General features: G+C 63.0%; 58 protein-coding genes (2 of these 58 cut by a window edge). 19 read left to right on the plus strand and 39 right to left on the minus strand.

What is annotated here, in order from left to right:
- A protein-coding gene (sucC, locus tag ABIE32_RS00505) for an ADP-forming succinate--CoA ligase subunit beta (RefSeq protein WP_429012747.1) crosses the window boundary here: on the minus strand, positions 1-60 show its beginning. The gene continues 1101 nt to the left of window position 1, outside the view; the window shows 60 of its 1161 coding nt (coding positions 1-60); it begins with the start codon at positions 58-60; its stop codon lies off the left edge, out of view.
- Between the two features lie 529 nt (positions 61-589).
- Here sucC and argC point away from each other — a divergent pair.
- The gene (gene argC, locus ABIE32_RS00510; RefSeq protein ID WP_224150607.1) at positions 590-1522 is read left to right on the plus strand and encodes an N-acetyl-gamma-glutamyl-phosphate reductase; all 933 of its coding nucleotides are present in this window, start codon (positions 590-592) and stop codon (positions 1520-1522) included.
- A 144-nt stretch (positions 1523-1666) separates the two neighbouring features.
- On the opposite strand, the gene ABIE32_RS00515 is transcribed toward argC, so the two are convergent.
- The 7 genes from ABIE32_RS00515 to ABIE32_RS00545 are packed head-to-tail and all read right to left on the minus strand — an operon-like array spanning position 1667 to position 8461.
- Complete coding sequence (locus ABIE32_RS00515) at positions 1667-2734, minus strand: ABC transporter substrate-binding protein (RefSeq protein WP_224150608.1); 1068 nt, start codon at positions 2732-2734, stop codon at positions 1667-1669.
- Positions 2731-3891 (minus strand): NAD(P)/FAD-dependent oxidoreductase, encoded by a 1161-nt coding sequence (locus ABIE32_RS00520; RefSeq protein WP_429012751.1) that lies wholly within the window; start codon positions 3889-3891, stop codon positions 2731-2733. Before ABIE32_RS00520 ends, ABIE32_RS00515 begins: the two co-directional genes overlap by 4 nt.
- Positions 3884-5326 carry an FAD-dependent oxidoreductase gene (locus tag ABIE32_RS00525; RefSeq protein WP_429012754.1) on the minus strand — a complete coding sequence of 481 codons (1443 nt, stop codon included), beginning with the start codon at positions 5324-5326 and terminating at the stop codon, positions 3884-3886. Before ABIE32_RS00525 ends, ABIE32_RS00520 begins: the two co-directional genes overlap by 8 nt.
- Complete coding sequence (locus ABIE32_RS00530) at positions 5323-5676, minus strand: (2Fe-2S)-binding protein (protein WP_429012757.1); 354 nt, start codon at positions 5674-5676, stop codon at positions 5323-5325. Before ABIE32_RS00530 ends, ABIE32_RS00525 begins: the two co-directional genes overlap by 4 nt.
- Positions 5676-6470 carry an ABC transporter permease gene (locus ABIE32_RS00535; protein ID WP_184704438.1) on the minus strand — a complete coding sequence of 265 codons (795 nt, stop codon included), beginning with the start codon at positions 6468-6470 and terminating at the stop codon, positions 5676-5678. The genes ABIE32_RS00530 and ABIE32_RS00535 overlap by 1 nt, the downstream gene beginning before the upstream one ends.
- An 18-nt stretch (positions 6471-6488) precedes the next feature.
- Positions 6489-7346 carry an ABC transporter permease gene (locus ABIE32_RS00540; RefSeq protein WP_224152830.1) on the minus strand — a complete coding sequence of 286 codons (858 nt, stop codon included), beginning with the start codon at positions 7344-7346 and terminating at the stop codon, positions 6489-6491.
- A 35-nt stretch (positions 7347-7381) separates the two neighbouring features.
- Complete coding sequence (locus ABIE32_RS00545) at positions 7382-8461, minus strand: ABC transporter ATP-binding protein (protein ID WP_429012761.1); 1080 nt, start codon at positions 8459-8461, stop codon at positions 7382-7384.
- A 199-nt stretch (positions 8462-8660) separates the two neighbouring features.
- Between ABIE32_RS00545 and ABIE32_RS00550 the strand changes: the two genes are divergently transcribed.
- From ABIE32_RS00550 to ABIE32_RS00565, 4 genes are all read left to right on the plus strand, one after another.
- Positions 8661-9506 (plus strand): IclR family transcriptional regulator, encoded by an 846-nt coding sequence (locus ABIE32_RS00550; RefSeq protein WP_429012764.1) that lies wholly within the window; start codon positions 8661-8663, stop codon positions 9504-9506.
- A gap of 279 nt (positions 9507-9785) precedes the next feature.
- Entirely contained in the window at positions 9786-9938 is a 153-nt protein-coding gene (locus ABIE32_RS00555; protein ID WP_429012766.1) for a hypothetical protein, read from the plus strand.
- A 135-nt stretch (positions 9939-10073) separates the two neighbouring features.
- Complete coding sequence (yddG, locus tag ABIE32_RS00560; RefSeq protein WP_429012768.1) at positions 10074-11009, plus strand: aromatic amino acid DMT transporter YddG; 936 nt, start codon at positions 10074-10076, stop codon at positions 11007-11009.
- A 76-nt stretch (positions 11010-11085) separates the two neighbouring features.
- A complete protein-coding gene (locus ABIE32_RS00565; RefSeq protein WP_429012771.1) occupies positions 11086-12018 on the plus strand; it encodes a hypothetical protein in 933 nt (310 codons plus the stop codon).
- A 106-nt stretch (positions 12019-12124) separates the two neighbouring features.
- Here ABIE32_RS00565 and ABIE32_RS00570 read toward each other — a convergent pair whose 3' ends face one another.
- The gene (locus ABIE32_RS00570; RefSeq protein ID WP_429012774.1) at positions 12125-12553 is read right to left on the minus strand and encodes a peptidase dimerization domain-containing protein; all 429 of its coding nucleotides are present in this window, start codon (positions 12551-12553) and stop codon (positions 12125-12127) included.
- Positions 12554-12575: 22 nt separating this feature from the next.
- Positions 12576-14330, minus strand: a complete 1755-nt coding sequence (locus ABIE32_RS00575) for a peptidase M20 (RefSeq protein ID WP_429012777.1) — start codon at positions 14328-14330, stop codon at positions 12576-12578.
- A gap of 351 nt (positions 14331-14681) precedes the next feature.
- Between ABIE32_RS00575 and ABIE32_RS00580 the strand changes: the two genes are divergently transcribed.
- Positions 14682-15317: a LysE family transporter gene (locus tag ABIE32_RS00580; protein ID WP_429012779.1), complete on the plus strand. Its 636-nt coding sequence runs from the start codon at positions 14682-14684 to the stop codon at positions 15315-15317.
- Positions 15318-15330: 13 nt separating this feature from the next.
- Here ABIE32_RS00580 and ABIE32_RS00585 read toward each other — a convergent pair whose 3' ends face one another.
- The 7 genes from ABIE32_RS00585 to recA all read right to left on the minus strand — a co-directional run bounded on the left by ABIE32_RS00585 (position 15331) and on the right by recA (position 21146).
- Positions 15331-16035 carry a hypothetical protein gene (locus ABIE32_RS00585; RefSeq protein WP_429012782.1) on the minus strand — a complete coding sequence of 235 codons (705 nt, stop codon included), beginning with the start codon at positions 16033-16035 and terminating at the stop codon, positions 15331-15333.
- 136 nt (positions 16036-16171) lie between these two features.
- A complete protein-coding gene (locus tag ABIE32_RS00590; RefSeq protein WP_224150619.1) occupies positions 16172-16654 on the minus strand; it encodes a VOC family protein in 483 nt (160 codons plus the stop codon).
- Between the two features lie 293 nt (positions 16655-16947).
- Entirely contained in the window at positions 16948-17211 is a 264-nt protein-coding gene (locus ABIE32_RS00595; protein ID WP_429012785.1) for a VF530 family DNA-binding protein, read from the minus strand.
- Between the two features lie 168 nt (positions 17212-17379).
- On the minus strand, positions 17380-18426 hold the full coding sequence (locus ABIE32_RS00600; protein WP_429012788.1) for a porin: 1047 nt from the start codon (positions 18424-18426) through the stop codon (positions 17380-17382).
- A gap of 10 nt (positions 18427-18436) precedes the next feature.
- Positions 18437-19414, minus strand: coding sequence for a Bug family tripartite tricarboxylate transporter substrate binding protein (locus ABIE32_RS00605; RefSeq protein WP_429012791.1), 978 nt, complete (start codon positions 19412-19414; stop codon positions 18437-18439).
- A 97-nt stretch (positions 19415-19511) separates the two neighbouring features.
- Positions 19512-19967 (minus strand): recombination regulator RecX, encoded by a 456-nt coding sequence (gene recX, locus ABIE32_RS00610; RefSeq protein ID WP_429012793.1) that lies wholly within the window; start codon positions 19965-19967, stop codon positions 19512-19514.
- A gap of 102 nt (positions 19968-20069) precedes the next feature.
- Positions 20070-21146, minus strand: coding sequence for a recombinase RecA (gene recA / locus ABIE32_RS00615; protein WP_224150624.1), 1077 nt, complete (start codon positions 21144-21146; stop codon positions 20070-20072).
- Positions 21147-21344: 198 nt separating this feature from the next.
- On the opposite strand from recA, the gene ABIE32_RS00620 reads away from it, so the two are divergent.
- A complete protein-coding gene (locus ABIE32_RS00620) occupies positions 21345-21845 on the plus strand; it encodes a MarR family winged helix-turn-helix transcriptional regulator (protein ID WP_429012795.1) in 501 nt (166 codons plus the stop codon).
- A 36-nt stretch (positions 21846-21881) separates the two neighbouring features.
- Here ABIE32_RS00620 and ABIE32_RS00625 read toward each other — a convergent pair whose 3' ends face one another.
- The gene (locus ABIE32_RS00625; protein WP_429012798.1) at positions 21882-22811 is read right to left on the minus strand and encodes an SdiA-regulated domain-containing protein; all 930 of its coding nucleotides are present in this window, start codon (positions 22809-22811) and stop codon (positions 21882-21884) included.
- Positions 22812-23033: 222 nt separating this feature from the next.
- Between ABIE32_RS00625 and ABIE32_RS00630 the strand changes: the two genes are divergently transcribed.
- Together ABIE32_RS00630 and ABIE32_RS00635 are read left to right on the plus strand one after the other, a co-directional pair.
- Entirely contained in the window at positions 23034-23714 is a 681-nt protein-coding gene (locus ABIE32_RS00630; protein ID WP_184704474.1) for a response regulator, read from the plus strand.
- Positions 23715-23782: 68 nt separating this feature from the next.
- Positions 23783-25237, plus strand: a complete 1455-nt coding sequence (locus tag ABIE32_RS00635; RefSeq protein WP_429012800.1) for a sensor histidine kinase N-terminal domain-containing protein — start codon at positions 23783-23785, stop codon at positions 25235-25237.
- A 43-nt stretch (positions 25238-25280) separates the two neighbouring features.
- On the opposite strand, the gene ABIE32_RS00640 is transcribed toward ABIE32_RS00635, so the two are convergent.
- The 3 genes from ABIE32_RS00640 to ABIE32_RS00650 are packed head-to-tail and all read right to left on the minus strand — an operon-like array spanning position 25281 to position 27658.
- A complete protein-coding gene (locus ABIE32_RS00640) occupies positions 25281-26051 on the minus strand; it encodes an SPOR domain-containing protein (protein WP_429012802.1) in 771 nt (256 codons plus the stop codon).
- Between the two features lie 39 nt (positions 26052-26090).
- The gene (locus ABIE32_RS00645; protein WP_429012805.1) at positions 26091-26969 is read right to left on the minus strand and encodes a biotin--[acetyl-CoA-carboxylase] ligase; all 879 of its coding nucleotides are present in this window, start codon (positions 26967-26969) and stop codon (positions 26091-26093) included.
- Positions 26966-27658: an SET domain-containing protein-lysine N-methyltransferase gene (locus ABIE32_RS00650; RefSeq protein WP_429012807.1), complete on the minus strand. Its 693-nt coding sequence runs from the start codon at positions 27656-27658 to the stop codon at positions 26966-26968. Before ABIE32_RS00650 ends, ABIE32_RS00645 begins: the two co-directional genes overlap by 4 nt.
- A 160-nt stretch (positions 27659-27818) precedes the next feature.
- Here ABIE32_RS00650 and ABIE32_RS00655 point away from each other — a divergent pair, with 160 nt between their 5' ends.
- From ABIE32_RS00655 to ABIE32_RS00665, 3 genes are read left to right on the plus strand one after another with little or no spacing between them, the layout of a single operon-like run.
- Complete coding sequence (locus tag ABIE32_RS00655; RefSeq protein WP_429012809.1) at positions 27819-30737, plus strand: DNA topoisomerase III; 2919 nt, start codon at positions 27819-27821, stop codon at positions 30735-30737.
- An 11-nt stretch (positions 30738-30748) separates the two neighbouring features.
- The gene (locus ABIE32_RS00660) at positions 30749-32188 is read left to right on the plus strand and encodes a hypothetical protein (protein WP_429012812.1); all 1440 of its coding nucleotides are present in this window, start codon (positions 30749-30751) and stop codon (positions 32186-32188) included.
- 23 nt (positions 32189-32211) lie between these two features.
- Positions 32212-32565, plus strand: coding sequence for a hypothetical protein (locus ABIE32_RS00665; RefSeq protein WP_429012814.1), 354 nt, complete (start codon positions 32212-32214; stop codon positions 32563-32565).
- Positions 32566-32576: 11 nt separating this feature from the next.
- Here ABIE32_RS00665 and ABIE32_RS00670 read toward each other — a convergent pair whose 3' ends face one another.
- Positions 32577-33620 (minus strand): phosphotransferase family protein, encoded by a 1044-nt coding sequence (locus ABIE32_RS00670; protein ID WP_429012817.1) that lies wholly within the window; start codon positions 33618-33620, stop codon positions 32577-32579.
- 4 nt (positions 33621-33624) lie between these two features.
- Positions 33625-34851, minus strand: a complete 1227-nt coding sequence (locus tag ABIE32_RS00675) for an acyl-CoA dehydrogenase family protein (protein WP_429012819.1) — start codon at positions 34849-34851, stop codon at positions 33625-33627.
- Positions 34852-35028: 177 nt separating this feature from the next.
- Between ABIE32_RS00675 and ABIE32_RS00680 the strand changes: the two genes are divergently transcribed.
- Together ABIE32_RS00680 and ABIE32_RS00685 are read left to right on the plus strand one after the other, a co-directional pair.
- On the plus strand, positions 35029-35823 hold the full coding sequence (locus ABIE32_RS00680) for a tyrosine-protein phosphatase (RefSeq protein WP_429012822.1): 795 nt from the start codon (positions 35029-35031) through the stop codon (positions 35821-35823).
- Between the two features lie 101 nt (positions 35824-35924).
- Entirely contained in the window at positions 35925-36176 is a 252-nt protein-coding gene (locus ABIE32_RS00685; protein WP_429012825.1) for a hypothetical protein, read from the plus strand.
- A 152-nt stretch (positions 36177-36328) separates the two neighbouring features.
- On the opposite strand, the gene bla is transcribed toward ABIE32_RS00685, so the two are convergent.
- The 4 genes from bla to ABIE32_RS00705 all read right to left on the minus strand — a co-directional run bounded on the left by bla (position 36329) and on the right by ABIE32_RS00705 (position 39674).
- Positions 36329-37261 carry a class A beta-lactamase gene (gene bla / locus ABIE32_RS00690; RefSeq protein WP_429012828.1) on the minus strand — a complete coding sequence of 311 codons (933 nt, stop codon included), beginning with the start codon at positions 37259-37261 and terminating at the stop codon, positions 36329-36331.
- A 222-nt stretch (positions 37262-37483) separates the two neighbouring features.
- A complete protein-coding gene (locus ABIE32_RS00695) occupies positions 37484-38101 on the minus strand; it encodes a PadR family transcriptional regulator (protein ID WP_224150638.1) in 618 nt (205 codons plus the stop codon).
- Between the two features lie 117 nt (positions 38102-38218).
- Positions 38219-38836 carry a nucleotidyltransferase family protein gene (locus ABIE32_RS00700; RefSeq protein WP_429012831.1) on the minus strand — a complete coding sequence of 206 codons (618 nt, stop codon included), beginning with the start codon at positions 38834-38836 and terminating at the stop codon, positions 38219-38221.
- 7 nt (positions 38837-38843) lie between these two features.
- On the minus strand, positions 38844-39674 hold the full coding sequence (locus tag ABIE32_RS00705) for a DUF4261 domain-containing protein (RefSeq protein WP_429012833.1): 831 nt from the start codon (positions 39672-39674) through the stop codon (positions 38844-38846).
- A 114-nt stretch (positions 39675-39788) separates the two neighbouring features.
- Here ABIE32_RS00705 and ABIE32_RS00710 point away from each other — a divergent pair, with 114 nt between their 5' ends.
- Positions 39789-40262, plus strand: coding sequence for an RDD family protein (locus ABIE32_RS00710; RefSeq protein WP_429012836.1), 474 nt, complete (start codon positions 39789-39791; stop codon positions 40260-40262).
- Positions 40263-40316: 54 nt separating this feature from the next.
- Here the strand turns inward: ABIE32_RS00710 and ABIE32_RS00715 are convergent, their stop codons facing one another.
- The 7 genes from ABIE32_RS00715 to ABIE32_RS00745 all read right to left on the minus strand — a co-directional run bounded on the left by ABIE32_RS00715 (position 40317) and on the right by ABIE32_RS00745 (position 45878).
- Complete coding sequence (locus ABIE32_RS00715; protein ID WP_429012839.1) at positions 40317-41003, minus strand: YoaK family protein; 687 nt, start codon at positions 41001-41003, stop codon at positions 40317-40319.
- Between the two features lie 24 nt (positions 41004-41027).
- Positions 41028-41621, minus strand: a complete 594-nt coding sequence (locus ABIE32_RS00720) for a TMEM175 family protein (protein WP_429012841.1) — start codon at positions 41619-41621, stop codon at positions 41028-41030.
- A gap of 16 nt (positions 41622-41637) precedes the next feature.
- On the minus strand, positions 41638-42354 hold the full coding sequence (locus ABIE32_RS00725) for a YoaK family protein (protein WP_429012844.1): 717 nt from the start codon (positions 42352-42354) through the stop codon (positions 41638-41640).
- A complete protein-coding gene (locus ABIE32_RS00730; RefSeq protein WP_429012846.1) occupies positions 42351-42791 on the minus strand; it encodes a DoxX family protein in 441 nt (146 codons plus the stop codon). The genes ABIE32_RS00725 and ABIE32_RS00730 overlap by 4 nt, the downstream gene beginning before the upstream one ends.
- 11 nt (positions 42792-42802) lie before the next feature.
- Entirely contained in the window at positions 42803-44698 is a 1896-nt protein-coding gene (locus ABIE32_RS00735; RefSeq protein WP_429012849.1) for an amidohydrolase, read from the minus strand.
- A gap of 159 nt (positions 44699-44857) precedes the next feature.
- Positions 44858-45145 (minus strand): XapX domain-containing protein, encoded by a 288-nt coding sequence (locus ABIE32_RS00740; RefSeq protein WP_429012852.1) that lies wholly within the window; start codon positions 45143-45145, stop codon positions 44858-44860.
- A gap of 34 nt (positions 45146-45179) precedes the next feature.
- A complete protein-coding gene (locus tag ABIE32_RS00745; RefSeq protein ID WP_429012855.1) occupies positions 45180-45878 on the minus strand; it encodes a hydrolase in 699 nt (232 codons plus the stop codon).
- Between the two features lie 202 nt (positions 45879-46080).
- On the opposite strand from ABIE32_RS00745, the gene ABIE32_RS00750 reads away from it, so the two are divergent.
- Entirely contained in the window at positions 46081-47031 is a 951-nt protein-coding gene (locus tag ABIE32_RS00750; protein ID WP_429012858.1) for a LysR substrate-binding domain-containing protein, read from the plus strand.
- Between the two features lie 25 nt (positions 47032-47056).
- Here the strand turns inward: ABIE32_RS00750 and ABIE32_RS00755 are convergent, their stop codons facing one another.
- On the minus strand, positions 47057-48013 hold the full coding sequence (locus tag ABIE32_RS00755) for a DMT family transporter (protein ID WP_429012861.1): 957 nt from the start codon (positions 48011-48013) through the stop codon (positions 47057-47059).
- A 346-nt stretch (positions 48014-48359) separates the two neighbouring features.
- On the opposite strand from ABIE32_RS00755, the gene ABIE32_RS00760 reads away from it, so the two are divergent.
- The 3 genes from ABIE32_RS00760 (at position 48360) to ABIE32_RS00770 (ending at position 50526) form a co-directional block, all read left to right on the plus strand.
- Positions 48360-48743 carry a VOC family protein gene (locus ABIE32_RS00760; protein WP_184704513.1) on the plus strand — a complete coding sequence of 128 codons (384 nt, stop codon included), beginning with the start codon at positions 48360-48362 and terminating at the stop codon, positions 48741-48743.
- 197 nt (positions 48744-48940) lie between these two features.
- Positions 48941-49552, plus strand: coding sequence for a class I SAM-dependent methyltransferase (locus tag ABIE32_RS00765; protein WP_429013603.1), 612 nt, complete (start codon positions 48941-48943; stop codon positions 49550-49552).
- 116 nt (positions 49553-49668) lie between these two features.
- On the plus strand, positions 49669-50526 hold the full coding sequence (locus ABIE32_RS00770) for a tRNA-uridine aminocarboxypropyltransferase (RefSeq protein ID WP_429012864.1): 858 nt from the start codon (positions 49669-49671) through the stop codon (positions 50524-50526).
- A gap of 45 nt (positions 50527-50571) precedes the next feature.
- On the opposite strand, the gene ABIE32_RS00775 is transcribed toward ABIE32_RS00770, so the two are convergent.
- The 4 genes from ABIE32_RS00775 to ABIE32_RS00790 all read right to left on the minus strand — a co-directional run.
- Positions 50572-50814, minus strand: a complete 243-nt coding sequence (locus ABIE32_RS00775) for a hypothetical protein (RefSeq protein ID WP_429012866.1) — start codon at positions 50812-50814, stop codon at positions 50572-50574.
- Positions 50815-50891: 77 nt separating this feature from the next.
- Entirely contained in the window at positions 50892-51434 is a 543-nt protein-coding gene (locus ABIE32_RS00780; RefSeq protein ID WP_224150654.1) for a ferritin-like domain-containing protein, read from the minus strand.
- Between the two features lie 130 nt (positions 51435-51564).
- Positions 51565-52209, minus strand: coding sequence for a DUF924 family protein (locus ABIE32_RS00785; RefSeq protein ID WP_429012869.1), 645 nt, complete (start codon positions 52207-52209; stop codon positions 51565-51567).
- 146 nt (positions 52210-52355) lie between these two features.
- Positions 52356-55210, minus strand: the 3' portion of a protein-coding gene (locus tag ABIE32_RS00790) for a beta strand repeat-containing protein (RefSeq protein ID WP_429012871.1). Its footprint extends 1096 nt past the window's final position; only the last 2855 of its 3951 coding nucleotides appear in the window; its start codon lies off the right edge, out of view; it ends in the stop codon at positions 52356-52358.

The raw sequence follows: 55210 nt of genomic DNA on the forward strand, positions 1-55210 counted from the left end.
CGGAACGGGCACACCGAACTGACGCAAGATTTCCTTGCCTTGGTATTCATGAATTTTCATGAGTGTCTCTCGGAGTAAAACAAAAAAGGGAAAAACCCGGCGGCCATGCGCGCAGAACAAAGAACTCGCAAACTGGGCTAGGAGGCCTGGCAACCCGCGAATTTAACATGCTGCACTGCGCCATGGCCTGCGCTCGGCCATGCATCCTGAGCGGGCACTCTGGATTTACCTTAGGTACAAATGCTTATAGCTACTATTTGTATAGCTAACTATTGAAGTCTGTTGCGCGCCAATGCCCTTCCCTATTGCCCAACCTGTCTTTCATCGCGCGCCGGGAGAACATCTGCAGGTAGCTCCCACATAAATACCCGGACACTGCAGGATTTTTGCGACGCCCTGCCGTGCCTGTCACGGTTTTAGGGTAGGCGCCTTGCTGCCTGCAGGCCCTCACCTCAGGGCGAAGAACATGCTCCGGACACAAAATTTCGCACCACCAGCCCACAAATGGCTGCTTTGTATGAAAATAGGTGTTTTCCCATCCAATGGCGGCCGGGCTTACCCATGCCGCAGCACTGCAGGAGTTATGGCAATGGCAAAAGTGTTTATCGACGGCGAAGCTGGCACCACCGGGTTGCAGATTCGCGAGCGCCTGGTGGACATGCCAGGCGTGGAGTTGGTAAGCATTGCGCCCGAGTTGCGCAAGGACCCTGCGGCCAAGCGGACGCTGATTGCTGGTGTCGATCTCGTCATCCTGTGCCTGCACGATGACGCCGCCAAGGAAACCGCTGCCATGGTGGATGCCATCGAGCAGGAAACCGGGCGCACCATCAAGATCATTGATGCCTCCACCGCGCACCGTACCAATGATGCATGGGTGTATGGCTTTCCTGAATTGAGCGCCAGCCAGAAGGCAGCCGTGCAAGGGGCAAAGCGCGTCTCCAACCCTGGCTGCTATGCCACGGGCGCCATTGCCATCCTGCGCCCGCTGGTTGATGCGGGCCTGATCGCGCCCGATGCAGCGCTCGCGCTGCCTTCGGTTTCTGGCTACAGCGGCGGCGGCCGCACCATGATTGAGGCCTACGAGGCCGACACCGCCGCTCCTTACGAGGCCTATGCGCTGGGCCTGACGCACAAGCACATCCCTGAAATCCTGAAGTACACCGGCATGACGCGCCGCCCGGTGTTCATTCCGGCTGTCAGCAATTTTGCGCAAGGCATGCTGGTGCAGTTGCCCCTGCACCTCGAAGAGCTGCCCACCAAACCGCTGATGAGCGATCTGCACGATGCGCTGGCGGCTCACTACGCCAAGACCAACCAGGCGGAACAATGGGTGAAGGTGCTCCCCCCCACGGACGACAACAAGCTGGCCGCTGATACGCTGGCGGGCACCAACAACCTGGAGATTCGCGTGTTCGGCAATGAGCAGTTGCGCCAGGCCGTGGTGATTGCTCGCCTCGACAATCTGGGCAAGGGTGCCAGCGGCGCTGCGGTGCAGAACCTCAAGCTGATGCTCGGCATGTAAAAACATAGCGCAAAGCGCTTGCTTTTCATAGTTTTCAAGCATCAAAATGCCTGAAACATAACAAAGACAAGTGCCAGTAGCTATCAAAACAAAAGCGACCCGCGGTCGCTTTTGTTTTTTGTGCCTTTGAAAGACCGCAGTGCCTCAGCGCTCCACCGTCCGGTTCCAGCGCTTGTTCCACTCAGGACGGTCGGCGTTGATCACGTCCCAATCCACCGCCACTGCATTTTTCAGGATGGCGTTCATCTTGTTCTGCTCTTCAGCGGCCTTGCCTTGCAGCTTGGCTTTAGGCGTCACCGGGTTGTAGCTGCCGTTTTCCATGGCCAGGGCCTGGGCTTCTGGGCTCACCAGGTAATCCTGCAGCTTGTGCGCCAGCTCCGATTCGGGGTTGTTGCTGAGCACGCACATGGCCGTCATCAGCACCACCGCGCCTTCCTTGGGCGCCACGTACTCCATCGGAATGCCCTTGGACTTCATCAGCTCGGCCTGCGTCAAGGTGTAGGGGAAGATGGCCGCATCACCGGCTTGCATCATCTCGACCACCTTGGACGAGTTGGGAATGTATTCCACCACGTTCGGGCCGATGGTGGTGGGCCAGGCCTTGAATGCCGGGTCCACATTCTTCTCGTTGCCACCCTTCAGGCGGTTGAACATCAAGAAGGCATGCAGGCCGAAGGACGATGCGGGCATGGATTGCACCACCACCTTGCCCTTGAGCTTGGGGTCGGCCAGATCGCCCCAGGAGGTGGGCGCTGCCCAGCCCTTTTCGGCAAACATCTTGGTGTTGTAGGCCAGGCCCGTCAGCCCCATTGACAGGCCGACCGCGCTGTCCTTGATCTTGGCAATGGCCGGAATGTCATTGATGTTGGCCGACGGCTTGAGCTTTTCGCACAGGCCCATGCCGATGGCGCGGTACATCACGCCGTCGTCCAGGGTCATTACCTGCATCTGGGCCTTGTCCTTGCTGGCCTGTGCCTTGGCGAGGATGTCGGTCGAGGTACCAGGCACCACCACCACCTTCACGTTGTTGGCCTTTTCAAACGGCGGGAAGACGAACTGCGAGTACGTGCGCTCCATGTTGCCGCCATTCATGCCGATGTAGATGGTCTTGGTCTGTGCGTGCGCTGCGCCTATTGCAGCCACCGCCGCCACCAGGGCTGTCGCCCGAATGGCACCGCGCAGCGGAGAGGTCTTGGTTGTCTTTGTCGTCATGCGATTTTCCTTTCGGGGGTGGGAGAAGAGGCTTCGCCAGCGGAAGCAGGTTGCAAGAATCGGTCGATACGGAAAGCGTCAATCGGCGTGCCGCTGCGGCCCTGCGCAATCAGCTCGGCCATCACCTCACCCACGCCGGGGCCGAGCTGGAAGCCCCCGCCCGCAAAGCCGAAGGCATGGTAGAGGCCTGCAATGCGGCTGCTGGCGCCGATGATGGGCTCATGGTCGGGCAGCGCGCCCTCGTTGCCGCTCCAGGTGCGGATCAGTTGTGCGTTCTTGAGCTGCGGCAAGAGCGCCACCAATTGCGGCAGCTGTTCCCAGATGGTGGTGGCGCGGTTGCGGGCGCGGGTGTCGTCCAGCACCAGGCCCGGGCCGCCGCCAAACACCACGTTGCCACGGCGCACCTGGCGGCAATAGATGCTGCCGCCCTCCACGCCCAGGCTCCAGTGCAGAAAATGCGGCAATGGCTCCGTCACGCCCATGGCGGGCGGGCGGATGCGCATGGGCACCGGCTCGCCGCACTGCTCGGCAAACTGGCCCGCCCAGGCGCCAGCCGCGTTGACCACGATGTTGGCCTTGATCTCCAGCCCCGGCGCGCGCACCACAAAGCGCTGACCGTTGTGCTCCACCGCCTGTACCGGCGTGTGTTCCAGCACCTGCGCTCCTGCGCGGCGCGCAGCGGCAGCAAAGGCAGGCGCCAGCAGGCGCGGGTTGGCCTGGCCATCTTCAGGGCAGAACGAGCCGCCCACCACCTGCGTGCCGCCTACGGGAAAGCGCTTTTTCAGCTCCGCCCCATCGAGCAGTTGGAGGCCCAGGCCGCAGTCGCGCATCATCTCGGCGTAGCGCACGAGCGCCTGCATGTCTGCATCCGAGCGCGCAATCTTGAAATGGCCCGAGCGCTCGTACTCGGCCTCGGTGCCGATCAACTCGGTCAGCCGCCCCCACAACGCATGCGAGCGCTGCGACAGCGGCAGCATGGCGAGTGACCTGCCCTGGCGGCGCACGCCGCCAAAGTTGACGCCGCTTGAACGCGAGCCGCACAGGTCGCGCTCCAGCATCACCACGTTGACGCCGCGCTGACGCAAAAACAGTGCGGTGCTTGCGCCCATGATGCCGCCGCCTATCACCACCACCTCGGTGGCCAGATGCTTAACCATGGGCAGCCTCCTGTGCAGTGGCAGCCACGGTCATGTCCAGCGGCAGGGGCTTGATCGGCGCCTGGCCACGGATGCGGCCGATGTTCTCCACTGACACCTGCAATGCATCGGCCAGAATCTCGGTCGCCGCCACACCGCACATGCGCCCCTGGCAACGCCCCATGCCCACGCGGCACATCGCCTTGATGCGGTTGATATCGCCATTCGCATTGGCAGCGGCCGTGCTGCGCATCTCGCCTGCAGTGATGTTTTCGCAGCGGCACACCACCAGATCGTCGCTCGCCCGCGCGGCCCAATCCTCGGGAAACGGGAAGGCCACTTCCAGTGCCTGCCGAAAATGCTCTGTTTTCAGGAGCTGCTGGCGCAGGTGGGATGCACGCGAGGCATCAATTTGGATACCGCGATCCTGCAGCAGTGCCAAGGCAGCCAGTTCGCCCGACATCTCGGCAGCATCCGCCCCCATGATGCCTGCGCCGTCGCCAGCCAGATACACACCGGGTACTGAACTGCGGCGGTCTGCATCGGTTTGCGGTACATGGCAGCGGTGCAGCGGCGCGAAGGCAAACTCGCAGCCCAGCAGGTCCGGCAGTTGCGTCTCGGGGCGCAATGCGTAGCCCAGGCCGACGGCGCTGCAGGCCGTGCGCTGCTCCGCGCCTTGCGCATCTTTCCACACCAGGGCCTGCACGCGCTCATCCTCCGCCCCGCCCTCTGCCCGCAGCAGTTGCACGCCATGGTGCACGGGTACGTTGTGGAGCATCAGCCAGCTCACGTAGTACACGCCTTTGGCAGTCACCGCCGGTTGCGCCAGCATGGCGGGGGCTGCCTTGTAGCGTTGCGCAGCGGGCGCGGTATCCAGCACCGCACACACCTTGCCGCCCGCCTTGGCGTACTGGTAGGCCACCAGATACAGCAGCGGCCCGGTGCCGGCAAACACCACCGCGTCGCCAATGGCGCAGCCCTGGTATTTGAGTGCGACCTGGGCACCGCCCAAGGTGTAGACGCCAGGCAAGGTCCAACCGGGGATTGGCAGCATGCGATCGGTGGCGCCGGTGGCCACGATCACATCGCGCCAGCGCACGGTGTCTGCCGTGCGGCTGGCGGTGTGCAGCAGGTCCAGCGTGTGGCCCTGCGCGTTCCATACCAGGGTGTCAGGCCGGTAGTCGATGTCTGCACGCAGGCTGTCAAAGGTCTGGTGCAAGGCGGTGGCGCGGCCCGCCTCAAAACCGTACAAATCCTTGGGCGTGCGGGCAAAACCGTCGGGCTGGCGGCGGTAGATCTGGCCACCGGCCTTGGGCGCTTCGTCGATGACGACAGGCCGCACGCCGTGGGCAAGCAGGGTCTGGGCGGCACGGATACCGGCAGGGCCGGCACCCACGATCACGGCCGCGCCATCGGCCGGGCGCGGGTCGTCCAGGTAGAAATCGCTGCCGATCATGGCTGCGCCTCCACCAGTGCGGCCGTGGCAACGGCGCCAGGCGTGGTGCACACCTGCATGCCCGCCTGCAACGCTGTGGAGCAGGCGCGCACCTTGCGGCCCGCGTCAGTGCCTCCCAGGGTGACCCAGCAGTCCTGGCAGGCACCCATCATGCAAAAGCCCGCGCGCGGCGTTCCCGCAAACTCGTGGGTGCGCAGTTGTGCCGATTGCGTCAGCACGGCGGTCAGCACCGTATCGCCCTGCAGGGCCTGAGCAGGTTGGCCGTTGAGCACAAAGGCCACGGGCGCGCGGCCCTGCTCCTTGAGGCGTTGCAACTGGGCTGCGTTGCTGTTGATTGTCGCGTGTGCCATCAGTGCTTGCCAATCAGAATGCGATCCAGGCCATAAACTTTGTCGAGCAGCAGCATCAAGCCCAGCGTGATGAACACGATCAGTGCCGAAACGGCAGCCATCATCGGGTCGAGCGACTCGGTGGCATACATGTACATGCGCACCGGCAAGGTGACCGTGCTGGGTGATATGACAAAGATCGACATCGTCAGCTCGTCAAAGCTGTTGATGAAAGCCAGCAGCCAGCCGCCGGTGATGCCCGGCAGGATCATTGGCAAGGTGATGCGCTTGAACACGGTGGCATTGCTTGCCCCCAGCGAATATGCAGCCTGCTCGGCACTGCGGTCAAAGCCGATCAGCGCAGCCATCACCAGGCGCATGGTGTAGGGCATCACCACCAGTGCGTGCGCAAAGATCAGCCAGCCAAAGCTGCCCTGCCCGCCCACGAGCGAGAACATGCGCAGCATGGCCACGCCCAGCACCAGGTGTGGAATGATCAGCGGCGAGAGAAACAGCGCCTGCAGCGCGCCGCGACCTGGAATCTCGTAGCGCACCAGCGCTATTGCAGCGGGTACCGCCAGGGCTGTGGAAATCGATGCCGCAGATACGGCCAGACCCAGGCTGTTCCAGAACGATTGCACGAAATCCGGGTGGTGCAGCACCTGGTCGAACCAGCGCAGCGAGAAGCTGGTGGTAGGGATCGTCAGCGTCTCTTCCGGGGTGAACGCCACCAGGCAGACGATGACCAGCGGCGCCAGCATGAAGGTGATGACCAGCGCGTTGAAGATGAGGGCAATGGGTCCGTTTTTTTGCATTGTGTGTTACCTCGCCATTCAGCCCAGCGTCTTGCGGTAGCGGCCTTCGACCATGCGGTTCCAGCCCAGCATGATGACCAGATTGGCAGCCAGCAGCACAAAGGCGATGGCCGCGCCCAGGGGCCAGTTCAGCTCGTGCAGGTATTCGTCATAGATGAGGGTGGCGACCATCTTGACCCGGCGCCCGCCCAGAAGGCCCGGGATGGCAAACGAGCTGGCCGCCAGACCAAACACGATCAGGCTGCCCGACAGAATGCCGGGCAGAACCTGCGGGAACACCACGCGGCGCAAGGTAGTGGCGTGCGATGCCCCCAGCGACAGCGAGGCGCTTTCCACCGAAGGGTCGAGCTTTTGCAGCGAAGTCCACACCGGGATCACCATGAAGGGCAGCATCACATGCACCAGCGCAATCACGATGGCGGTCTCGTTGTAGAGCAGTTTCACGCTGCCGATTCCGACGGCCTTGAACACGGTGTTGATCAGCCCCTCCGGGCCCAGCAGCATGCTCCAGCCAAAGGCGCGCACCACCACGGAGATGAGCAGCGGCGCCAGGATGATCAGCAGAAAGATGGAGCGCCAGGGTGCGCGCATCTTGCTCAGGATGTAGGCCTCGGGCGCGCCGATGGCAATACAGATCACGGTGACCACAGCAGAGATCCACAGCGTGCGCCAGAAAATCTCGTAGTAGTAGCTGTCGGTGACGATATGCACATAGTGCTCGATGGTGAACGTACCGGCCACCGGACCGCTGTCGGCGTTGTAGACGTTGAACGACAGAATGGTCGTCAGGATCAGCGGCACCACCAGCATCACGGCAAACAGCAGCAGGGCTGGTGCGCTCATGCCCCAGGGGGCCCAGTTGCGCCGCCCGGGCATCGGGGCGCCTTGCGCCATGGTTACGGCAGGGCGGCTCATGCGGCCACTCCTTCACCGGCAATCACGCGCACATTGCTGTCGCACCAGGCCATGCCCACCGTGCTGCCCACCCCATGCGGCTCGCTGCCGTCGTTGGCGGCGGTGACGGTGAGCGTGCCCAGCGGACACTCCACGGTGTACATCCAGGTATTGCCCAGAAAGAAACGCTCGCGCACCTGGCCCTGCACGCGGCCAGCGTCAATCGCGGACAGCAGGATCTTCTCCGGGCGCAGGCCCAGCAACACGGGCGCGCCACTGGCAGGCAGCGCTCCCGTGCCCACCACCTCGATCGCCACCCCGCCCACCTGGGCCACGGTTCCGCCCTGTGCCGAGGGCATCGGCTGCACCGTAGCCTGCAGCAGGTTGGCCTTGCCCACAAAGGTGGAGATGAAGGCGTTATGCGGGTGCTCGTACACCGTATGCGGCGTATCCACCTGCGTAATGCGGCCCGCCTCCATCACCACCACCCGGTCGCTGATCGACATGGCTTCGCTCTGGTCGTGGGTGACCATGATGGTGGTGGTGCCAACCTTGCGCTGGATCTCGCGCAGCTCGAACTGCATTTCCTCACGCAGCTTGGCATCCAGGTTCGACAGCGGCTCATCCAGCAGCAGCACCGGCGGCTTGATCACCAGCGCACGCGCCAGGGCCACGCGCTGGCGCTGGCCGCCGGACAGCTCGCGCGGGTAGCGGTCGGCGTACTGCGCCAGGTGCACCAGGGCTAGCGCGTCGCTGGCGCGTTCGCTGCGCTCGGGCTGGGCCACCTTGCGCATCTCCAGGCCAAATTCCACGTTCTGGCGCACCGTCATGTGGGGGAAAAGGGCATAGGTCTGGAACACGATGCCCAGGCCGCGCTCGTTGGCCTTGGCCCGGGTGATGTCGCGGCCATCCAGCTCGATACGGCCTTCGCTCACATCCACAAAACCCGCAATCATCTGCAAGGTGGTGGTCTTGCCGCAGCCCGACGGGCCGAGCAGCGAGACAAATTCACCCTTGCTCACCTCCAGATTGAAGCCGCTGACCACGCGCGTGGTGCCGTACTGTTTGGAGATTTGGTGAAGACGTAAAAAGCTCATGGGGATCACCTCGGTGGCATGCACAGCAGCCCTGCTGGTCAACGCGCGGGCATGGACGATGTTTTCAAGAATTCGCCAATTTTCGGAATGCAAGCCAGGCAGAGACACGGTATAAATACTAATAATGGAAGATAAATTTGATTTATTCCGTTAAATGGAATAAAAATCGAAAAACTCATTGTTTTATTCCGCGTACATCATGGACCACGACAACGAAGACACCGCCAGCCACCAGCGCGGCACCCTGCATCGCAGCTTTGTGGTGCTGCGCGCGCTGGCCGCGCACCAGAAGGAAGGCGTGCGTGTGACCCACCTGGCCAAAGAAATCGGCCTGACCCAGGCCACCACCCACCGATTGCTGCAAGGCCTGGTGCAGGAAGGCGTGGTGGAGCAGGACCAGCAGCACAAGCTATACCGGCTGGGCCTTGATCTGTTCTCGCTGGCGGCGCTTGCTGGCGGTGTGCAGGATCTGCGCAGCCTCGCGCGGCCCGTGCTGCTGCGCCTGTCTGCCAGCCTGAGCGACACGGTGATCCTGATGGTGCGCTCCGGTTTTGATGCGGTGTGTCTGGACCGGATCGAAGGCCAGTTCCCCATCCGCACCTTCACGGGCGACATTGGCGGCCGCATTCCACTGGGCGTCGGCCAGGGCTCACTCGTCATTCTGGCCAACCTGCCCGACGCCGAGCGCGAAGAGGTGCTGCGCTACAACCTGCCGCGTATCCAGCACTACAACGTGTACGACGAGGTGTACATGCGCACGGAAATCAACAGAGCGCTGAGCCAGGGCTACACAGCCAGAAACTCCGGTCTGCTCGAAGGCATGGCAGGCCTGGCCGCACCGGTATTCGACCGCAATGGCCATGTGGTGGCTGCGCTGTCCATCGGCACACACACGGCCCGCCTGAACGACGAACGCCTGCCTGCCGTACGCGACATGCTGCTGCGCGAAGCCAGAGCGCTCAGCAGCCAGGTCAACCCGTTCGACCCTACCTTGCGCCACCCAATGCACGCGCTGTCCACCGGCGACCGCACGCGCAGCCTGTAGAGCAGATCGACTGTGCGCGCAGCTTTTGCCGCGATTGGCCATTGCTCGCCGGGCGCGCACTGTTCCCTTCAACACTGCTGATCGCGCAAACCGTCTACGCAACAGGAATCGGGGGGCGTCAGCACATGCGAGGGCATATCTGCCCGCGCACATTGCATGCAGATTCTGTATACAGGTAAAACACCTAGATTTGCTGCACCACAAGCGGACGGCGAGCTTTTATAGTCTAGCCACTGGGCAGCTGCACGGCGTGCGGCTGCAACGCTTTGGAGATTCAGCATGGACTACACCCGACCCAATCATGTGCCTACGGCCCAAGAGCTGGCAGCCGCCGAACGCAGCGAAAACCGTGGCCTCATCGCCTTTGCTGTGCTGGTGATTGTCGCCACCCTGATTGCCGCACTGGCCTTTGGCAGCCATATTGCCGGCTGACACTATTATTTTGATAGCTGTTTGCGCTGCCCAATCAAGCGCAAGCGGTTGATTCACCCCTGATACGGCAGGCGACAGGCAGACTCCGTGCTTTGCCGCTACCATGCAAGGCGCCTTCTGCTTCTGCCTGTTCCGATGCCTTCCGACGCCTCCTCGCCCCCCGCCCCCAGCACCCATCCTCGCGCCACCCTGGTAGGGCTTTCAGCCGTGCTGTGCTGGTCGACGTCGGTAGGGCTGTTTCGCAGCGTGGCCGAACACCTGGGGCCGATTGGTGGCGCTGCCTCCGTCTTCACGGCAAGCGCGCTGCTGGTGACCTTGCGCTTTGGCATGCCGCGCACGGTACAGCTGCGCAAGATTCATCCCGCCTATCTGTGGGGCTGCGGCCTGCTGTTCGTGCTGTACGAGATAGCGCTGTCGCTCTCCCTCGGCTTTGCCAGCAACCGCACGCAGACGCTGGAGCTGGGCATGATCAATTACCTCTGGCCCAGCCTCACCATCGTGCTGGCCACCGTGTTCGGCCTGCAGCGCTTTCGCATCGGCCTCGTGCCCGGCGTGCTGCTGGCCATGGCCGGTATCGTGCTGGTACTCAAGGGCGACAGTGCCTTGTCGATTGCCAGCGTGTGGGCCAATGTGCAGAGCAACCCGCTCGCCTATGGCCTGGCCTTTGCCGCGGCCTGGCTCTGGCCCTGCTACTCGGTGCTCTCCAAACGGTATGCGCATGGCGCCAACGCCCTGCCCGCCTTCTTGTGGGCGGTAGCGGCGGTGCTGTGGGCCAAATATGCCATCAGCGCCGAAAGCGCCCTGCAGTGGTCTATACCTGCGGTGCTGCAACTGGGCATGCTGAGCGGTCTTACGGCGCTGGGCTACAGCTGCTGGGATTACGGCATCCGCCACGGCAATCTCACGGTGATGGCGGTAGGCTCGTACTTCACCCCCGTGCTGTCAGCCCTGGTGGGTACGGTGTGGCTGCAGGTGCAACCGGGCTGGAGCTTCTGGCAAGGTGTGGCCCTGGTCACCCTGGGCTCGCTGATCTGCTGGTGGTGCACCCGCCAGCCTCGCAACAAACAGTAACCACAGAGACGAGCGGCAACCACCATCGCGTCATGGGCACATGGCACACTCGCGGGCTTTGCATAACCCATGGGGGATGGAATCGATGCTCGGAAAAATAGAGAGTGGCCTGCTGTATCTGATGCGCCTGGTGATGGTGATCCTGGTGCTGTTCACCTTGTTCAACTTTGCCTTGTGGAGCTGGGAGGCCGTGCGCAAACCCAAGCCGGACACCGCAGTGGAGGAAGCCCACAAGGACCGTGACTGGGCAGCGCTCAAGATCAGCGACGAAGAACTCAAGAAGATCACCTATTCCGACTTCGGCTATGGCGATGCCAGCCAGACCCTCAACGATGGCAAGCTGGCGGCCGATACAGCGGTCGTTGCCGCCTTTGCAGCAGTGGATGCCCTGGTGCGCGCTGCCATCGAGCGCAACCCCGCGCAGCGCAAGAAGCTGGAAGACGACAACAACGAGCGAGGCCTGGCGCCAGCACAGGCGCTGCCTGCTCTGGTGGCGGCCATGCAGGCCAAGGAGCGTGCTGACCTTGACGTTGCAGCGGTCGACGCAACCACGGCTGCAGCCGCTGCCATCGAGGCGGCTGACGGCGATGGCTGGCAGCCCCAGCCCACCAGCATTGGCGAGTCCTTGCTGAACCAGACGCGCAGCATCATCACCAGCTACAACTACGACGCAGGCCGTGCATTTGTACTGGGCGCGCCAGCCGCTCTCAAGACCCTGCTGGCCGACCCGCAGGTGCAGGCGGGCATCAGCAAGCAGACCGCATCCATCGTGGTGAGCAATCTACTGCTCAACTACAACATGGTATTCAGCACCAAGGCGGGCGAGAGTGATGCGCAGGCTGCAACGCCAGGCTGGCTGGAGCGCCTGCTCGAACCGAGCAACCTGCTGGTCTTCACCGTGCTGCTGTGGTCGTTCGTGTTCCTGATGATGATCGTCGTCTTCCTGCGTGTGGAACGCCATCTGCGTGCCATGTCCCAGGAAGGCAAGACTCTGGCGCAGCGCCCATAGACTCAAGCGAAATCAGTCTTCAGCGCCCACCTGTAAAGCGGCAGGCGCTATCAAAGATGAGAAAAGGGGAGCGAGTGCTCCCCTTTTTTGCTGCCTGCGGCGCAGCTTACGGCTGGGTCACGCTGTAGCGGATATCCGCTGGCGCACCTGCGGTCAGATCGCCCGGCTTGACGTTGCGGAACGCGTTTTCCGCATCGGTACCGGCCTTGGCGGCTGCGGTCACCTTGGCCAGCAGATCGCTCTCGCTCACACCCGACTGGGCATTGAGCTTGACGACGAACTTTCCGTCCGATGCGATCGAGTTGACCGAGTTGCCGCCTGTCAGCTCGGAGACCGAATAGCTGCCCGCCGGCAAGCCGGACTTCTGCAACTCCATCATGGCGCGCGCAGCGGCATGCAGCGCGCTCGTGCGGCCATAGTTGCCGCTGCTGTGGCCACCGGGGCCCTGGAACTCCGCCACAATGGTCTGTGCCTGCGCCATACCGGCGCCCCAAGCGGATGCGACCAGAAACAGGGTGGAAATGGTTTTCTTCATGGTGTTGACTCCTGCGTGTGGCTTACTTCACTTCACGGGTGCGCACGCCGATCGGGTCGAGCGCTGGCGTGATGACCGTGCCATCGGAGAGGTTGTAGCCCGAGGCCATCAACACCGCCATCATGGCGCGCTGGATACGCTTGGCTTCGCGCTTGGGATCGCCGCGCGTGCCCCATTCCCAGAACGCGTGGCCGCCACCGCCCGCCACATCCGATGCGAGCGACCAGTTGTAGGTGGGCACCCCGGTGTTGGCAGGCACGTTGTCGTTCAGGCTGGTCGAGCCCGAGGGCACCTTGCCGGTGTTGTCCACACCCACCGACTGGGCAGCCTGCCAGCCCACCTGCAGCGCGATGTTGGCGGTGTTGCCATTGACGAACGCAGGACGCAGGCCGTACCAGACCTGCTCGATGGACACCGCTTCGGGTGAGCCATCGGCCTTGCTGTAGCGGGTGTTCTCCGCCGTCATGCCCGCCTTGAAGGTGGGTTCGATCTTGGCACGCATCTCGTTCAAGGTGTCGGTGCGCTCCGAGCGCATGTCCACCAGCAAGGAGCAGCTGGGCACCACATCGCTGCCGGCAGCGGGCGCTTCGCAGCTGGCCTGGCCCACGGTGTACGTGGTCTTGAGGGCGCCACTGCGCTCCTCCGAAGGCGTCTTCAGGTCGGCAATCTTGGCAATGGTGGAGGCCATGGCTTCGACAGCGCTTGGGCCTGCGCCCGGTGTGGCTGGCGCCTTGAATTTCATCTCGAAGCGGTAGCTGCCGGTGAAGTTGACCGTGCCGCCGCCTTCCGAGCCGAAGTTGGCAACGAAGTTCAGCGGGTTCGATCCGGTGCCCAGGTCCTGCTCGAAGCCATACAGCTGCTTCATGCCGGCCAGGTTGCCCTTGCCCTCTTCGCCTGCCGTGCCGCACAGCCACACGTCATACACCGGCTTGATGCCGTATTTCTTGAACATGCGCGCCATGGTGAACACGTTGGTGGTGTTTCCCATCGCATCCGAGTAGCCCGGCACATACATGCGCACACCGCCACCGGCCTTGGCCTCGTCCTGCGTCGCAAACCATTTGCTCGAGCGCGCATAGTTGTCGTCTTCGACGATACGTCCATTGGCGTCGAAGGCCAGTTCCGTCTTGATCGCAGCCAGTTGCGCAGGGGTCGTCACCACGGGGTCGGTGATCGGCTGCAGCTTGATCGGCTGGTATTTCTTGTCCTCGGGCGGCAGCACCTCGGGGTTGACCACGTCGATGTGCGACTCGATCAGCACCTTGGGATACTGGCCCTTGTACGACTTGGCGCCTGGGCTGCCCGAATAGCTGCCCTTGATTTCCACGCAGGCGTTGTACACCGGCAGGCCATCGACAATCTGCACGTCCGAGCCGGGCAGATTGCCATCAGCGCGGGTCTTCACTTCGTTGGCCGCAAAGCCCCAGTCGTTCACGAAACGGCGATGCACCTCCTGGGCCATGCGGTTTTCGTAGCGCGATGGCGAAGCAATGCGCACCAGCTCCATGTGCTGGTTGTAGCGCTGCTTTTCGCTGGCCGCCGTGTTCAGCTCGGCCATGATGTCCTGGATTTTTTTGTCAGCCATCAGCTTTTGCGAAGCCGACGCGATCAACGGATCAATGGCGGGAACCCCATCCACAATGGTGGTGGGCTTGGGGGTGGCGGGTGTTTCGCCACCGTCGTCGCTGGAACCACTGCCTCCGCACGCGGTCAGCAACAAGGCTGCCGACATGGCGTAGAACAATGGAGATCTGCTGTAGAAGTGCGTTTTCATCATGCTCTATGCTTCTCCAAAAATGGTGCGTCGGCACCGTTGACCAACCTTCCTCGCCCGACCGATATCAACAATGCCTGGATGAACTTTTATAAATATTCGCAATGAAGTTATAGATATAAATTCTTGCGAAACGCATCATCCGGCCACGCCTGGCACGTGAACTGTCACCGATTTGTCAAACCGGGGAGAAACCATAGGTTGGTTGCAGCCGCATGCTTTGCGCCGCGCAACACGCACCACGGCAATCCACGGCGCATCACAGCGCTGCAAAACCAGCATCAGCGCAACACCGGTTCGGTACCACAATCACAGACAGGCGTCCGTCCCCCTTCCCTGCTCTCCCCGCGCACCATGTCCTATCTTGTTTCGCTGCTCACCATTGCCGGCATCTACCTGGCCGTGCTTGCCAGCCCTGGCCCCAATTTCTTTATCCTGAGCCAGCTGGCGCTGCAAGGGGAGCACATGGCGGCGCGCTTTGTGGTGCTGGGCCTCACCACCGGCTCCATCTTCTGGGTGGTGCTGGCGCTCGCGGGCCTGTCCACCCTGCTGGCGCAGCACCCGTGGCTGGCAACCGGTGTGCGGGTGGCGGGGGCGGCTTATCTGGTCTGGTATGGGGCTGGGCTGCTGCGGTCAGCATTCCGCTCACGCCGCAGTGCCGAATCTGGCACCGTCGCGCAAACGCCGCGCCTTGCTTCACGCATGGCGGCTTACCGGTCCGGGCTGTTGACAGGGGTCACCAACCCCAAGGGGGCAGCGTTCTGGACCAGTGCGTTTGCCGCGCTTGTTCCCTTGCATGCGCCAGCCTGGTTCCATGTGGCAACCGTGCTGCTGGTTACCTGCCTGTCGCTGGGCTGGCACCTGGGGATCACCTGGGTGTTCGGAAATGCGGCACTGCGCCGTGGCTACCTGCGCATGGAGCGGGCAGTCAACGGCCTCGCTGGCGGCGCGCTGGTGCTGCTGGGCATCCAGCGCCTGGCCAGTCGTTGAGCATCTGCGGCGGTCAGCCGCGCAGCAACCACAGGCCTGCGCCAAAGACGACGGCGTGCAGGGCCAGCAATACGCCCAGCCATGTCAGGGCGGGCGACGCCATGCCGTCCAATGTCTGCTGAATGCGAGTGGCCAGAAAGCTGCGCAGCGCTGGATCGCCTGGCAGCGCCTCTCCACCGCCATGGGCCGCACGGGTCTCGCCCCACTCCTGCATCAACTCGGACAGTGGCAACCGGTCCATCAGCATTCCGACGACCTTGCGCACGACCGCACCGTCCCCCACCAGGGGTTTGATTTTCTCCACCGCTGCCTCTGCCGAAAACACATCCGCGCCGCGATGGAAGGTGCGGTGCGCCGCAGGCAGCGCTTCTATCCGGGTTGCCAGTTGATCGGCCAGGGGCTGCGCCAATTTCGGGCCATAACGGCGCACCAGCTTGGCCAGCGCCATGCCACGGCCCAGATTCATGCCCGTGAAAAAATAGGCGGGGATGGTGAGCGCCAGCAAGACCAGAACCACCACAGGCCCGGCCCCCAGCGCATCAGCGGGCAATGTCGCCTTGGCGCTGCTCCAGAGCACCAGGTAATAGATGGTGCTGAGCAAGCCCAATGCAAAGGCGAGCGCCACGCCCAGTGCGATTCCCCCCACCATCGACATGCCTGCGCTTGCACCCGTGCGCAGTGCGGAGCCCACTGCCCCTTTTGGTACTTGTTCTGCCATCTTGGCTGGTCTCCCGGTTGCCTGCGGCAAATGGCGCCGCTGCAGACATCATAGAAGAAGCATGGATGGCAATGCAGCAAAAATCGGCCGATCCACCAGTTGGGCCTTTGCTCCTCGTCTGGTCAGAGGCCCGGCCTCACGCCCCCTTGCGGGCAGCTTCGATGGCCGCGATGTCGATCTTGGTCATGGTCATCATGGCGGCAAATACGCGCTGCGCCGTGGCAGGGTCGGCATTGAAAACGCCCTGCGTGAGGGCACGCGGGGTGATCTGCCACGAGATGCCCCAGCGATCCTTGCACCAGCCGCAGGCACTCTCCTGCCCGCCATTGCTCACAACCGCGTTCCACAGCCGGTCTGTCTCTTCCTGGTCGTCGGTGGCGATCTGGAACGAAAACGATTCGTTGTGCTGAAAATGCGGCCCGCCGTTGAGCCCGATGCACGGGATACCGGCAACGGTGAATTCCACCACCAGCACGTCACCCTGCTTGCCATCGGGGTAGTCGCCGGGTGCGCGGTGGATCTGGCCCACCGTGCTGTCAGGAAAAGTCTGCGCGTAAAAACGCGCTGCCTCCAGGGCGTCGCCCTGGTACCAGAGGCATATGGTGTTTTTGGGAGTCATGCAAAAGTCTCCTGCAGAGTCTGATCGATCTGGCGGACCCCTTGCGCGCCCGCCGCAACCAAACTACAGGGTAATACCGTTCGCGCAAACACGGGGTAACCAGCACGTACGGATCGCGTCCAGGTGTGCATATGGCAACGCCTCCCCGGCCAGACGCTCACACGCTCAGCTACGAATTCGCTGGGGGGGGTGAGGGCGCAATTAGCTATATTAATAATAGCAATTAGCGCAATACTGCCATATGCCATCGATGCTTTTGATGCATGCAGCAAGGAACTGCACGGCGAGCATGCTCAGTCGCGCTCGTTGCGCTCGTTGCGCTCATTGCGCTTTTGCTCGCGCAGCATGAACAGGTAGAGACTCTCCACCTTCTCGCGGGCCCAAGGCGTCTTGCGCAGAAACTTCAGGCTGGAGGTGATGCTGGGGTCGAGCGTAAAGCAGCGCACCGGAATGCGCGCCCCAAGCCCCGGCCAGCCGAAGTAATCCACCAGCTCGTTCAGGATGCGCTCCAGCGTCATGCCATGGAGAGGATTGCGTGGTTGCTCAGAGAGGGTCATGGCGCCATTGTCGCCCAGTGCAGCCCTGCAAGGCGTGCACTGGGGAACAGGCAAGGGCGCGCACGCCGAAATCCCGCAAGCTGGCACGACTCCTTCGGCACCACGGCATTGCAGGCGCCCGGCCAGAGTCGTCTGCGCCATCGCGCCGCAACAAGGCTTGAATGCGGTTCAGAAACGGTGGCGTATGCCCGCCCCGATGCTGCCCTCCACACCATGACCCGAGAGCTTGTCGCTCAGGTAGATGGCATACAGGTCGGTGCGCCGCGACAGCTGGTGGTCATAGCCCACCGCCCAGTTGGTGCGGCGGCTATTGTCGGCATTGGAAGCATCGCGCCGGGTGCGCGCCACCGAGGCCATGAATCTGCCTGCCGCGCCCACTGGAATCCCCACGCCCAGCTGGGCAGTGTTGGCCCTGGTGCCCAGATCAGGCGTGCGCGCCCGCTGCCACTGGCCATAGACCTTGGCCATGCCCAGATCGTAGGAGACGGCCGCCAGCACCGCCGTCTGGCGGGTGATGCCGGTGCCATCCAGCCCCGGCCCATACTCCACGGTTTGCGCAACCAGCGCAGCCGCGAGGGCCCCCTGCGCATAGTTGATGGCCAGGCTTTTGTTGCTGCGGCCGTGGTCCCTTGCCTGTTCTCCAAAGCCATAGGAAACATCGGCACGAAAACCGCCGATGGTCGGCGAGGTGTATTGCACGGTGTTGTTCCACACGCTGTCGCCCAGCACCGCGCGGTCGTATGCCACCTGCCAGGTCTGGAGCATGATGGGAGAGAACTGCAGCGAGCCGCCGAATGGATCGAACTGGCCGCTGGCCACGAACAGCCGGTTGGTCTGCCGCCCGGCCGTCACTTGCCCGAAGCCGCCCGCAAGCCCTACCCAGGCATTGCGCGACAGAAAAGGATCGGCGCTGTTGCGTCCGTTCGATCCGCTGTCGGTCTGAAAAAAGCTCTCCAGCGTGAACAAGGCCTTGAGACCGCCTCCGAGGTCTTCGCTGCCGCGCAGGCCCCAGTAGGACGTGGTCATGCCATTGCTGTTGACCACCAGGGTGCGGGCCAACTGGTCGCTGCGCCGCATGGAGCCGACATAGGCATCCACCAGGCCGTACAGCTGCACGCTGCTGCCGTCGGCAGCCCGGGCAGGCGCATGAACAGCCATGGCGCCGCCAGCCACCAGGGCCACGGCGGCGGCATATGCAGAAAATGAAGTTTGCATGGGTAGGCCCTTACTGCTTTGGAATGCCGGCACGCTGGATCACGGCACCCCAGCGCTGGATTTCGCTGTTCAACAGCGCCGCCTGCTGCTCGGCGGTGCTGCCCCGCGCCTCAACACCCAGGTCTTGCAGGCGTTGCTTCACGTCGGGCAAGGCCAGCGCCGCATTCGCCGCCTGGCTGAGCCGCGCGATGATGGCCTGAGGCGTCTTTGCCGGCGCGGCCAGCGCATTCCACGAGGCCACGCTGAAACCCTTGGCCGCCGCATCGCTCTCGGCCACGGTGGGAACCTGCGACAGCCCGGCCGCGCGCTTGTCACCCATGACGGCCAGTGCCCGCAGTACCTTGCTGCTGACCTGGGCCATCACCGGCGCGAGAATTTCAACGGCCGCATCCACCTGCTTGCCACGCAGCGCGTTGAGCACGGCGGGCGAGCCATTGAAAGGCACGATCTGCACATCGATGCCCAGCGTGGTCTTGAGCAGCTCTGCCGCCAGGTGCTGCGTGCTGCCCATATTGATGGTGCCGATATTGAGCTTGCCAGGCCACGCCTTGGCCTGGGCGACGAGATCCTGCAGCGAACGGATCGGACTGTCCTGCAGCACCAGCACGGCCAGATCAAAATAGCCCAGCGTGGAGATCGGTGCAAAGTCCTTGGCCGCGTTGTACGAAAGCGACTTGAACAGCCCCTCTGCAACCGCGTTGGCATTCGACATGAGCAGCAGCGTAAGGCCATCGGGCGCGGCCCGCACCACCTGCTCGGCAGCCACCACGCCGCCCGCACCCGGCTTGTTGTCCACGATGATGGGCTGGCCGCCGAGCAGCTCGGTCATTTTCTGCGCCACGATGCGCACGGTGAGGTCGGCTACGCCTCCCGGGCCGAAGGGCACCATGATGCGGATGGGCTTGGAAGAAAATGATGGCTGGGCACCTGCCCCCAACGGCATGGCTCCCAATGCCAGCAGGGCGCTGGCAAACTGTCGTCTTTGCATGTGAAGTCTCCTGTAGAGCCCACACTGTGGCCAAAATCGATGCTGCTGAGCACTGCCTTCGAGCGGCTAGCAGATATGCCTGTTCGGCATGGCCGCGCTACAGGCCCTCTTCCCCGGCTCCATCCAGCACCTTGCGCACCACCTCTCCGCCAAAACCGCGGCTGGCCAGAAAACGCATCTGTTTTGCCCGCTCCTGCGGCGTGGAAGGCTGCTCGCCAAAGCGGCGCCGCCAGACTTCGCAGGCCCGCTGCAGCTCGGTGCCCCGCAGGCGGTCCATGGCGTCGGCAATCAGCTCGGCATCCACACCCTTGTGGCGCAACTCCTGCGCCACGCGATTGGCGCCGAAGCGCGCCGCCTTGGTATGGAGCACGCTGTCCACCAGTCGCTCGGCGCTGATGAAGCCCTTGGCTTCCAGCGCATCGAGCACGGCATTCAGATCATCGCCCTCTTCCAGGTGCGGGCTGAGTTTGGTCACCAGTTCGGCACGCGAGTGCTCGCGCTGCGCCAGATAGCGCAGTGCGCGGCCTTGGAGGGAGAGTTTGGCAAACGACATTCCGAATGACACCCGAATTGCTATAAAACAAATAGCTGCCTGCGCACATCTACTGTGCGCAGACAGCTATTTTTACTGAATCCAATGGATGGCGAGCCCGGGTCAGGCAGCCTCTCCATCGGCATCGGGGCCTGCGATCACGCCGTCTTCGGCGGGGCGCAGCGAGATGTTCAGGCTTTCGCGCACCTTGTTCTCGATCTCGATGGCGAGGTCGGGATTCTCGCGCAGGAATTCGCGCGAGTTGTCGCGGCCCTGGCCGATCTTCTCTCCGTTGTAGGCATACCAGGCGCCGCTTTTCTCGATGATGCGGGCATTGACGCCCATGTCGAGGATTTCGCCTTCGCGCGAGATGCCTTCGCCAAAGAGGATGTCGAACTCGGCGGTCTTGAACGGAGGCGAAACCTTGTTCTTGACAACCTTCACCTTGGTTTCATTACCGATGGCTTCGTCACCCTTCTTGATGGTGCCGGTGCGACGGATATCGAGACGCACCGAGGCGTAGAACTTGAGCGCGTTGCCGCCCGTCGTGGTTTCGGGGCTGCCGAACATCACACCGATCTTCATGCGGATCTGGTTGATGAAGATGACCGTGCAGTTGGTCTTCTTGATGGTGGCGGTCAGCTTGCGCAGCGCCTGGCTCATCAGGCGCGCCTGCAGGCCGGGCAACTGGTCGCCCATTTCGCCTTCGATTTCAGCCTTGGGCGTCAGGGCGGCGACCGAGTCCACCACGATCAGGTCAACGGCGCCCGAGCGCACCAGGCTGTCCACGATCTCCAGCGCCTGCTCGCCGGTATCGGGCTGGCTGATCAGTATGTCCGGCAGGTTCACGCCCAGCTTTTGCGCATAGCTGGTATCGAGCGCGTGTTCGGCGTCGATGAAGGCACAGGTACCGCCCAGTTTTTGCATTTCGGCAATCACCTGCAGCGTCAGCGTGGTCTTGCCGGACGATTCAGGGCCGTAGATTTCAATCACACGGCCACGCGGCAGGCCGCCTACGCCAAGGGCAATGTCGAGCCCCAGCGAGCCGGTGGAGACAACCTGGATATCCTCAATCGCCTCGCCCTCTCCCAACTTCATGATCGTGCCCTTGCCGAACTGCTTTTCGATCTGGGCAAGCGCCGCAGCCAGGGCTTTGGCTTTTTCGGTATTGGCTTCTGGCTTGGTAGCGGTGGCGTTCATGGATTTGTCCTTGCGTTTAAGAGTCATGTCGTATGGATTTCTATCCAGCTGTTTGCATATACAGACTGGATGCTTGAACAGTAGTTTATGGGATTGGTATATTTTATAAAATCATTTTTTTAGTCAGTTTAGTTGACTATATATAAAATACCGACACCGACATGATCTGGCGAAAAAACCCTTTGTTTTCAAGGACCCATGCCCATTCTTCTTCCCCACCTGCCCGACGACAGCTGGCGCCTGACGCACCTGGGCCGCCTTCTGGGCCATGCCATGCGCCGCTTCGATGCCCGCGTGCTGCAGCTGATGGCACAGGACGAAGCGGTACCACTTGCCCTGTCGAACCTGGCAGCGCGCGACCAGGTGAGCGCCGCCCATATCCACATTACCCGGCACCTGGCGCTGGCCGGTGACCGCCTGACCAACCTGGCCGAGCGCGCTGGCATGAGCAAGCAGGCCATGGCCAACCTGGTGGATCAGTGCGAAGCCTGGGGATTGGTGACGCGCGAGAGCGATCCGCGCGACGCACGAGCCCGCATCGTGCGCTTTACCGGCTCCGGCCTGCTGTGGCTGCAGGCTTTCGAGCGCGCAGTAACACAGGCAGAGGCCGAGTTCCGCACCGAGGTGGGCGACGAGGTGGCGACGGTGGTGAAACTGGGGCTGGAGGCGTATTGCGGCAGCGATGACCGGATTTTTTGATCGAAAGCGGCTCTAGCGCTTATCCAGCAAGCGCTATTAGCTCCGTTTTTCGAAGCGATAGAAGAGATTCGGCTCAGAGACCAGGTACAGCACGCCAGAGCCATCCATGGCCACGCCTTCGGGCTGGGGAATGGTGCGCTCCAGCCCGCTTTCGCCTGCCCACAGCGGCATCAGGCCGGCCAGATCGCCATTGCGGTCGTATTCGTACAGCACCGACGACTCCTCTCCCAGCAGCAGCAGATTGCCCGTGCGGGGATCGACTTCGACCGACGCCAGATCGGTGGTGGGCAGGCCGGTGGGGTCGGCAGGCTCCCACGACTTGACAGTCACGGAGGGCGAAGCGCCAGTACCGAGAGCGAAGGCGGGCAGGCTGATGCGCAATACCTGCATGGGCCATTTTTCCGTCACTGCAACGAGTTGCCGGCGCTGCCCGTCCCAGCTCAGGCCTTCCACTCCGAAGTTCTTGATCTCCGTATCGCCCAATGCCAGAGACTGGGTCTGGCTCAGCACCACCTTGCGGCCTTCCGGCACGATCTCCACCCAGTGGATGCGGTTGCGGCGTTCGTCCGCAATGGCGAACCAGTTGCCATCGATATGGGCAACCCCTTCAGGGTCATCGGCGCCTTCCAGGGGCATGAGGCGCAGCAGTTCGCCCTTGGTGTTCAGCTCGGCCACGCTGGGCGGGCGGTTGATTACGGCAAAGAGGGTATGGGTGTGCGGGCTGTAGGTCAGACCCGAGAGGTTGTCGCGAATGCCGATGACCGGTTTGGCCTGCTCTGTTGCGTGGTAACGCGCCAGCTGCGCGTTCGCAGCCGGAGCAGCACGCTCTGCTGCGATTGCACCGTGCCAGGGCAGGCGCATGGTGTTCAGGTGCAGACAGATCGCAACCAGCGCCAGCAAGGCCATGACCGCCGCTATCCGGCGGCGGCGCAACCGCCACCCCAACACCTGGGTATCCCGTTTCATTCTGCCCTGTCTGGTTGAACACGCCTGTGCGCCAGGGCACCATGCCGGGGCTGAAAACGCGTACGCGCATGGTACGCGATGCCGTGCGGCATTTTTGTGACGCGGTCATACACGCTCGCCTGCAGGCACAGCGCCAGGCCCGGCCAATCGCCATACACAGCGTCAACAGGCTCTAGAATCAGCCGAAACAGCGCGCAGCGCATACCACCAACAGGAGACCCCATGCGAATTCTGATTGCCGAAGACGACCAGGTGCTGGCCGACGGCCTGCTGCGCAGTCTGCGCAACTCGGGCGCTGTGGTGGACCACGTGGCCACTGGCACCGAAGCCGATGCCGCACTGATGGCCAACAACGAGTTTGACCTGCTGATCCTCGACCTGGGCCTGCCCAAGATGCACGGGCTGGAAGTGCTCAAAAGGCTGCGCGCGCGTGGCTCTGCGATACCCGTGCTGATTCTCACCGCCGCCGAAAGCGTGGACGAGCGCGTGCAAGGCCTCGATCTGGGGGCCGACGACTACATGGCCAAGCCCTTTGCGCTGTCGGAGCTGGAAGCGCGCGTGCGGGCTCTCACGCGCCGCAGCGCAGGCATGAGCACCACCCTGATCCAGCACGGACCGCTGGAATACGACCAGGCGGGGCGCGTCGCCACGCTGGAAGGCCGGATGCTGGAGTTGTCCGCGCGCGAGCTGGGCCTGCTGGAGGTGTTGCTGCAGCGCAGCGGCCGCCTCGTCAGCAAGGACCAGTTGGTCGAGCGCCTGTGTGAATGGGGCGAAGAAGTCAGCACCAATGCAATCGAGGTGTACATCCACCGCCTGCGCAAGAAAATCGAGAAGGGCCCCGTGCGCATTGCCACCGTGCGCGGCCTGGGCTATTGCCTCGAAAAGATCCAGCCTGCGGCCTGACCATCATTTCATAGCAGCCAGCGCTTTGTAGATGGGCGCTGACAGCACTTTAGACCACAAGGACTGCCTTGGCCCTGTTTCGCGGTGAGCAGCGTTCCCTGTTCGGTGAGATCCTCGACTGGATGCTCACCCCGCTGCTGCTGCTGTGGCCGGTGTCGCTCGCGCTGACCTGGCTGGTGGCGCAAAACCTGGCCAACAAGCCGTTCGACCGCGCGCTGGAGTACAACGCCCACGCTCTGGCACAGCTGGTGAGTGTGCATGGTGGGCAGACCTATTTCAATCTGCCCCAGCCCGCCAGCGAAATTCTGCGCGCCGATGACTCGGACGCCGTGTACTACCAGGTAACGGCGCCCAATGGACGTTTTCTGGCTGGCGAATCGGAACTGCCCCCGCCCCAGGACGACCAGGAGCGTCCCGTCGGCCTGGTGCAGCTGCGCGATGCCGAGTTGCGCGGCGTGGAAGTGCGTATTGCCTGGATCTGGGTGCGCCTGTCGCTGCCCGAGCCCAATCTGGCGCTGATCCAGGTCGCCGAGACGCGCGAGAAACGCAGCGTGCTGGCCACCGAGATCATCAAAGGCGTGATGCTGCCGCAGTTCGTCATCCTGCCGCTGGCGGTGCTGCTGGTCTGGCTGGCACTGGCGCGCGGCATCAAGCCGCTGCACCAACTGGAGGAGCGCATCCGCGCGCGCAAGCCCGATGACCTCTCACCCATCCACCACAAGGATGTTCCGCTGGAAGTGGTGCCGCTGGTCGATTCGGTCAACGACCTGCTGGGGCGCCTGAACGACTCGCTGGCCACGCAAAAGCGCTTTCTGGCCGATGCCGCCCACCAGCTCAAGACGCCCCTGGCGGGGCTGCGCATGCAGGCCGAGATGGCCCAGCGCGCCGATGCCAACGCCACAGACCTGAAACTGTCGCTGCAGCAGATCGGGCGCTCGAGCATGCGTGCCACCCACACCGTCAATCAATTGCTCTCGCTCGCTCGCGCCGAAGGCCCAGGCGCCCTGCTCCAGCGCACGCCCTGCAACATGGCAGAGATCGTGCTGGATGCCATGCACGACGGCATAGACCGTGCGCTGGCCAAGCACATCGACATGGGCTACGAAGGCATGCAGGTGGACGACCCGGAAGTCTGGGTCAACGGCAATGCCACCTTGCTGGGCGAGCTGGTGCGCAACCTGCTGGACAACGCCATCAACTACACGCCATCAGGCCCCCGTGCGCCGGGCATCATCAATGTGCGCCTGTTGGCCGACCCGTTTGGCCACGTACTGGTTCTGCAGGTGGAAAACTCCGGCCCCGGCATTGCCGAGGAAGACCGTGAACACATCTTCCAGCCCTTCTACCGCGTGCTCGGCAGCGATGTCGATGGCTCCGGACTGGGCCTGCCCATCGTGCAGGAAATCGCGCGCCAGCACGGCGCCAGCGTCACCCTGGAAGACGCCTATCCCAAGCAGATGCAGCGCGGCGTGGTGTTCAGCGTGCGGCTGCCGACAACCCAGAAGCCAGACGCTGCTGCATGACCAATGCCCTCTGAGCCTGTGGCTGGAAAGCGGGGCGCTCCTGTCAGGAGCAGGCCTGCAGGTCCTTGCCATCCATCACATGCCAGCTTTGCACGCGCTTCTTGGTGGCAGCATCAACGCGTGGCAGGCGCAGGGTGTAATTGATGGTCTCGGGCCGGTCTACCACCACCTTGGCGCCGCTCACGCCCTTCTTGCCCATGGCGGCCAGGTGGCGTTCTGCGGCTTCCTCGGTGGAAAAACGCCCCAGAGAAATGCCAGGCTCCAGGCTCGCCAGACGGGCGCGGTCGGTGCTGATGTCCAGCGCGCGCAACTCTTCGCGGCGTTTGTCCAACGCATCCTGGCTGCTGAACTTGCCGACATAGACCATCCAGCGGCCCGCAGAGGTGGTGGAGTCGAGCTTCCAGCTGCCTTCGGGCAACTTGACCAGTTGCAGACGCAGCGCCTCCACCTGCTTGGCATCGAAGCTGCCTGCCACCAGGCATTCCCGTTTCTCTGGCTTTTCGGGCTTTTCAGCAGGCTTCTCGGCCAGCTTGTCTGTCGATTTGTCGGGCTCAGCCGCTGGCTTGCCAGTTGCTTCCGAGGCTGGGTTCACAGGCGCCTCAGCGGCAGGCGCCGCGCTCTGCACCTGTTTTTGCGCCTGCTCCATTTCCTCGCGCGTCATGATGCGCAACGCTTCGGGATTGACCTGCTGCTGGAGGCGCTCGGGCTCGGCCGGGTTTTCAGGCGCCCAGCCCAGGCTGCGCAGCATGCCGTGCGAAAACGCGTAGTAGCCCGCATTGGCCAGCAACAGTAGCACGATGGCAAAACGAATCATCCCGACTTTTCCCTTGTCTTGGTCTGCACCGCCCGTGCGTCAGCCCTGCACCGGCGCCTGGGGGCGTACGCTGATCTCGGAGCTGGTCACGCCCACCAGACCGGCGGCAGTCTGCACCTGCAGCGCACCATCTGCGGCCACGCCCTGCGCGGTTCCCTGGGTGCCATCGCTCAAGCTTACCGCACGGCCTGCCAATGCATCACGTGCAGCAAAACGCTGTTGCAGCGGCGCAAATCCCTGGCGGGCGAACGCCTGCACGGTAGCCACCAGCGCGGGTACCACGGCGGCCAGCGCCTGCGGCGCATCCCAACGGCCGTCCACCATCTGCAGACTGCCGGGCACGGTGGAAAGGCCATCGCCCTGCGGCGCACGCACATTGATGCCGATGCCGATCACGACATAGCGCAGTGCCTGTTGCTGATCAAAATACCCACCTGCGCTTGCTGAATGGGCACTACCCGCTATGAAACTTGCAGTTTCCACCAGAATGCCGGCGAGCTTGCGGTCGCCCGTCAGCCACAGGTCGTTGGGCCATTTGAGGCCGATTTGCGGCGCCTGCAGCGTGGCGCTGCCTGCAGCAGGCACCTGCGGCTGCAGGCTTTCCGCCACGCTCACGCCCACGGCCAACGACAGGCCGGACCAATCGCGCGGCGCGAGCGGCAGGCCCAGCGAGAACATCAGCGAATCGCCCACTTCGCTGCGCCAGGGGCGGCCCAGGCGGCCACGGCCTGCCGTCTGCTGCTCGGCCACCAGCAGGATCGGCTCCTGCCGGCCCTCACGCGCGCGGCGCATCAGCTCGGTGTTGGTGGAGTCGATGCTGGGCACGATCTCGATCGTGAAGCCCGGCAACTGTGGCTCTACAGCCTGCCAGATGGCCTCTGCAGGCCAACGGATGGGCTCCTGGCTGGCTGCGGTCATGCGCGGGCCTTTGCGGAAGTTCTGGCCTGTCTGGCCTTGGGTTTGGCCTTTGGCTTGGCTTCAGTTTTGGCTTTTGGCTTGGCCTTCGATTTTGGCTTCGGGTCTGCCTTGGCTTTGTTCTTGCGCTCAGCCTTGGCCTTCGCTGTGGTCTTGCCGCCTGTCTTGGGCTTCTTGCCAGGCTCGGCCAGGTCGCTGGCGGGGCCCTTGGGTTTCCAGCCCCGCTTGGGTGCCAGCATGGTGCCCCGGCAGTCCGCCGCGCCACAATGGCAGGCATAGTCGGCCTTCAGCTTGGCGGTGTAGCGCTCTTCGATGATGAGTCCGTAGTCGTAGCCCAGCTCCTCGCCAGCGCTGATATTGCGCAGCGCGCTGATGAAGATGCGATCCTCCACCTCTTCGGCAAAGCAGTTGGGATCGCAGCTGTGGTTGATCCAGCGGGCCGAGTTGCCGCCATCGCCGCCATCGATCACGCGGTTGCCGTCGATCTGGAAGAAGAAGGTGTGGTTCGGGTGGGCTGGATCGTGCGGATGGCGGCGCTGGCTCTCCTCATAGCTGATGACCTTGCCCGCGTATTCGACAATCACTTCGCCTTCTGCGATATCCTGCAGCGCAAAAACGCCCCTGCCGTGCACGCCGGAACGCCGTACCTGGATACGGCGGCCTGTTGAAAAATGGGGGACATTGCTCGGCATGGGAATTTTTCTGCTACTTTAAAAATAAGCACATGCGCATGTGCGCGTACGTACATGCAGGCGCCCGCGCACATGCGCGTGAAGCGTGCATTGTAAGAGCGTGCTCAGAGAGCCAGCAATTCACAGCGTTGGCAGACCCCAGATTGATGAGAGTGAACCCATGTCCAAGACCCTGGTCATTGCAGAAAAGCCGTCCGTTGCGCAAGACATCGTCCGCGCGTTGACGCCGGTGGCAGGCCAATTTGCCAAACACGACGACTACTTTGAGTCGGACAGCTACATCGTCACGAGCGCGGTGGGTCACCTGGTGGAGATCCAGGCGCCGGAAGAATTCGATGTCAAGCGCGGCAAGTGGAGCTTTGCCCACCTGCCGGTGATCCCCCCCTATTTCGAGCTCAAGCCCGTCGACAAGACCAAGACGCGCCTCAATGCCGTGGTCAAGCTGGCCAAGCGCAAGGATGTCACCGCCCTCATCAATGCCTGTGACGCGGGCCGCGAAGGGGAGTTGATCTTTCGCCTGATCGAGCAGTACGCCGGTGGTGCCAAGGGCGGCCTGGGCAAGCCCATCACGCGCCTGTGGCTGCAGTCGATGACGCCGCAGGCCATCCGCGAGGGTTTTGGCAAGCTGCGCACCGACAGCCAGATGCAGGGCCTGGCCAACGCAGCACGCAGCCGCTCCGAAGCCGACTGGCTGGTGGGCATCAACGGCACGCGTGCGATGACGGCGTTCAACTCGCGCGATGGCGGCTTCTTTCTGACCACCGTGGGCCGCGTGCAGACCCCGACCCTGTCGCTGGTGGTGGAGCGCGAGGAAAAGATCCGCAAGTTCGTCAGCCGCGATTACTGGGAAATCCACGCCGAATTCGGCGCCCAGGCCGGCAACTACCCAGCCAAATGGTTCAACCCCGCCTGGAAGAAGAGCGACGACGCCGAGGCCAAGGCCGACCGTGTGTGGAGCCTGCAGGAGGCGCAGGCCATTGCCAACGCCGCACGTGGCAAGCCTGCCACCGTCACAGAAGAGAGCAAGCCCACCACACAGGCATCGCCCTTGTTGTTCGACCTGACCAGCCTGCAGCGTGAAGCCAACAGCAAGTTCGGCTTCTCTGCCAAGACGACGCTGGCCCTGGCCCAGGCCCTGTACGAAAGGCACAAGGCCCTGACCTACCCGCGTACCGATTCGCGCGCGCTGCCTGAGGACTACCTGCCTGTGGCGCGCCAGACCTTCGAGATGCTGGCACACAGCAGCATGCAGCAGCTCGCGCCTTTTGCGCAGCAGGCCATCGGAGCCAACTACATCCGGCCATCCAAGCGCATCTTCGACAACAGCAAGGTGTCCGATCACTTTGCCATCATCCCGACCACACAGGCTCCTGGAGCACTTTCCGACGCCGAGCACAAGCTCTATACGCTGGTAGTGCGCCGCTTCATGGCGGTGTTCTTCCCCAGCGCCGAGTACCAGGTCACCACCCGTATCAGCCAGGTCGAGCAGCACCACTTCAAGACCGAGGGCAAGGTGCTGGTCAAACCTGGCTGGCTGGCGATCTACGGCAAGGAAGCCGCCCACGAAGTGGAAGACGCCAAGGACGGCGACAAGGGCCAGAACCTGGTGCCGGTGCAGCCCGGAGAGAAGCCGCTCGCCGACCCCGTCGATCCGAAGGGCCTCAAGACCAAGCCGCCTGCCCGCTACTCCGAAGCGACCCTGCTGGGTGCCATGGAGAGCGCCGGCAAGCAGATCGACGACGACGAGCTGCGCGAAGCCATGCAGGAAAAGGGCCTGGGCACGCCAGCCACGCGCGCGGCCATCATCGAAGGCCTGTTGACCGAAAAATACATGCTGCGCGAAGGCCGCGAGCTGATTCCCACAGCCAAGGCCTTCCAGTTGATGACCCTGCTGCGCGGCCTGGAGGTGGAAGAGCTGTCGCGCGCCGACCTCACTGGCGAATGGGAATACAAGCTGGCGCAGATGGAAAAGGGCCAGCTCTCGCGCGAAGCCTTCATGGCCGAGATTCAGTCCATGACCGAGCGCCTGGTCAAGAAGGCCAAGGAATACGACCGCGACACCATTCCCGGCGACTACGCCACCTTGTCCGCACCCTGCCCGAACTGCGGCGGCGTCGTCAAGGAAAACTACCGCCGCTATGCCTGTACCGGCATCCACGGCAATGGCGAAGGCTGCGGCTTCTCGTTCACCAAGTCGCCCGCAGGCCGCACTTTCGAGACTGCAGAGGCCGACCAGTTGCTGCGCGACCGCAAGCTGGGACCGCTGGACGGTTTCCGCTCCAAGGCCGGCTGGCCGTTTGCCGCCGAAGTGGCCATCGTGCGCGACGAGGACAACAACAACTTCAAGTTCGAGTTCGTGTTTGAAGACAACAAATCGGACGAAGAATCGGGCGAATTGATCGATTTTGGCAGCCAGAACGCGCTGGGCGCCTGCCCCAAGTGCGGCGCGCCGGTGTTCGAGCATGGCGCCAACTACGTGTGCAGCAAGGCCGTACCCACAGCCCAGCAGCCCACGCCCAGCTGCGATTTCAAGAGCGGCCAGATCATCCTGCAGCAACCGATCGAGCGCGACCAGATGGCCAAGCTGCTGGCCACCGGCAAGACCGACCTGCTGGACAAGTTCATCTCCAACCGCACGCGCCGCAGCTTCAAGGCCTTCCTGGCCTGGGACAAGGAAGCCGGCAAGGTGAACTTCGAGTTCGAGCCGCGCGAAGGCAAATTCCCCGCGCGCAAGACAGCGGCCGCCAAGACGGCCACCAAGACCGCAGGCAAGGCGACGGGTGCAAAGGCCACCAAGGCCACGAAAACGGCAGCGAAGACTGCAACCAAGGCCCCCCGCAAGACCACCGCCGCATCGGGCAAGACGCCAAGCGCAGCCCTGGCCGCCGTGATCGGCAGCGCGCCGGTAGCTCGCCCCGAAGCCGTCAAGAAGATGTGGGAGTACATCAAGGCCCACAATCTGCAGGATCCCAAGGACAAGCGCACCATCCTCGCCGACGACAAACTGCGCCCCGTGTTCGGCAAGGACAGCATCGGCATGTTCGAGCTGGCTGGCGTTCTGGGCCAGCACCTGGGTTGATGCGGCCGATTGTGCGAAAGAAGGCCCTCTTCGCTGCCGCCGCTGTCTGCGCCATCGGCGCGGCGATCGCCGTCGCGGCCCTGTACCCACGCGGAGATGTGCCTGCGCACATCGCTGTGTTTACGCCCGACGGCATCAACCCAGAACTCATCGGCAAGGTAGCAGGCGCCCATATCAACGTCTTTGAGCCAGGCCTGCTGGAGGGGCAGCTTCAGAAAGTGGTGGGCAGCAACACCCGGGTGGACCTGGACCTGGGGCCGGTGCTCAACCGTATCCGGCCTCCCGCGCAACTCACTACCGAATATGGCATGGATGCGCAGCGGCAGCGCAAGCTGCTCGCACCGCTTGCGTCCAACAAGCTGCGCGACATCCCTCCCGATCCGGAAGCCATCGCCATCCTGCGGCCCTACATGGAGCTGATCCAGCGCTACCAGGCCCAGGTGGCGACGGTCTTTGTTGCAGACGAGCCTTATCTCAACGGCATCTCCAAGGCAGAACTGGAGCGCACGGCAAAGACGCTGCGCATGCTGTTTGCCGAGTACCAGATCCAGAATGTGAAGCTGGGGGTGATCTTTGCCAGCGGCATGGTCAATGCCGACTTTGCCAGAATGGTGGATCGTGAGGCCAGCCGGTACGTGCGCAGCATCGACCAGTACTACCAGGCCTTGAGCGAGAAGGCCCAGGCCGGCACTGCCGCGGCGGACGAACTGCAATGGCTGCAGCACATCGAGAAACACCGCCTTACCACCTATGACAGCGCTGGCAACATGTATCTGGCCGGTGGCCTGCCCCAAGGGTATGACCTCTTCGGGTTCGACTTCTACCTGTCCACCGTGTTGCAGGACGCGCTCTACGAAAACATGCTGCCCGAGCTGCAAAAGCACGCTCCGCGCGGAGCCTGCGAGATCGAAAAGTTCAGCAAGGTATCCGAACTGCGCGCGCAGCTCTCCTTCTACCAGGATGGCCCCATCGTCCCGCCCGCTGCGGGCAACGGCAATGCGTCCATCGATAGCGCCCGGGACAAGGACCGCCGCCTGCTGGACCAGTTGTACACATGCCGCATGGCCGCTGCCACGAACATGCTGCGCAAGGAAATCGCCAAAGCGAACAGCAAGGCCAAGATCATCCTGGTCACCGAGTCCAGCAACAACGGCGTGCTGGAATTCGACGCCAGACAGAACATCGAGCCGGGCCAGCCTCAGTTGCTGATCGAGTCTCGTGTGCTGGACGAAGTCAAGCGCGCCCTCACCTTCTATGACAAGGAGCGCAAGCGCGGCGATATCGAAGCCTTGGAGTTCTTCACGTTTGACAACACCTACGACAAATCCATTCATCTGAACATAGGAGGCTTCGTGGACATGCCCTCCGTCAAGGCGCATATCTTCAAGGCCTCGGAGCAGATGATGTGCCGCAGCCATCCCAAACCCCAGGCTGCACTGGCCTGCCAATAGCCCTGTATTGACTGGACAGCCCCATGTACATTCGCCACACCCACCGCATCCTCCTGGGCCTGGCCATTGCACTGGCGGTGGTGGCTGCCATCGTTGCCTGGCGCGGCCCGGCAGTGCTGGACGAAGCCCGGGACACAGCGAACGCCCTGCTCAAGAAGGCATCCAGTCCGCCGCCGCCCTCCGCAGATGAGCAGAAGCGCAGTCAGACGCGCCGTACAGCTGATGCGCAAGGCAAGCCTGCAGCTGTACCGGCGCAGCCACGCAAATGCATCCAGAACGGCAAGACCATCTATACCGATGCCCCATGCCCTGCGGGCAGCGAAGAGCAGGTGGTGCCAGAGAATCTATCGGTCGTACCAGGGAATGCGGCGCGCTGAATACGACAACGCTATCGCTGCTGGCGCATGAAGCGCTGCGCGCACTGCCAGCCCAGCTCGGCCAGCGGCCCTGCCTTGGCGCCAGTGGCCACTGCATCGGCCGCCGCCGCCGTGCCATCGGCAGCGCGCTGTGCAATGCCGTACAGGATGGCGGCCATGCGAAACAGGTTGAAGGCCAGGTAGTACTCCCACAACGCCCCAGGACTGCGGCCCGTTGCGTTGGCGTACAGCTGCAGGTACTGCGCTTCATCCGGAATGCCGAGCGCAGCCAGATCCAGCCCGCCGATGCCGCGCCACAGATCAGGCGACACGCGCCACGCCATGCCATGGTAGGCCAGGTCGGCCAGCGGATCGCCCAGGGTTGAAAGTTCCCAGTCCAGCACGCCAATGACGCGCGCCTCGCTGGGGTGCCACACCAGGTTGTCCAGCCGGTAATCGCCATGCACCAGCATGGTTGCATCGCCTTGCGGCAGGTGCTGGGGTAGCCAGTCGATCAGGCGGCGCATGGCATCGTTGATGGGCACGGACAGCTGCAGGCTCTGCTGCCCCCAGCGCTTGACCTGCCGCGCCACATAGCCGCCGTGGCGTCCGTAATCGGCAAGACCCACGGCATCGATACCCACCTGGTGCAGCGCGGCGATGACGCGGTTCATCTCGCCATACAGCGCAGCGCGCTCGGTGCGGCCCAGCTCCGGCAGGGCCGGGTCCATGAAGACGCGGCCTTCGAGAAACTCCATCAGGTAGAACGGCGTGCCCAGCAGTTGCGGGTCGCCGCAATAGGCCAGCATGCGGGGCACGGGCACGTCACTGCCTGCCAGGGCATGCATGACCCGGTATTCGCGGTCCACCGCGTGCGCACCCGCCACCAGCGGCCCCGGCGGCTGCTTGCGCAGGACCATCTGCTGGCCGCCTGCCTGCACGCGGTAGGTGGGGTTGGACTGGCCGCCAGCGAGCACGCTGACACTCACCGGCCCGCCTTGCGTCAGGCCTGTGTCCTTCAGGTACTTTTGCAGCACTGCGCTCAATTGGCTTGCGTCAATAGCTTCCGTTTTCATAGCGTCAATGCTGCAGTGAAGGAATGGTGCAGATCGCATCAGGCACGCCGCGCTCTGCATCCAGGTCCTTCTCGGCCGCCTGTACCAGCTTGCGCGCCATGCTGAAGCGGTGCACTTCGCTCGGGCCGTCGTAGATGCGAAAGGCCCGCATGTCCATGAAGATGCGCATGACCGGTGTCTCCATGGTCACGCCCTGCCCGCCCAGCATCTGCACGCAGCGGTCCACCACGCGCCATTCGGCCTCGGAGCACACCACCTTGGCGCGGCTTGATTCGTAGTTGCCCTGCTCGCCCTGGTCCAGCAGCCACGCGGTGTGCCAGATGTGCAATCGCGCGGTATGCAGGTCCATGTCGTTGTCTGCCAGCATGAAACCCACGCCTTCGTGCGATGCCAACGGCTTGCCGAAGGCGGCGCGGCGGCGCGTGTAGGCCAGGGCGACATCCTGCGCGCGGCGGGCCTGACCCAGCCAGCGCACGCAGTGTGTGAGGCGCGCGGGCGCCAGCCGAATCTGCGCATAGCGAAAGCCCTTGCCCACCTCGCCCAGGATGTCGCCCGCTGGCACGCGCAGCCCGTCAAAGCGCAGCACGCCATGGCCGCCGGTAAAGCACGCGTCCATCGCATCCATGCTGCGCTCCAGCACAATCTCGGGGCGGTTCATGTCTGAGAGGAACATGGTGGCGCCGCCGTCTTCGGTGCGCGCCATGATGATGGCGTAGTCTGCACCTTCCGCGCCGGTAATGAACCATTTGTGGCCGCTGATCAGGTAATCGTCACCATCGCGCACCGCCGTGGTGGCCAGCGCCGCCGGGTCCGATCCGGCGCCAGGCGCGGGCTCGGTCATGGCAAAGCAGGAGCGCAGTTCACCCGCCACCTGCGGGCGCAGCCAGCGTTCTTTCTGCGCGGGGGTGGCCACCTCCTCCATCAGATGAATATTGCCTTCATCGGGCGCGTGGATATTGAGGGCCGTAGGGCCGAGCCATGAGTAGCCAGCTTCCTCAAACACCACCGCCTTTTCGACATGGCTCAGGCCCAGGCCGCCCAGCGCCTTGGATGCATGGGGCGTGAGCAGGCCCGCAGCACGCGCGCGGCCCACCAGCTCGCGCCGCAGTGCCTCGCTTGGGCCGTGGCTCGACTGGCGCTCGTCATTTTCGAGCGGAATCACCTGCTCGGCGATGAACTGGCGCGTCTTGTCGCGCAGCGCTTGCAGTTGGGGAGAGAGAGAAAAGTCCATATCGGCGCCTTGCAGTCAGATGGCGCCGATGTTGCCACGCACTACCCCAGCCCAGGTCGCAATAGCGACAAAAGCAGTCACCCACAGCGTGCTGTGGTGCGCCGTAAGAGTCATCGATTTGCCCTCACCAATCACCTGCACGACAGCTGTGTCACGAGAGTGGGCTATAACCCTTGCATGGATACGATGAACGCGGCGGTGGCGCCGCAACCACAGGCCACCACACTTCCCGAACGCCACCTGCCGCTGGCAGGCACCACCAATTTCCGCGACCTGGGCGGCTACCAGGGCCTCGATGGCGGAAAGGTACGCTGGCGCACCCTGTTTCGCTCCGACCATCTGGCGCACCTGACGGCGGAATCGCAGCGCACCTTGCTGCAACAGCTGGGCGTGGCCCGCAGTGCCGATTTTCGCGGCCAGCGTGAGCAAACCATCGACAACTACCGCATCGACGGCCTGCTGCACCATTCGCTGGCCATCGAACCGACTGTCGTGCAGCGCGCCTTCACGCTGCTGCAGCAGGGCGAGAACCTGAGCGCGGCGCACACCGTCGAGTTGATGCAGGACACCTACCGCAGTTTCATCCACGACAACGCTGGCCAGTTTGCGCAGTTTTTCCAGATGCTGCTGGCAAGTGACAAGCCGCTGGTTTTCCACTGCACCGCAGGCAAGGATCGCACCGGCTGGGCCGCTACCTTGCTGCTGATGACCCTGGGTGTGCCGCGCGATGTGGTGGTGCAAGACTACCTGCTGACCAACCAGTACTACCACCGCCCCGCAGAAGCCCGCGCTGCCGCCAGCCACATTCCCGAAGAAGTGCTCAATGTGCTGTGGCGGGTGCAGGAGCCTTTTCTGACTGCTGCACTCGACCCTGTTTTGGAGCAATACGGAAGCGTGCCCTCCTATGTGAGCCAGGTACTGGGCGTGGATGCCAAGGCCCAGACCCGGCTGGCGCAGATGTATCTGGAATAGCCCCTCCTGAATCTATAGCACCAAGCGCCGGCTGCACTTTGCAGACCGGCGTTTTCTTTTGTGGACTGCACCATGCGCAAGGCGTGGATTGCAAGCGAGGCTTGAAGAAGGGTTTCCATGCGCATTCGACGAATTTCGAAAAGGCATGCTCGATCTGCCTGCTCGCAATGGCTGCCGCCAACGCCCCCGTTGCCTGGGCGCAGAGCCTCACCTCCAAGGGAACCGATTTTTACGCCACGTTCACGCAGAACTCCGATACATTGATCAACTCATTGGATCCGTCTGCATTGGTGCTGCTCACTTCGCTGGTGGGTGGCTGTGTATGGCGCCAGCGCCGCAGGGCCGTGCGCTGAATTGCTGAAAACCCATGACAAAACGCCGCCTGTGCAGATACCAGCGGCGTTTTTTATGGGAGAAGCGCATTCATAGCATTGGTGCCAGAAGGCCGGAAAAAGCCGGGCAACCATGTCTGATGCGCCATGGCGCCGCCATTGGCCGCTAGAAATCAGCCGTTCTCGTTCTGTATCTGCTGGTACCACTGTCCAATCGCGGCTCCCACCTGGGCCAGCACCGCATCGCCCTGTGCAAAGTTCTGCGTCCCCCCGGTCAGATAGGCGGAGATGATCAAGCCTTCAGACCTCGCATTGGGCCAGGCAATCAACGTGTCTCCGAAGGTGCTGTACGCCCCAGAACCGGTTTTGCCCCCTGCCTTCCAGGTTGCGGGCAGGCCGGCACGCACACGCTTGTCACCCGTTCGGCTATCGATCAGCCACTGCTGCAGCATGGCACGGCCATAGCCTTTGAGCACATCGCCCAGCAGCAATGCCTGCCATGTGCGGTTCATGGCCTGTGGGGAGGTGGTATCGCGCTCGTCACCGGGCTCGGCGGTGTTCAGGCTGGGCTCGGTGCGGTCCAGGCGCGTGGTCTTGTCGCTCACCTCCCTGCGCAGCCAGGCGGTCAGCGCGGCAGGGCCGCCAGTGGCACCCAGAATCAGGTTGGCGGCGGTGTTGTCGCTCAGTACGACCACGGCTTCACACAATTCCAGCACCGTCATGCCACCAGGCTGACCAGCGTACTTTTCGGTCACCGGCGAGTAAGTCACCAGATCGGTCTGCGCGATAGCCACCTGTCGGCCCAGATCTACCTGTCCGTCCTGCGCCAGATGCAGCACATGGGCCGCCAGCAGGGTCTTGAAGGTGGAGCACATCGGGAAACGCTCGCGCGCACGCCAGCCAGCCTCGCCGCCCGTGACGGCGTCGTACACATAGATGCCCATGCGCCCGCCGCTTTGTTTTTCAATACCGGCCAATGCGCTTGCCAGGGCCTTGTCCGCCTTGGGATGGGCGGCCACCCTGTGGGCGCAACCGGCCAACCCCAGGCCTGTTGCTGCTGCAAAACCAGCGGCCAGGCCGCTTGCTACCAATTGACGTCGCTGCATATCGATCTGCTTATTTGTTGCGGTAAAAGGGTGCAGAGCACACCTGCTCCAGCATAACGCAGGCTGGCAGCTGTTCGCGTCAGTGCGCATCCACCTTTGCGCATTCCGCGCGTCTGTGTTAGCTATGTTTTCAGTAGCACTATCCACTTACCCATAAACCCCAATCGGTTTTTTTCAAGCAGACCTGGCAAAAAGGCGCTGCAAATCGCGACCATTCAGCGTTCAGACCTTTTCGATCTTCAGCGCCACCTCATCAAGCAGCGCGGCAATCCTGTCCACCTGGGCGGCAGACAGCGCCGTCTCGCCGTCACCCGCCATCTTCAGCCGCAGGGCCATCTTGAAGTTCTCGATGGCGCGCACCAGTTGCGGGGGGCGCTGGCGGGCATCGCGGTCCTTGCCTCGGGCCAGACGTGCCAGCAGCAATTGCAGCGCATCCGCCTGCTCGGTCAGGGCCTGCTCGCCTTCCGGGGTAATGGTGTAGCGCTTGCGCCCGCCTGCGGATTCGCTGGCTGTGGCGTGGCCCATGTCCACCAGATAGCTCAGCGTGGGGTAGATGGTGCCGGGGCTCGGCTGGTAATCGCCGCCGACCAGCTCGCCCACTGCGCGAATCACGTCATAGCCATGGCTCGGTTGCTGGCCGATCAGGTGCAGCGCCAGCAACTTGAGGCCCCCGGCTTCGAACATGCGCTCGCGCTTGTGGGCCAGGTGGCGCTCGGCGTCGGGCCCGTGACCGCGCGGGCCATGGTGATGGCCGCGGCCCGGCCCGCCCTCATCGCCATGTCGTCCGCGCGGGCTGCACAGATGGTGGTCGTGGTGAAAGTGATGGTGTGGATGTGGCATGGAAGAGATTCCTCACTAAGATGCATCTAAGATATATCTTATAAAAAGGAATTTCAAGAGGCAATTTGTAAAGATGGCTATCGCATGCCCAGAAATGAAGGGGGTCCGCAGAGCGGATCAGGTGCTGCAGAGGGTCAGTTTCGGCCATCTTTCCAAAAAGCGCTTGGACCGGACACGGTGCATGAATGCCTCAAAAGGCACCCTGCGCGGATTGTGACGGAGTCGCATCTCGAACAGATCGCTCAGGCCGAAGGGAGCGACGACATGCAGGCCATCATCCAGATCCAGGTAGACGCCCACACATGTCGCCGTTTCCGGCCATGTGGCAAGACCGTCCACCAAAGAGGTCAATGGTGCGACCTCCTGCCCGAAAACCGTGGGATACCAGGTATGCACCTGTGCCTGGTTGACCACCTCCCACCTGAAGCCCTGGAGCAAGGCGCTCAGTTGCTGCGCAAGCTGGACATCAAGGCCGTGCGGGGCGAGCGCGTCGAAAAAGGCAACATCTGCGTCCGGCACGCTTGAAGGCTCATGATATCCATGCAGGTGGTCCCACACCATTGCCCTGATGATGCCTGCACCCAGGCACCAGGAATGCAATCCCAGGGAGCGTATTGCCCTCAACGCGGCCATCAGCGTTTCGGAAGATTGCACCAAGGCGCACAAGCGCTGTTCATGACCAATTTCTGGTGTGGGAGCCGTTGGCGGGTTTGCCTGCTCGTGCTGAGACTGCATGACAGGGTCAATCCTTCGTTGGTAGCCTATCCCCGGCTCGCACATCCACCACCACCCGCTCCGGTGCTGCCAATGCGTCCTCATGCTGGCACGGCCATTTGTGCTGCCCGTCTATGCTGGTGAGCGTGTGACCGTCCTGGATGACATCGCCGTGCTGGATGAGGTACACGCCGGTATTGAACAGAAACCGGGAGATCTCGGTCGGCTCCAGGGTCTGAAAGTGCAGTTGCACATCGGGCACGCCAAAGGCGGTGGCACCCAGCGTATCCATCAGCATCTCGCCGGGGCGGTTGCTGATGTTGAAGAAACGCACATTGAGCACGCCGTAGTAGAGGAAGCCATCCGCATGGGCCTGCAGGTAGCGCTGCGGATCGAGCAGGCAGCCCGCATTGGTCTGGCTGATGGCGGTGATACCGCCGTTGCCGATCAGCACATGCATGACAGCCTGCAGAATCTCCAGGCGTTCCTCTGTACCCAGCCCCCGGCCCATGAACTCGCTCACCAGCACGCAGTGCTGGCACTGCGCAAGCGCCGCCTCTTTCTCGGGCCAATCCCAGGTCTGCTCCAGTGCGCTGGCGTACTCGGCGGCATCCAGTGGCTGATCGGCACGGATGATGGCGATCTCGCTGGGCACGCCCTTTTTGTCGCTGTAATCAACGGTGTAGTCACGCAGCGCCAGCAGGATGGTGTCGCCACTCGACACCAGCTCGACCTCACCCAGGCGCTCGGCCAGCGCGGCGCGCAGGGTCTCGCCATCCAACTGCGGTGGCTGGGCGTAGAGTGCTTCGAACGCCCACATATCGGGGGCCATGCGGGGGCTGGAATCGGTTGGAGCCATGAGCGTGCGCAGCAGTGAAAGAAGCGTGCATCTTGCCATGGAGACGCTGCAGCTGCGTTACCTGCGCTTTACCCACAGGTTCTATGATGGTGCAACGCAAATGGAGCAGCCAGCATGGACGGCAATGATCTGGAGTATGTGGGTTTCTGGGCGCGCGTAGGCGCGGCGCTGATCGACACGGTGGTGTTGATGCTGATCATCACCCCGGCGCTGGTGGCGGTGTACGGGTGGGAGTACTTCTTTGCCGATGGATGGGTGCAGGGCCCGGCCGATGTGCTGATCAGCTGGGTGCTGCCGGCAGTCGCCTGCATCTGGCTGTGGCACAAGCTGCGGGCCACGCCGGGCAAGATGCTGATTGGAGCCGAAATAGTAGATGCGGACACGGGCGATGCAATGACGGTAGGCCAGTCGGTGCTCCGCTACCTGGGCTACTTCGTATCCACCATCCCTCTGGGGCTGGGGTTGATCTGGGTAGCATTCGACCCACGCAAGCAGGGCTGGCATGACAAGATGGCCAATACCGTCGTGGTGCGCAAAAAGGGCGGGCGTACGCAGGCGGTGGCATTCAAAGGTTTGGACAAGCCTTGAAATCATGCGTGTCGCGCAGCTGCAGCCCGCTTACGCTCCTATCGCGATAGCAATTTACCCCGCCTTCGGCGTCCAGCGCAACGTCAGCGCCGCAACCACCGGAGGCAACACAAAACACCACATGCCCAGGGCGACGTAGGCCAGAGCGGCCAGCGCGCAACCCACGGCAAAGCTGGCGATGGCGGGGAGCATCTTGCGCAGGCGACCGGTGGCCGCATTGCGCCCCTCACCTTGCAGGCTCTTGAACAGGTCCGCCAGATCGATCATGACCTGGGTGGTATTGCCTGTCATCAAGGTTGACGGCGGCAATTGGGCCAGATGCATGCGTTGCATGGCATTCTGCACCGCCATCGCGCACACCATCAGCATGCCAGCGGTAAATGCGGGTAGCGCGTCGCTGTCGGCAAAGGGGCCAAAAGCCAGCATCAGTGCCGCCGCCAGTGCCAGCAGCAGCACCTGGGCCGCAACCAGGCGGCGCATGGGTGCCTTTTGCCGCGCCACCATTGCGTTGCTGGCCAGACGCGTCAGCACCACCGCGGCGCAGAAGACAGGCAGCGCCAGCAGCTTGGAGACCGCACCTGCGCTGCCGTGGATCAGCGCCGCGCCGAGCGTGACGAAGTTGCCTGTCACATGCGCCGCAAACAGGCCATTGAGCGCCAGAAACCCCGCCGCATCCACATAACCGGCGTTGAAGCCCAACAGATGGCTCAGGGGAGCGGGAGTGGTAGCTGCTTCTGGCATGGGCAATCCTGACGAGGGTGGAGTTCAAGGCTGCTGGCCGTCTTGCCGGGCCAGATATCTCTCGATCCGCGAATCAGGCAGGAACCAGAGCACAGCCATCGCAGTGAAAATGGAAAACGCAGCCATGGTGCTGTAGAAGCTGACGACGATGGCCAGAGCGTACACCGGAAGGGATATCTTGCCCTTCAGGTCCTTTCCGAGGGTGTTGGCAAGCACGGAATCCTTGCCTTCCGAGACGATGATGACACGCTCCAGCCCCCAATACGAGAGTGCGCACATGAACAGCACTGCAGCGTAGAGCGCCGTGGGCAGCGCCAGCAACCCCGATTTTCCAGCCCAGGTGGTCGTGAGCGGAATCATGGTGAGCCAGAACAGCAGGTTCAGGTTGGCCCACATGATGCGGCCATTGATGCCACGCACCACCAGGAAAAGGTGGTGGTGGTTGTTCCAGTAGATACCGACGTAGATGAAACTGAGCACATAGCCAAAGAAGTTGTGCGCCTCCTTCCACAGGCCGACCCAGGTGAATTCGGCAGGCAGCTGGATCTGGTAGAGCATCAGCGTCAGGCTCACCGAGATGACACCGTCGCTGAAGGATTCAAGCCGGCCTTTGTTCATGGCGATGCTCCGTCCGTCAGAGGGGCTGCTGGCGAAAGGCCAGACTGGCCAGGTACAGCACGGTCAGCATGAAAGGCAGCACACTCCAGAAACCCAGGTGGTGGTATAGCACCGCGCCCAGAAAGGCGCCCAGTACAAAGCCCCCCACGATGCTGCCGCTCCTGAGCAAGGCCTGGCCCTGCGCGCGGCCGGGCTGGCGCACATAGTTGGACAGGTCGATGCCGAACTGCGTGGTGTTGCCCGTCATCATGGTGCTCGGGCTGATGTGCTTGATCAAGGTCTTGCTGGCCGTGTTGCGTATGGCCAGTGCGATCAGGCCCAGGCCTCCGGTCAGCGCCAACGCAGCGGCATCCGGGTTGCGAAATGGCTCCAGCTGCAGGCCGGCAACCATGAAGCCGATAAGAAATACGGCCTCTGCCACAAACAGCCAGCCCAGGGTTCGGTGAGGCCGGGGCGACTGGCTGCAGCGGTCGATCCACATCTTGGTGAGCATGACCGTGGCAATGAACAGCGGGATCGCTCCCAGCTTGATCCACAGGCCTGCCCCGCCTTTGACAAATGCCGCCCCAGCCAGCACCAGATTGCCGGTCACATGGGCGGTGAAGAAGCCCAGCAGCGCGATGAAGCCGATCGTGTCGATGGCGCCGCCCACAATCGTGAGCAGCACAGGCGCGCGGCATTGCACCCAAAGGCCCGGCGCCGCAACAGGCGATGTGCCGTCGACATCCATCATGCGGCCTCCTTTTCTCGCAGATCCATCCAGACCACCAGCAGAAAACCGCCCACCAGGCCCAGATGCTCGAAAAACGAATTGGCGGCCATGAATCGCTCCTGACCCGGGGGCAACTCCCAGAACCGCAGTGCCAGCAAGGTGGCCAGCAGCGTGAAGCCACCCAAGGCCAGCGCGCCCAGCCAGCGCAGCCGCCCGATGAGAATCAACGCCGAAGCACCCAGCTCCAGCGCTATCACGAGCCCAGCGAATACGGGTGCGGGCGCCAGCCCGAAATGCGCCATCTCCGCCATGGCGGCGGGAAAATCGCTGAGCTTGACCAGCCCGCCCTGCAGATACGCCGCGCACAGAGCCAGGCACGCAACCCAGCGCAGGGCGGTGCTGCCAAAGACCGGACGCGCCATCGCAGCCAGGCGGCCTTCAAGACGCAGGCGTGTCATCCTGCCCCCTCTCAAACCATCCAGCATGAACACCCCAGCGCGCCAAAGAAGCTCTTGGGGTCAGACGACGGCACGCTGGAGGCCCAGGCATCGGCATGGCTGTGGCCATGCAGACCACAATGGGTACCGCAACCGCAGGCAGCCATATTGCGATAGCGGGCAGGGTTCAGCGAGTTTCTGCCAGCGCCCTCGGGCTCGCCCCAGGCACCATAGCCCTTGAAGGTGCGCGTGGGCGACCAATCCGGCATGGCCGGGGGCAGCGGGTTGTCGTCCAGCGCAGCAAAATCGCTCTCGCCGTAGACCACACGGCCTCCGACGACGGTCAGGTGCGAAGTGAGGAACGATATTTCGTCCTCCGGCACCTGGAAGAAATCCTTGCTGGGAACGATGAAGTCGGCCAACTGGCCTGCCGAAATGCGGCCACGCCTGCCTTCCTCGTTGCTGAACCAGGCGACGTTCTCGGTCCACATGCGCAGGGCCGTCTCACGGTCCAGCAGATTGCGCTGCGGGTACAGCTGCATGCCGCCCAGCGTCTTGCCCGTCACCATCCACGACAGCGACACCCAGGGGTTGTACGATGCCACACGCGTGGCGTCGGTGCCTGCGGAGACCTGGACGCCCTTTTCCAGCATGCGCTTGACAGGTGGCGTGGCTTCGGCGGCGCGCGCGCCGTAGCGTTCGATGAAGTATTCGCCCTGGTAAGCCATGCGGTGCTGCACGGCAATGCCACCGCCCAGCGCAGCGATGCGGTCGATGGATCGGTCGGAGATGGTCTCGGCATGGTCGAAGAACCAGTGGATGCCGGTCAGCGGCGTGTCGCGATGGACTTTCTCGAACACATCAAGCGCGCGGGTGATGGTTTCGTCATAGGTTGCATGCAGACGCCAGGGCCAGCGGTTCTGCACCAGCACACGCACCACTTCTTCGAGGTCACCCTCCATATTGGCGGGCATGTCGGGGCGCGGCTGGCGAAAGTCTTCGAAATCGGCCGCCGAATACACCAGCATTTCGCCCGCACCGTTGTGGCGGAAATAATCGTCGCCCTGCTTGTATTTGACCGAGGAGGTCCATTTGAGAAAGTCGGCCTTCTCTTCCTTGGGCTTTTGCGTGAAGAGGTTGTAGGCCAGCCGCACCGTGATCTGCCCCGCATCGGCCAGCTTCTGGATGACCTCGTAATCCTCCGGGTAGTTCTGAAAGCCACCACCCGCGTCGATCACACCAGTCACGCCCAGGCGGTTGAGCTCGCGCATGAAGTGGCGGGTGGAATTGACCTGGTAGTCGAGCGGCAGCTTGGGGCCCTTGGCCAGCGTGGCATAAAGAATGGTGGCGTTGGGCTTGGCCAGCAGCAGGCCGCTGGGGTTGCCTGCAGCGTCATGCACGATCTCGCCACTGGGCGGCGCCGGGGTGTCCTTGGTGTAGCCCACCGCACGCAGTGCAGCACCGTTGAGCAGCGCGCGGTCGTACAGGTGCAGCAGAAACACCGGTGTGTCGGGGGCAATCGCATTGATCTCCTGCAATGTGGGCAGGCGCTTTTCAACAAACTGGTGCTCGGTAAAGCCACCCACCACGCGCACCCACTGCGGCGCCGGGGTAACGGCCACCTGGCGCTTGAGCATGTCCAGCGCATCGGCCAGCGAGCGCACGCCATCCCAGCGCAGCTCCAGGTTGTAGTTCAGGCCACCGCGCACGACATGGGTGTGGTTGTCGAACAGGCCGGGCAGCACGCTCCTGCGCTTCAAGTCCACGCGCCGGGTATTGTCGCCCGCCAGGGCCAGAATCTCCTGGTCATCGCCTACCGCAACAAAACGACCGGCCTTGACCGCCACGGCGCTGGCCAGGGGCTTGCTACGGTCCAGTGTGGTGATCCGGCCATTGAAGAAAATGGCATCGGGGCGAGTGTCGGACATGGTGGAAGCTCCTTGTTGGTCGGCGGCGCCGGCTGGGCGGCCCCATAAGCCGCCCAATGCCAGAGATGTTGCAGCGCTCAGAATGTTTCGGCGGGAAGTCATGTGTCTACCTCTCTGAAATGTCCGAGCGGCGCCGCGCTCGGCGGGCCCGCAACGGGCTCAGGCTTGCGGGTCGCCGGGTTTGGTTTCTGCCACCTGCCCAGGCGCAGCTTGCCGCCCGGGCAACTGCCCCAGCACATGCTCGGTGGCCTGCGTCTGTTGGCAGGCCGCGCCGAAAGCCGTACCACACAGCAGTTGCTTGCCTACAGGAATGGCCTGCTCCCCCACCAGAATGCCCAGCAGCCCCACCAGGGCCACCAAGGGGGGCGCTGGCGAGCGCACCTGAAGCAAACTGTAGACCACGCCGACCAGAAGGCCGGCGCCCAGCGATAGTGCATAGAGCTTCATGGCATCGTGCCTGTTCGGGCTGGTGCGGATACGGTCAGGCCTTGGCCGGGTTGGGGCCCACGCGCTCGCCGTGCTGCGCGCGCTCGGGCGCCTTGTGCACCATGGTGTAGGCGTAGTCCACGCCCATGCCGTAGGCGCCCGAATGCTCACGCACGATGTCCATCACCGCATCGTAGGTGCCGCGGCGTGCCCAGTCACGCTGCCATTCCAGCAGTACCTGCTGCCAGGTCACGGGCACCACACCGGCCTGCACCATGCGGTCCATGGCGTAGTTGTGCGCATCCAGCGATGTGCCGCCCGAGGCATCGGCCACCATGTAGATTTCATAATCGGTATCGTGCAGGCACGACAGGGCAAACGTGGTGTTGCACACTTCGGTCCAAAGCCCCGAAACCACCACTTTCTTGCGGCCCTGGGCAGCGCCCGCTGCCAGTGCATCGCGTACGTTCTGGTCGTCCCAGGAGTTCATCGAGGTGCGCTCCAGAATCTGGTGCTCGGGAAACACCCCCAGCAGCTCGGGATAGGTGTGGCCGGAGAAGCTCTCGGTCTCCACCGTCGTGATCGTGGCCGGAACGCCAAAGACCTTGGCCGCCTTGGCCAGGCCTACGACATTGTTCTTGAGTACCTGGCGGTCGATGGACTGCACGCCAAAGGCCATCTGGGGCTGCTGGTCGATGAAGATGATCTGGCTGTTGGCCGGTGTCAGGACTTCGAGAAGGTTGGTTCTGGACATGGTGACCGCTTTCAAATGCTGAAGGGCTGAATTGGGAGGCAGGAACCGGAGATTCCGGATTCAGTGCAAGGGCAGTCTAGAAGCCAGACATGGTGTTGAGAAGCCAAGGAATGGAATTCCACCCTTTCCATTTTTGTCATCCACAAACCCCGCCGGGGCTGGCATATTGCAGGGGTGTCTCAATGCCCAAGCGGCCAATGCCATGAACAAATTGCCAGATCTGGAAGCGTGGGCGATCTTTGCCAAGGTTGCGGAAACAGGGTCGTTCGCCCGCACCGCAGCAGACTTGGCCCTGTCACAGGCCACGGTGTCCAAAGCCATCTCCCGCCTCGAAGGGCGGATCAAGACCAGCCTGTTTCACCGAACCTCACGGCGCATCACGCTGACCGACGCCGGAGCAAGTGCTCTGGAGCGGGCATCGCGCATCCTGCAGGAGGGAGAAGCGGTCGAGGCCGATATCACCGACCGCTCGACGAGCCTGCGAGGGCAGTTGCGCATCGCAGCACCGATGTCATTCGGCATCACGCGGCTGGCACCGGTTCTGCCCCGGTTCATGCAGATGTATCCCGATGTGGAGTTGCACCTTCAGTTTGCCGACGAGCAGGAGGATCTGGTCCGCGACCGGTTCGATCTGGCATTGCGGATTGCCAATCTCGGCGATTCCAGCCTGATCGCACGCCGGCTGTGCCAGGTACCGATCCTGCTGGTGGGCGCTCCTGAATACTTCAAACGCCATGGCCATCCCAACCACCCCAGCGAACTGGCGCAGCACAAAGGCCTGCAGTACAGCCTCGCGCACTATGGAAAAACCTGGCGCTTTCGCCACGCAGAGCATGGTGAATATACCCAGGCGATCCCTTTTCAGCTGCAGGTGAACAATGCCGAGGCGCTGCAGCCCGCCTTGCTGGCGGGCATGGGCCTGGCCTTGCAGCCCTCTTTTCTGGTGTGGCAGGAGCTGAGCGATGGCCGTTTGCAGACCACGCTGCCTGGCTGGGAGGCCGATGTGCTCTCGCTCAGCATCGTGACTCCGCCCAGCCGCACCCGCCCGGCGCGGGTACAGGCATTCATGGACTACGCTGCGCAGGAGTTCCAGAGCAAGCCTTGGGCGCGGGTGGAAGAGGAATGCGCAGTTCTGGAGCCTCCGTCGCAATGACCGGCCAAGCACCGCGCCAGCTCATTCAGCCTGCGCGCGCTGCTCCGGCCAGAGGCGCGGGCTGGCGGCGCCCCCAGTTCATCACCGCCGTGCCAGCCACCGCCAAGGCGCCACCCACAAGCATGGATGCATCGACCTGCTCACCCAGCCACAGGGCCGAGCAGATGACACCGATCACCGGCACCAGGGTGATGTAGCCTGACGCGGCGCCCGCACCCAGCGCCTTGACACCATCAAAATACCAGGCATAGGCCAGGGCCGTGGAGCCCCAGGCAAGAAACAACAGAGCGCCCCATGCCGTGCCACCCGCATGCACAACGCCAGCCATGCCTTGCGGGCCTTCCACCACCAGGCTGGCCAGCAGCAGCATGATCGCCCCCATGGTGGAGGTGACTGCCGTGGTCGAGAGCGCATCCACCCCGGTCAGGATGGCCCGGCCGATCAGGGTATAGCTCACCCAGCACACCACGCAGCCCAGAATCATCAGCTCTCCCACGCCTACGCCGGAGCTGAGCAGTTGCAGCGGATTGCCGTGCGATATGACGAGCGCCGCGCCCATGGCGGCCACCAGCATGCCCAGACCAATGATGCGATTGAGCCGTTCCTTGAAAATCCACGCTGCCAGCAGCAAGGTGACCACCGGGTTGAGGGTGATCACCAGGGCCGCCTTGCTCGCCGGCAGGTGTTGCAAGCCACTCAGAAAGAATGCGGCGTAGCCAAACACCCCCGTCGCGGCTGCTGCAGCCATGCCCAGCCACCGCCGGGCCGACCAGGTCTTGAGCTGGCCCATCCCCCCTGCCATGTACATCCATGGCAGCAGCACCAAGGCCGCGAGCACAAAGCGCAGGCCCGATGCGGCCAGCGGCGGCATGTGCTGCGCCACCATGCGCCCGGCGGGCCACGACGCCCCCCACAGCAAAGCCATGCCAATCAACCGCAGGTGCGAAGATGCCTGCGGGCCAAGAATTTTCTGGAGGTTCATAGTTCGGTACACCGCGCACTTGCGCTCCTTGTCCATCCATATGCCGTAGAGCGGGCAATGGTTGCAAGCTGCATCGACTATAGCGACAAGCGCAGATGGCTGTGCAGGCCGCCCCACACGGGCGACTGCGCAACAGGGGCATGCGCGCGCCCGGTTGCCCGCTCCACGAAATATTTATGAAAACAGCATCCAGCTCTTACCAATAAAGCACTGTCAGCTATCAAATTATTGTCTTCATACCCCAGAAACCGCCCACGGCAATTGTCACGCGCATAACGCGGCACGCAACCCCTTTCTCGTTATAGTGGCCGCTGCACTATTGCATCCCCCCCCACTGGAGACAACCATGTTCAACCACATCATGCTGGGCGCCAGCGATCTGGAAAAGTCCCGCCAGTTCTACGACGCCTTTCTGGGCGTACTGGGCGTGCCGCCTGGCAATGCCAACAAGAACCGCTATTTCTGGCGCGGCAATGGCGGCACGTTTGGCGTCAGCACCCCCATCAACGGCCAACCAGCCACTTTTGGCAATGGCAGCACCACAGGCTTTGCCGCCACCAGCCCCGAGCAAGTGAATGCCGCGCACGCCGCAGGCCTTGCCAACGGCGGTGTGACCTGCGAAGACCCGCCCGGCTGGCGCGGCGAAGGGCCTGGCGCCCTGTATCTGGCCTATCTGCGCGATCCGGACGGCAACAAGCTGTGCCTGGCACATCGCAAACCCAAGGAGTGATTCGCCTGTCTTTCGATAGCAATCTTTCCAGACAGGACGGGCGGTAACGCCCGTTTTTTACTGCCGGGTAGCGCCTGTGCCAGCACAGACCGCCATGGTTTCGCAAGAAATACCGCAGCGCGCCGCCAGCATCGCCATCTGCGCCATACTGCCCGCTCAGCGCTCCGCCCGGCAGCGCTCAGCAGCAAAGGACGATGGTGCAATCAGCGGACAAGGGATGGTTTGACGAGGCGTATTACCAGCGCTTTTATTTCGACAAGAAAACCAGTGTCGTCGATCCGGCCCATGCCGCGCGTCTGGGCACCTTTGTCTGCAGTTACCTGCAATATGTGCGGGTGCCGGTGCGCCGTGTGCTCGATGTGGGCTGCGGAATCGGCCTGTGGCGTGATGCGATTGCGGAACACTTTCCCTCTGCCAGCTACCACGGTGTGGAATTGAGCGAATATCTGTGCCAGCGCTATGGTTGGGAGCGCGGCTCCGTCGTCGACTACCAGCCCGCCGAGGGCGAGCCGTTTGATCTGGTCATCTGCCAGGGCGTGCTGCCGTACCTGAGCCCCACCGATCTGAAGCTGGCGCTGGACAATCTGGGGCGCCTGTCCTGCGGCGCCCTGTATGTGGAAGCCGTGGCCCGCGAAGACTATGAACGCGACATCATCGACGACACGCTCACCGATCCGCGCCTGTTCCGCCACCGCGCCGCCTTGTACCGGCGCGGGCTGGCCCAGGGCTTTACCGAGCTTGGCGGTGGCGTATGGCTGAGCCGCCGTGCCGAGGTGCCACTGTTCGCGCTGGAAGCGCTGAGCGACTGAGAAATCTGCCCCCAAGCAGACCAGACTGCCCAGCACCCCGTCGCGGCCAGGCCTCTTTGGCCACGCCAAAGCCGCTTGAATTTCCTGGGCTGCAAAGGGCGACGACAATAGCGGCCGTGTCTTCTGCCCCTGCCCCCCACCCCGCCGTCTTCCCCCACGCCGTATCGCGCCTGCGTACCGAACGCCAGTCGCGCAGTACGCGGCCGTTTCTGGCACGTGGCGGCCCCAAGGGAGAACGCTGTGAAGGATGCAGGCTGCGCCCCAGCCATTGCATCTGCGCGCTGCGCCCCACCCAGTCCACCCATGCGGGCGTGTGCCTTCTGATGCATGATGCCGAGCCGCTCAAGCCCAGCAACACTGGGTGGCTGATCGCCGACGTGGTGGCCGAGACCCATGCATTCGGTTGGTCGCGCACGGAAGAGAACCCCGCATTGACCGCACTGCTGAGCGATCCGCAGTGGCAGCCTTATGTCGTCTTTCCCGAAGAGTTCGTGCAGCCCGCCAGCCGTGTCGTGCGGACGGTGCCCAAACCGTCAGATGCTATGAATTTTGATGGACTAGCGCACACCGGGCGTGCGCCAGTGGCAAATTTTGGCAAAAGGCCACTGTTCATTCTGCTCGACGCCACCTGGCCGGAAGCCCGCAAGATGTTCCGCAAAAGCCCTCGGCTCGACGGCTTCCCCGTGCTCAGCCTCCACCCGGACCAGATTTCTCGCTACCAGCTGCGTCGCTCCAAAAGAGACGACCACTTCTGCACCGCAGAGGTGGCTGCGCTGTGTCTGGATCTGGCCGGTGACCTGCGTGCTGCGCAGACGCTCGAGGCCTATCTGGATGTCTACACCCATCACTACCTGCAGGCCAAGCACCAATTGCCACCCGATTGGAGCAGCCAAGCACACAGCCAATTGGCGGCATTGCGTATTGTCAGCGGCAGCAGCAGCGGTGATACCGAGCGCTATCAAAATAATAGTTGATGCGTACTACTGGTGAGCGCTGGCAGCCGGAATTTGCAAAACCAGTCAGTCCAGGGCAAATCCCTTTTCCGTCAGCTGCACCTCACCATTGGGCCCTGTCTGCAGCCAGCCTTGCTCCCGTGCATAGGTCAGCGCCTGCTGCTGGTCCTGCGCGCTGAACTGGTGGCGGTCCAGGTCGTGCTGAAGCACCTGGGGGTCGAGTCCTTCACCTGCACGCAGGCTTTGTTCGCTTACCAGCAGGTACAGAATGTGCCTGGCGTTCTTGTGGATCTCTTCAGGGGTGGTCATGGTGTGGGCTTTCCTCTCCAGTCAGTGCCGAATGGCGGCAGAAGAACGGCTGCCGTTGCGGGCAGCCGTGCAAGGCATCAGCGGGCCTTGTTCATCCAGTCCGACAGTTCATCGGCGTGTTCCTGCTCCTGCTCCAGAATCTGCTCGATCAATCGGCGCGTGGTGTGATCCTTGTCGCCGATCAGATCGATCATCTGCGTGTAGGCCTCGATGGCCACACGCTCGGCCACCAGGTTGGAGCGAATCATCGCATGCAGATCCAGCTGCTCGTTGTAATCGGCGTGGCTGCGATTGGTGAGGGTGTCGGGGTTCAGGTCGGGTTCGCCGCCCAGTTGCACGATGCGCGTGCAGATCCGGTCGGCATGCGATTGCTCTTCATTGGCGTGCACGAGAAACTCGTCCGCCACGGCGGGGGATTCCAGACCCGTCGCCGTGAAATGGTGGCGCTTGTAACGCAGCACACAGACCAGTTCGGTCGCCAGCGCATCGTTGAGCAGTTTGATGATGTCTTCGCGGTAGGGTGAGGCATCGGGGAGCACCGCACCCTCATTCAGACTTTTCTTGGCTGCGTCGAGTCGGGCCTGGTCCAGGGTGAGTGTGATTTTCTTGGTTTGTGGCATCGTAGGTTCCTCCATGGGATTGGATTCGCTTGAAAACCAGTGGGTGTTTTCAAGCACGGCACCTATCGAACATAGCCCGCCACCCTATCGCTGTCTGTGAGACAAGACCGACTGTGCGTGCCCTTCTGATTCAGAAACCTGCGCCGGGCTGGGACAGATAGAGCAATTCATCGGGCGTGCTGGTCCGCCCCAGCACTGCATTGCGGTGCGGAAAGCGGCCAAAGCGTGCGATCACCTCCTGGTGGCGCCAGGCATAGTCCAGCGTGCCCTGCAGAAACTGCGCCAGATCGGTGTCAACACCTGCTGCCTTTGCCAACGCCGCAAAGGCCAGCACGCTGCGCCGCTGCATGGCGGGGTCTTCCGCATGCTCCAGCGGGAGGTAGACAAAGATGCGCAGCACCTCGGGCAGATGCAGGTCCTCGCCCGACTCGATGGCGCCCAGCGCCAGTTCCAGCGCCCGCCGGTCACCTGCGAATGCCTGGGGCGTGCCACGGTGGATATTGCGAGTGAACTGGTCGAGCAGCAGGATCAGCGCCAGCCGGCCCCAAGGCTCCATGGCCCAGCCGTCCAATTGCCCATCCAGCGCCGCCTGCACGGCAGTACCAAAGCGCTGCCGCATCTCGGCATCGAAGGCGTCGGACTTGGTGAACCATTGCTGGCGCTGCTGCAGCGCCTGTGCATTGTCCGGGCGCGCGGTGCCGAGCCAGAACTGCAGTACGTCGTCAGCGCCTGTCGGGGCAGGCCTGTCGTGATGGGAGAAAGAAGGATTTGGCATGCATGGGTTATACCTTGGCGCCACCAAATGCTGTCTGGCTGCAGATACAAAACCACTTCGGCCCTCATGCCGTAGGCATGGGGCCGAAGTTTGCTGAGGCGGATTTGGCGAGAAGCCGGGCTGTGACGGTCGCCCGGCCCGCCCTGCTATCGGTCGTCTTCAGGGAGCATGGCGCCGCCTTGCACCGGCTGCCCATCGGCGTCGGTGATACGCATCACCATCAGCTCTGGCGTGGTGTCCGGGTCGGCCCCGCCATCGCCCTCGATACCTCGGGAGGCAGCGTAGAACCCGGTGGAGAAGCGGATGACCGGAGTATCCGCACCCACCTGTGCAGGGGCACAGCGGAAGTTGAAACCTCGCAGCTGGTTCCTGGTACAGACATAACCGCTCGCACGGTCAATGACCGAATCTCCGGTATAGGGCACGAAGTTGAAGATCCGGCTCTTCATGGCCCCGCTGTGCGCCAGCACCACCCACGAACCCACCAGAGAATCGATGCTGTTCTTGTCGATACCGAAGTAGAAGCGCTCGATCTGTACCGTTTCCTCATTGGGGAACTGGATGGTTCCCGTGGACGACGAGGTGAACTTGATGTTCTCCGCATTGCCTGCGTTGCCCTGGTAGCTTGCGACCAGATCGCCGCTGCCGAAATAACGGCCACCCTTGTACTGGTTGAGCGGAATGTCAGGCCTATTGGCAGCGGGGATCGTGGACGGCTCATGTGTGCCCATCAAACTGTGGAACGTGGCGCTGCCCTGGTTTTCATAGTCATAGACCGAGATGAACAGGGTGTGATCCTGGCTGTTGGTGGGCTTTTGCAGATCCACCGCCAGACCGCGGCCTGGTTTGCCCGTGATTTCGTTGCTCACGATCCAGGTGCCTGCCTCAGGTGCATAGTCTGGCCGGAAGTAGGTGGTCAGCGCGGCTTTGCCTCCAGCAGTCGTATACGCGGAGCGCGTGATGCGTGCGCCGATAAACCGGTGCTTTTCTCCCGTACCGAACTGAACGGCGCCCACCACCTGGTCCACGCTGCGCTGCATGGTCACGGACACAAGCCCGACTGGCTGCGCTGAACTGCCCGAGCAGTTGAAGATGCGGTCGGCGCCGCCATAGTCGCAGGTGGCGAAGAATGGCGTGCTCAGCGCACCGTCAAAGCCATGCATCGTGAGCTTGGTACTGGCGGCATAGGGCCAGGGGGCTGGAGAAAGCGTCCAGTCGTAGTTCAGGCCCACCTGCTCACCTGAGCCGATGTCGGCCCACCAGGTTCTGACAGGCTGGCTGTTCTGGTCCAGCTCCACCATGGCCCAGCGATCCACATATGCAGGATCTGCAAAGGTGCCTGCAGGTGTGCCTTCGTAGTCGAAGCGCTCTATAGCCTTGGCCACTTCGCCGGGGAACTTGATGGAGCCCGTGGTTCGGCTGGTGAAGGTCACCTCTACATTGCCTGCATTGCCTACCTCAGTCCCGTCAAGAGGGCCGCTGCCGAAGAAACGACCACCCTGGTAGGACGTCAGTGGCGCAACCACCTTGTTGCCGTCCATGACGCCGATGGCGATGTGGAAGGTTGGCGCGCCAGTGGAGGTGTAGTTGTACACCTGCATCACAAACTTGCCATTCTGAACATCGATGCCCATGCCACGACCGGGCTTGCCGTTGAGCTCGGCCGTGATCACCCAGTTGCCGCCCTGAGGCTCACCGATGCCGGTATCCGTACCTGAACCATCAGACGGAGTCGTCTTGGTCACCTGACGTGTGGCAGTGCCGGTATTACCTGCTGCATCGGTCTGCGATGCCGTAACCGTCACAGATCCGGCCGGCAGCCCTCCGACCTTGACACCGGAAACCGTCCAGACTCCATTGGTGCAAGGTGCCGAAGCCGTTACATTGCCAATGCTCACCGTCACGGCCCCATCCTCTGTCGTGCAGGCGCCCGAAACGCTGTAGGACGACTGGTTCGATCCATCGATCGTTGGCGCGGTCGTAATCGACACGGCCGGCGACGTCACATCCTTCACCGTGGTGCGCGAGCCGCTGATGACGGTGCCATTCACGGTCTGCGATGCGGTGATCGTCACGACACCGTCAGGCAGACTGCTGACGGTAATGCCTGAAGCCGTCCAATTGCCACCATTGCAGGCGGTCGTGGTGGTCAGGCTGCCGATGGCCACCGTCACTGTCCCATCAGTCGCAGAACACGTTCCCGTGACGCCGCCATAGGAGGACTGGTTGGACGCATTGATGGGTGGCGCAGCGGTCACCGCCACGGCAGATGCCGAGGAATTCTTGGTGGTCGTGAGAGCACCTGTACCGGTGTTGCCTGCCGCATCGGTCTGCGACGCCGTGACCGTGACAGGGCCTGCTGGCAACCCACCCACATCTACGCCGGAAGCGGACCAGGTACCGTTGCTGCACACAGGCGAGGGCACCACAGTGACGCTGCCAATGCCCACCGACACCGACGATCCGCTCTCCGAGCAGGTACCAGAGACTCCATAAGATGCCTGATTGGCAGCATTGATGGCAGGCGCCGAGGTCACAGCCACCGTGGGCGGCTTCGCATCCTTGGTGGTGGAGCGCGAGCCCGAACCCGTCTGGTTATTGACGGTCTGCGAGGCAGTCACCGTGACAGGGCCATCGCCTACGGTGCTGACATTGACGCCCGAGACCGCCCATGTACCACCGTTGCAGACGGCCTGCGCAGCAGCACTGCCAATGGTCACTACAACAGGCTGGCCGTTGGCCGAGCAGGTACCCGAAACACCGTAGGACGCCTGATTGGCTGCATTGATCACCGCAGCATTGCTGACCGTGACCACGGGAGTCTCGCCAGGATTCGGTACGGTGCTCTTGTTCGTTGTCGTCGATCCTTGCCCGGTCTGGTTGTTCACGGTCTGCGAGGCAGTCACCGTGATGGTGCCATCGGGTAGACCGCTGACGTTGACGCCCGACACCGACCAGTTACCGCCGGTACAGGTCGCCGATGCAGGGATGCCGCCAATGC

Source organism: Comamonas sp. 4034, from assembly GCF_050434545.1.
In the GTDB taxonomy this organism is placed as follows: Bacteria; Pseudomonadota; Gammaproteobacteria; order Burkholderiales; family Burkholderiaceae_C; genus Comamonas; species Comamonas odontotermitis.

Bases quoted from the DNA above. Each gene is read 5' to 3' on its own strand.
- argC (WP_224150607.1), top strand. From the start codon at position 590: ATGGCAAAAGTGTTTATCGACGGCGAAGCTGGCACCACCGGGTTGCAG.
- ABIE32_RS00515 (WP_224150608.1), bottom strand. From the start codon at position 2,734: ATGACGACAAAGACAACCAAGACCTCTCCGCTGCGCGGTGCCATTCGG.
- ABIE32_RS00520 (WP_429012751.1), bottom strand. From the start codon at position 3,891: ATGGTTAAGCATCTGGCCACCGAGGTGGTGGTGATAGGCGGCGGCATC.
- ABIE32_RS00525 (WP_429012754.1), bottom strand. From the start codon at position 5,326: ATGATCGGCAGCGATTTCTACCTGGACGACCCGCGCCCGGCCGATGGC.
- ABIE32_RS00530 (WP_429012757.1), bottom strand. From the start codon at position 5,676: ATGGCACACGCGACAATCAACAGCAACGCAGCCCAGTTGCAACGCCTC.
- ABIE32_RS00535 (WP_184704438.1), bottom strand. From the start codon at position 6,470: ATGCAAAAAAACGGACCCATTGCCCTCATCTTCAACGCGCTGGTCATC.
- ABIE32_RS00540 (WP_224152830.1), bottom strand. From the start codon at position 7,346: ATGCCCGGGCGGCGCAACTGGGCCCCCTGGGGCATGAGCGCACCAGCC.
- ABIE32_RS00545 (WP_429012761.1), bottom strand. From the start codon at position 8,461: ATGAGCTTTTTACGTCTTCACCAAATCTCCAAACAGTACGGCACCACG.
- ABIE32_RS00550 (WP_429012764.1), top strand. From the start codon at position 8,661: ATGGACCACGACAACGAAGACACCGCCAGCCACCAGCGCGGCACCCTG.
- ABIE32_RS00555 (WP_429012766.1), top strand. From the start codon at position 9,786: ATGGACTACACCCGACCCAATCATGTGCCTACGGCCCAAGAGCTGGCA.
- yddG (WP_429012768.1), top strand. From the start codon at position 10,074: ATGCCTTCCGACGCCTCCTCGCCCCCCGCCCCCAGCACCCATCCTCGC.
- ABIE32_RS00565 (WP_429012771.1), top strand. From the start codon at position 11,086: ATGGAATCGATGCTCGGAAAAATAGAGAGTGGCCTGCTGTATCTGATG.
- ABIE32_RS00570 (WP_429012774.1), bottom strand. From the start codon at position 12,553: ATGAAGAAAACCATTTCCACCCTGTTTCTGGTCGCATCCGCTTGGGGC.
- ABIE32_RS00575 (WP_429012777.1), bottom strand. From the start codon at position 14,330: ATGATGAAAACGCACTTCTACAGCAGATCTCCATTGTTCTACGCCATG.
- ABIE32_RS00580 (WP_429012779.1), top strand. From the start codon at position 14,682: ATGTCCTATCTTGTTTCGCTGCTCACCATTGCCGGCATCTACCTGGCC.
- ABIE32_RS00585 (WP_429012782.1), bottom strand. From the start codon at position 16,035: ATGGCAGAACAAGTACCAAAAGGGGCAGTGGGCTCCGCACTGCGCACG.
- ABIE32_RS00590 (WP_224150619.1), bottom strand. From the start codon at position 16,654: ATGACTCCCAAAAACACCATATGCCTCTGGTACCAGGGCGACGCCCTG.
- ABIE32_RS00595 (WP_429012785.1), bottom strand. From the start codon at position 17,211: ATGACCCTCTCTGAGCAACCACGCAATCCTCTCCATGGCATGACGCTG.
- ABIE32_RS00600 (WP_429012788.1), bottom strand. From the start codon at position 18,426: ATGCAAACTTCATTTTCTGCATATGCCGCCGCCGTGGCCCTGGTGGCT.
- ABIE32_RS00605 (WP_429012791.1), bottom strand. From the start codon at position 19,414: ATGCAAAGACGACAGTTTGCCAGCGCCCTGCTGGCATTGGGAGCCATG.
- recX (WP_429012793.1), bottom strand. From the start codon at position 19,967: ATGTCGTTTGCCAAACTCTCCCTCCAAGGCCGCGCACTGCGCTATCTG.
- recA (WP_224150624.1), bottom strand. From the start codon at position 21,146: ATGAACGCCACCGCTACCAAGCCAGAAGCCAATACCGAAAAAGCCAAA.
- ABIE32_RS00620 (WP_429012795.1), top strand. From the start codon at position 21,345: ATGCCCATTCTTCTTCCCCACCTGCCCGACGACAGCTGGCGCCTGACG.
- ABIE32_RS00625 (WP_429012798.1), bottom strand. From the start codon at position 22,811: ATGAAACGGGATACCCAGGTGTTGGGGTGGCGGTTGCGCCGCCGCCGG.
- ABIE32_RS00630 (WP_184704474.1), top strand. From the start codon at position 23,034: ATGCGAATTCTGATTGCCGAAGACGACCAGGTGCTGGCCGACGGCCTG.
- ABIE32_RS00640 (WP_429012802.1), bottom strand. From the start codon at position 26,051: ATGATTCGTTTTGCCATCGTGCTACTGTTGCTGGCCAATGCGGGCTAC.
- ABIE32_RS00645 (WP_429012805.1), bottom strand. From the start codon at position 26,969: ATGACCGCAGCCAGCCAGGAGCCCATCCGTTGGCCTGCAGAGGCCATC.
- ABIE32_RS00650 (WP_429012807.1), bottom strand. From the start codon at position 27,658: ATGCCGAGCAATGTCCCCCATTTTTCAACAGGCCGCCGTATCCAGGTA.
- ABIE32_RS00655 (WP_429012809.1), top strand. From the start codon at position 27,819: ATGTCCAAGACCCTGGTCATTGCAGAAAAGCCGTCCGTTGCGCAAGAC.
- ABIE32_RS00665 (WP_429012814.1), top strand. From the start codon at position 32,212: ATGTACATTCGCCACACCCACCGCATCCTCCTGGGCCTGGCCATTGCA.
- ABIE32_RS00670 (WP_429012817.1), bottom strand. From the start codon at position 33,620: ATGAAAACGGAAGCTATTGACGCAAGCCAATTGAGCGCAGTGCTGCAA.
- ABIE32_RS00675 (WP_429012819.1), bottom strand. From the start codon at position 34,851: ATGGACTTTTCTCTCTCTCCCCAACTGCAAGCGCTGCGCGACAAGACG.
- ABIE32_RS00680 (WP_429012822.1), top strand. From the start codon at position 35,029: ATGGATACGATGAACGCGGCGGTGGCGCCGCAACCACAGGCCACCACA.
- bla (WP_429012828.1), bottom strand. From the start codon at position 37,261: ATGCAGCGACGTCAATTGGTAGCAAGCGGCCTGGCCGCTGGTTTTGCA.
- ABIE32_RS00695 (WP_224150638.1), bottom strand. From the start codon at position 38,101: ATGCCACATCCACACCATCACTTTCACCACGACCACCATCTGTGCAGC.
- ABIE32_RS00700 (WP_429012831.1), bottom strand. From the start codon at position 38,836: ATGCAGTCTCAGCACGAGCAGGCAAACCCGCCAACGGCTCCCACACCA.
- ABIE32_RS00705 (WP_429012833.1), bottom strand. From the start codon at position 39,674: ATGGCTCCAACCGATTCCAGCCCCCGCATGGCCCCCGATATGTGGGCG.
- ABIE32_RS00710 (WP_429012836.1), top strand. From the start codon at position 39,789: ATGGACGGCAATGATCTGGAGTATGTGGGTTTCTGGGCGCGCGTAGGC.
- ABIE32_RS00715 (WP_429012839.1), bottom strand. From the start codon at position 41,003: ATGCCAGAAGCAGCTACCACTCCCGCTCCCCTGAGCCATCTGTTGGGC.
- ABIE32_RS00720 (WP_429012841.1), bottom strand. From the start codon at position 41,621: ATGAACAAAGGCCGGCTTGAATCCTTCAGCGACGGTGTCATCTCGGTG.
- ABIE32_RS00725 (WP_429012844.1), bottom strand. From the start codon at position 42,354: ATGATGGATGTCGACGGCACATCGCCTGTTGCGGCGCCGGGCCTTTGG.
- ABIE32_RS00730 (WP_429012846.1), bottom strand. From the start codon at position 42,791: ATGACACGCCTGCGTCTTGAAGGCCGCCTGGCTGCGATGGCGCGTCCG.
- ABIE32_RS00735 (WP_429012849.1), bottom strand. From the start codon at position 44,698: ATGTCCGACACTCGCCCCGATGCCATTTTCTTCAATGGCCGGATCACC.
- ABIE32_RS00740 (WP_429012852.1), bottom strand. From the start codon at position 45,145: ATGAAGCTCTATGCACTATCGCTGGGCGCCGGCCTTCTGGTCGGCGTG.
- ABIE32_RS00745 (WP_429012855.1), bottom strand. From the start codon at position 45,878: ATGTCCAGAACCAACCTTCTCGAAGTCCTGACACCGGCCAACAGCCAG.
- ABIE32_RS00750 (WP_429012858.1), top strand. From the start codon at position 46,081: ATGAACAAATTGCCAGATCTGGAAGCGTGGGCGATCTTTGCCAAGGTT.
- ABIE32_RS00755 (WP_429012861.1), bottom strand. From the start codon at position 48,013: ATGAACCTCCAGAAAATTCTTGGCCCGCAGGCATCTTCGCACCTGCGG.
- ABIE32_RS00760 (WP_184704513.1), top strand. From the start codon at position 48,360: ATGTTCAACCACATCATGCTGGGCGCCAGCGATCTGGAAAAGTCCCGC.
- ABIE32_RS00775 (WP_429012866.1), bottom strand. From the start codon at position 50,814: ATGACCACCCCTGAAGAGATCCACAAGAACGCCAGGCACATTCTGTAC.
- ABIE32_RS00780 (WP_224150654.1), bottom strand. From the start codon at position 51,434: ATGCCACAAACCAAGAAAATCACACTCACCCTGGACCAGGCCCGACTC.
- ABIE32_RS00785 (WP_429012869.1), bottom strand. From the start codon at position 52,209: ATGCCAAATCCTTCTTTCTCCCATCACGACAGGCCTGCCCCGACAGGC.